At 33.2% G+C, this 57,671-nt stretch carries 52 protein-coding genes and 1 tRNA gene (2 of these 53 only partly in view); 35 read left to right on the top strand and 18 right to left on the bottom strand.

Annotated features, from left to right (window positions below; genetic code table 11):
* From AC23L6_RS09070 to AC23L6_RS09060, 3 genes are all read left to right on the top strand, one after another.
* Positions 1-1,641 carry the 3' portion of a DEAD/DEAH box helicase gene (locus tag AC23L6_RS09070; RefSeq protein ID WP_487561847.1) on the top strand. The gene continues 930 nt to the left of window position 1, outside the view, so 1,641 of the gene's 2,571 nt are visible here — the last part of the coding sequence; its start codon lies off the left edge, out of view; its stop codon occupies positions 1,639-1,641.
* Positions 1,642-1,741: 100 nt separating this feature from the next.
* Entirely contained in the window at positions 1,742-2,668 is a 927-nt protein-coding gene (locus AC23L6_RS09065) for a PfkB family carbohydrate kinase (protein ID WP_487561846.1), read from the top strand.
* Positions 2,669-2,735: 67 nt separating this feature from the next.
* The gene (locus tag AC23L6_RS09060) at positions 2,736-4,634 is read left to right on the top strand and encodes an amidophosphoribosyltransferase (RefSeq protein WP_487561845.1); all 1,899 of its coding nucleotides are present in this window, start codon (positions 2,736-2,738) and stop codon (positions 4,632-4,634) included.
* Between the two features lie 606 nt (positions 4,635-5,240).
* Here the strand turns inward: AC23L6_RS09060 and AC23L6_RS09055 are convergent.
* Entirely contained in the window at positions 5,241-5,849 is a 609-nt protein-coding gene (locus AC23L6_RS09055) for a superoxide dismutase (protein ID WP_487561844.1), read from the bottom strand.
* 142 nt (positions 5,850-5,991) lie between these two features.
* Here AC23L6_RS09055 and AC23L6_RS09050 point away from each other — a divergent pair, with 142 nt between their 5' ends.
* The 4 genes from AC23L6_RS09050 (at position 5,992) to AC23L6_RS09035 (ending at position 14,753) form a co-directional block, all read left to right on the top strand.
* Positions 5,992-9,138 carry a UvrD-helicase domain-containing protein gene (locus AC23L6_RS09050; RefSeq protein WP_487561843.1) on the top strand — a complete coding sequence of 1,049 codons (3,147 nt, stop codon included), beginning with the start codon at positions 5,992-5,994 and terminating at the stop codon, positions 9,136-9,138.
* 38 nt (positions 9,139-9,176) lie between these two features.
* Entirely contained in the window at positions 9,177-10,370 is a 1,194-nt protein-coding gene (gene kbl, locus AC23L6_RS09045; RefSeq protein ID WP_487561842.1) for a glycine C-acetyltransferase, read from the top strand.
* A gap of 147 nt (positions 10,371-10,517) precedes the next feature.
* Positions 10,518-11,927 (top strand): OmpA family protein, encoded by a 1,410-nt coding sequence (locus AC23L6_RS09040; RefSeq protein WP_487561841.1) that lies wholly within the window; start codon positions 10,518-10,520, stop codon positions 11,925-11,927.
* Between the two features lie 63 nt (positions 11,928-11,990).
* Positions 11,991-14,753, top strand: coding sequence for a PD-(D/E)XK nuclease family protein (locus AC23L6_RS09035; RefSeq protein WP_487561840.1), 2,763 nt, complete (start codon positions 11,991-11,993; stop codon positions 14,751-14,753).
* Here the strand turns inward: AC23L6_RS09035 and AC23L6_RS09030 are convergent.
* Positions 14,750-15,532, bottom strand: a complete 783-nt coding sequence (locus AC23L6_RS09030) for an alpha/beta fold hydrolase (RefSeq protein ID WP_487561839.1) — start codon at positions 15,530-15,532, stop codon at positions 14,750-14,752. The two genes, AC23L6_RS09035 and AC23L6_RS09030, sit on opposite strands and share 4 nt — an antisense overlap.
* 214 nt (positions 15,533-15,746) lie before the next feature.
* On the opposite strand from AC23L6_RS09030, the gene dcm reads away from it, so the two are divergent.
* Positions 15,747-16,985, top strand: coding sequence for a DNA (cytosine-5-)-methyltransferase (dcm, locus tag AC23L6_RS09025; protein WP_487561838.1), 1,239 nt, complete (start codon positions 15,747-15,749; stop codon positions 16,983-16,985).
* On the opposite strand, the gene AC23L6_RS09020 is transcribed toward dcm, so the two are convergent.
* The 3 genes from AC23L6_RS09020 to AC23L6_RS09010 are packed head-to-tail and all read right to left on the bottom strand — an operon-like array spanning position 16,961 to position 20,449.
* Positions 16,961-17,725 carry an Eco47II family restriction endonuclease gene (locus AC23L6_RS09020; protein ID WP_487561837.1) on the bottom strand — a complete coding sequence of 255 codons (765 nt, stop codon included), beginning with the start codon at positions 17,723-17,725 and terminating at the stop codon, positions 16,961-16,963. The two genes, dcm and AC23L6_RS09020, sit on opposite strands and share 25 nt — an antisense overlap.
* 43 nt (positions 17,726-17,768) lie before the next feature.
* On the bottom strand, positions 17,769-19,061 hold the full coding sequence (locus tag AC23L6_RS09015; RefSeq protein ID WP_487561836.1) for an aminopeptidase P family protein: 1,293 nt from the start codon (positions 19,059-19,061) through the stop codon (positions 17,769-17,771).
* 26 nt (positions 19,062-19,087) lie between these two features.
* A complete protein-coding gene (locus AC23L6_RS09010; protein WP_487561835.1) occupies positions 19,088-20,449 on the bottom strand; it encodes a hydroxymethylglutaryl-CoA synthase family protein in 1,362 nt (453 codons plus the stop codon).
* 369 nt (positions 20,450-20,818) lie between these two features.
* On the opposite strand from AC23L6_RS09010, the gene AC23L6_RS09005 reads away from it, so the two are divergent.
* The 6 genes from AC23L6_RS09005 to AC23L6_RS08980 all read left to right on the top strand — a co-directional run bounded on the left by AC23L6_RS09005 (position 20,819) and on the right by AC23L6_RS08980 (position 27,007).
* Positions 20,819-21,484, top strand: coding sequence for a succinate dehydrogenase cytochrome b subunit (locus AC23L6_RS09005; protein WP_487561834.1), 666 nt, complete (start codon positions 20,819-20,821; stop codon positions 21,482-21,484).
* 104 nt (positions 21,485-21,588) lie between these two features.
* A complete protein-coding gene (locus tag AC23L6_RS09000) occupies positions 21,589-23,598 on the top strand; it encodes a fumarate reductase/succinate dehydrogenase flavoprotein subunit (RefSeq protein WP_487561833.1) in 2,010 nt (669 codons plus the stop codon).
* 81 nt (positions 23,599-23,679) lie between these two features.
* A complete protein-coding gene (locus AC23L6_RS08995; RefSeq protein WP_487561832.1) occupies positions 23,680-24,444 on the top strand; it encodes a succinate dehydrogenase/fumarate reductase iron-sulfur subunit in 765 nt (254 codons plus the stop codon).
* A gap of 71 nt (positions 24,445-24,515) precedes the next feature.
* Positions 24,516-25,358, top strand: coding sequence for an endonuclease/exonuclease/phosphatase family protein (locus AC23L6_RS08990; RefSeq protein WP_487561831.1), 843 nt, complete (start codon positions 24,516-24,518; stop codon positions 25,356-25,358).
* Between the two features lie 203 nt (positions 25,359-25,561).
* Positions 25,562-26,176: a GDSL-type esterase/lipase family protein gene (locus AC23L6_RS08985; RefSeq protein WP_487561830.1), complete on the top strand. Its 615-nt coding sequence runs from the start codon at positions 25,562-25,564 to the stop codon at positions 26,174-26,176.
* A 63-nt stretch (positions 26,177-26,239) separates the two neighbouring features.
* Complete coding sequence (locus AC23L6_RS08980) at positions 26,240-27,007, top strand: amidohydrolase (protein WP_487561829.1); 768 nt, start codon at positions 26,240-26,242, stop codon at positions 27,005-27,007.
* On the opposite strand, the gene AC23L6_RS08975 is transcribed toward AC23L6_RS08980, so the two are convergent.
* Together AC23L6_RS08975 and AC23L6_RS08970 are read right to left on the bottom strand one after the other, a co-directional pair.
* Positions 26,991-28,589 carry an Ig-like domain-containing domain gene (locus AC23L6_RS08975; RefSeq protein ID WP_487561828.1) on the bottom strand — a complete coding sequence of 533 codons (1,599 nt, stop codon included), beginning with the start codon at positions 28,587-28,589 and terminating at the stop codon, positions 26,991-26,993. The two genes, AC23L6_RS08980 and AC23L6_RS08975, sit on opposite strands and share 17 nt — an antisense overlap.
* Before the next feature lie 192 nt (positions 28,590-28,781).
* Positions 28,782-29,465: a ComF family protein gene (locus tag AC23L6_RS08970; protein WP_487570230.1), complete on the bottom strand. Its 684-nt coding sequence runs from the start codon at positions 29,463-29,465 to the stop codon at positions 28,782-28,784.
* Positions 29,466-29,551: 86 nt separating this feature from the next.
* On the opposite strand from AC23L6_RS08970, the gene AC23L6_RS08965 reads away from it, so the two are divergent.
* The gene (locus AC23L6_RS08965; protein WP_487561826.1) at positions 29,552-31,099 is read left to right on the top strand and encodes a glycine--tRNA ligase; all 1,548 of its coding nucleotides are present in this window, start codon (positions 29,552-29,554) and stop codon (positions 31,097-31,099) included.
* Positions 31,100-31,131: 32 nt separating this feature from the next.
* On the opposite strand, the gene AC23L6_RS08960 is transcribed toward AC23L6_RS08965, so the two are convergent.
* The gene (locus tag AC23L6_RS08960; protein WP_487561825.1) at positions 31,132-32,067 is read right to left on the bottom strand and encodes a P63C domain-containing protein; all 936 of its coding nucleotides are present in this window, start codon (positions 32,065-32,067) and stop codon (positions 31,132-31,134) included.
* 4 nt (positions 32,068-32,071) lie between these two features.
* Positions 32,072-32,563 carry a transposase gene (locus AC23L6_RS08955; protein WP_487561824.1) on the bottom strand — a complete coding sequence of 164 codons (492 nt, stop codon included), beginning with the start codon at positions 32,561-32,563 and terminating at the stop codon, positions 32,072-32,074.
* Between the two features lie 333 nt (positions 32,564-32,896).
* Between AC23L6_RS08955 and AC23L6_RS08950 the strand changes: the two genes are divergently transcribed.
* From AC23L6_RS08950 to AC23L6_RS08935, 4 genes are all read left to right on the top strand, one after another.
* A complete protein-coding gene (locus tag AC23L6_RS08950; protein WP_487561823.1) occupies positions 32,897-33,841 on the top strand; it encodes a LytR/AlgR family response regulator transcription factor in 945 nt (314 codons plus the stop codon).
* A gap of 171 nt (positions 33,842-34,012) precedes the next feature.
* On the top strand, positions 34,013-34,285 hold the full coding sequence (locus AC23L6_RS08945; RefSeq protein ID WP_487561822.1) for a hypothetical protein: 273 nt from the start codon (positions 34,013-34,015) through the stop codon (positions 34,283-34,285).
* 99 nt (positions 34,286-34,384) lie between these two features.
* Entirely contained in the window at positions 34,385-36,433 is a 2,049-nt protein-coding gene (locus AC23L6_RS08940) for a tetratricopeptide repeat-containing sensor histidine kinase (RefSeq protein WP_487561821.1), read from the top strand.
* 4 nt (positions 36,434-36,437) lie between these two features.
* Complete coding sequence (locus tag AC23L6_RS08935) at positions 36,438-37,112, top strand: response regulator (protein WP_487561820.1); 675 nt, start codon at positions 36,438-36,440, stop codon at positions 37,110-37,112.
* A gap of 238 nt (positions 37,113-37,350) precedes the next feature.
* Here the strand turns inward: AC23L6_RS08935 and thiL are convergent, their stop codons facing one another.
* Positions 37,351-38,397, bottom strand: coding sequence for a thiamine-phosphate kinase (thiL, locus tag AC23L6_RS08930; protein ID WP_487561819.1), 1,047 nt, complete (start codon positions 38,395-38,397; stop codon positions 37,351-37,353).
* Between the two features lie 100 nt (positions 38,398-38,497).
* Between thiL and AC23L6_RS08925 the strand changes: the two genes are divergently transcribed.
* Positions 38,498-39,430 (top strand): 1-phosphofructokinase family hexose kinase, encoded by a 933-nt coding sequence (locus AC23L6_RS08925; protein ID WP_487561818.1) that lies wholly within the window; start codon positions 38,498-38,500, stop codon positions 39,428-39,430.
* A gap of 174 nt (positions 39,431-39,604) precedes the next feature.
* On the opposite strand, the gene lepA is transcribed toward AC23L6_RS08925, so the two are convergent.
* Positions 39,605-41,401: a translation elongation factor 4 gene (gene lepA / locus AC23L6_RS08920; protein WP_487561817.1), complete on the bottom strand. Its 1,797-nt coding sequence runs from the start codon at positions 41,399-41,401 to the stop codon at positions 39,605-39,607.
* A 193-nt stretch (positions 41,402-41,594) separates the two neighbouring features.
* Between lepA and dusB the strand changes: the two genes are divergently transcribed.
* Positions 41,595-42,587, top strand: coding sequence for a tRNA dihydrouridine synthase DusB (dusB, locus tag AC23L6_RS08915; RefSeq protein ID WP_487561816.1), 993 nt, complete (start codon positions 41,595-41,597; stop codon positions 42,585-42,587).
* 24 nt (positions 42,588-42,611) lie between these two features.
* On the opposite strand, the gene AC23L6_RS08910 is transcribed toward dusB, so the two are convergent.
* Complete coding sequence (locus AC23L6_RS08910; protein ID WP_487561815.1) at positions 42,612-43,811, bottom strand: ABC transporter permease; 1,200 nt, start codon at positions 43,809-43,811, stop codon at positions 42,612-42,614.
* A gap of 1 nt (position 43,812) precedes the next feature.
* Complete coding sequence (gene rbfA / locus AC23L6_RS08905) at positions 43,813-44,205, bottom strand: 30S ribosome-binding factor RbfA (RefSeq protein ID WP_487561814.1); 393 nt, start codon at positions 44,203-44,205, stop codon at positions 43,813-43,815.
* 204 nt (positions 44,206-44,409) lie between these two features.
* On the opposite strand from rbfA, the gene mce reads away from it, so the two are divergent.
* On the top strand, positions 44,410-44,811 hold the full coding sequence (gene mce / locus AC23L6_RS08900; RefSeq protein ID WP_487561813.1) for a methylmalonyl-CoA epimerase: 402 nt from the start codon (positions 44,410-44,412) through the stop codon (positions 44,809-44,811).
* Between the two features lie 51 nt (positions 44,812-44,862).
* A tRNA-Ile gene (locus tag AC23L6_RS08895) sits at positions 44,863-44,936 on the top strand.
* A 187-nt stretch (positions 44,937-45,123) separates the two neighbouring features.
* On the opposite strand, the gene AC23L6_RS08890 is transcribed toward AC23L6_RS08895, so the two are convergent.
* The 3 genes from AC23L6_RS08890 to AC23L6_RS08880 all read right to left on the bottom strand — a co-directional run bounded on the left by AC23L6_RS08890 (position 45,124) and on the right by AC23L6_RS08880 (position 47,189).
* The gene (locus AC23L6_RS08890) at positions 45,124-45,471 is read right to left on the bottom strand and encodes a hypothetical protein (protein ID WP_487561812.1); all 348 of its coding nucleotides are present in this window, start codon (positions 45,469-45,471) and stop codon (positions 45,124-45,126) included.
* A gap of 11 nt (positions 45,472-45,482) precedes the next feature.
* Entirely contained in the window at positions 45,483-45,968 is a 486-nt protein-coding gene (locus AC23L6_RS08885) for a hypothetical protein (protein ID WP_487561811.1), read from the bottom strand.
* 630 nt (positions 45,969-46,598) lie between these two features.
* Positions 46,599-47,189 (bottom strand): riboflavin synthase, encoded by a 591-nt coding sequence (locus AC23L6_RS08880; protein ID WP_487561810.1) that lies wholly within the window; start codon positions 47,187-47,189, stop codon positions 46,599-46,601.
* A gap of 57 nt (positions 47,190-47,246) precedes the next feature.
* Between AC23L6_RS08880 and pdxA the strand changes: the two genes are divergently transcribed.
* From pdxA to mtgA, 8 genes are all read left to right on the top strand, one after another.
* On the top strand, positions 47,247-48,311 hold the full coding sequence (gene pdxA / locus AC23L6_RS08875; protein ID WP_487561809.1) for a 4-hydroxythreonine-4-phosphate dehydrogenase PdxA: 1,065 nt from the start codon (positions 47,247-47,249) through the stop codon (positions 48,309-48,311).
* 80 nt (positions 48,312-48,391) lie between these two features.
* Complete coding sequence (locus AC23L6_RS08870) at positions 48,392-48,934, top strand: YceD family protein (RefSeq protein ID WP_487561808.1); 543 nt, start codon at positions 48,392-48,394, stop codon at positions 48,932-48,934.
* Positions 48,935-48,943: 9 nt separating this feature from the next.
* Positions 48,944-49,141, top strand: coding sequence for a 50S ribosomal protein L32 (gene rpmF / locus AC23L6_RS08865; protein ID WP_487561807.1), 198 nt, complete (start codon positions 48,944-48,946; stop codon positions 49,139-49,141).
* 163 nt (positions 49,142-49,304) lie between these two features.
* On the top strand, positions 49,305-50,303 hold the full coding sequence (locus tag AC23L6_RS08860) for a beta-ketoacyl-ACP synthase III (RefSeq protein WP_487561806.1): 999 nt from the start codon (positions 49,305-49,307) through the stop codon (positions 50,301-50,303).
* An 18-nt stretch (positions 50,304-50,321) separates the two neighbouring features.
* Positions 50,322-50,804 carry an acetyl-CoA carboxylase biotin carboxyl carrier protein gene (gene accB / locus AC23L6_RS08855; RefSeq protein ID WP_487561805.1) on the top strand — a complete coding sequence of 161 codons (483 nt, stop codon included), beginning with the start codon at positions 50,322-50,324 and terminating at the stop codon, positions 50,802-50,804.
* Positions 50,805-50,921: 117 nt separating this feature from the next.
* A complete protein-coding gene (accC, locus tag AC23L6_RS08850; RefSeq protein ID WP_487561804.1) occupies positions 50,922-52,268 on the top strand; it encodes an acetyl-CoA carboxylase biotin carboxylase subunit in 1,347 nt (448 codons plus the stop codon).
* Between the two features lie 151 nt (positions 52,269-52,419).
* Positions 52,420-53,532 (top strand): NAD(P)/FAD-dependent oxidoreductase, encoded by a 1,113-nt coding sequence (locus AC23L6_RS08845; RefSeq protein ID WP_487561803.1) that lies wholly within the window; start codon positions 52,420-52,422, stop codon positions 53,530-53,532.
* Between the two features lie 5 nt (positions 53,533-53,537).
* A complete protein-coding gene (gene mtgA / locus AC23L6_RS08840; protein WP_487561802.1) occupies positions 53,538-54,218 on the top strand; it encodes a monofunctional biosynthetic peptidoglycan transglycosylase in 681 nt (226 codons plus the stop codon).
* 109 nt (positions 54,219-54,327) lie between these two features.
* Here mtgA and rbp read toward each other — a convergent pair whose 3' ends face one another.
* Positions 54,328-54,666 carry an RNA-binding regulator gene (gene rbp / locus AC23L6_RS08835; RefSeq protein ID WP_487561801.1) on the bottom strand — a complete coding sequence of 113 codons (339 nt, stop codon included), beginning with the start codon at positions 54,664-54,666 and terminating at the stop codon, positions 54,328-54,330.
* A gap of 147 nt (positions 54,667-54,813) precedes the next feature.
* Complete coding sequence (locus AC23L6_RS08830) at positions 54,814-55,308, bottom strand: DUF6252 domain-containing protein (protein WP_487561800.1); 495 nt, start codon at positions 55,306-55,308, stop codon at positions 54,814-54,816.
* Between the two features lie 179 nt (positions 55,309-55,487).
* On the opposite strand from AC23L6_RS08830, the gene AC23L6_RS08825 reads away from it, so the two are divergent.
* From AC23L6_RS08825 to AC23L6_RS08810, 4 genes are all read left to right on the top strand, one after another.
* On the top strand, positions 55,488-56,066 hold the full coding sequence (locus tag AC23L6_RS08825; RefSeq protein ID WP_487561799.1) for a 30S ribosomal protein S16: 579 nt from the start codon (positions 55,488-55,490) through the stop codon (positions 56,064-56,066).
* A 13-nt stretch (positions 56,067-56,079) separates the two neighbouring features.
* Positions 56,080-56,604, top strand: a complete 525-nt coding sequence (gene rimM, locus AC23L6_RS08820; protein ID WP_487561798.1) for a ribosome maturation factor RimM — start codon at positions 56,080-56,082, stop codon at positions 56,602-56,604.
* Positions 56,605-56,689: 85 nt separating this feature from the next.
* Entirely contained in the window at positions 56,690-57,403 is a 714-nt protein-coding gene (locus AC23L6_RS08815) for a tRNA1(Val) (adenine(37)-N6)-methyltransferase (RefSeq protein WP_487561797.1), read from the top strand.
* A gap of 115 nt (positions 57,404-57,518) precedes the next feature.
* On the top strand, positions 57,519-57,671 hold the 5' end (the start) of the coding sequence (locus AC23L6_RS08810; protein ID WP_487561796.1) for an acyl-CoA dehydrogenase family protein. It continues 1,026 nt past the right edge of the window; the window shows 153 of its 1,179 coding nt (coding positions 1-153); the start codon lies at positions 57,519-57,521; its stop codon lies off the right edge, out of view.

Below are 57,671 nucleotides of genomic sequence, written 5' to 3'. Positions count from 1 at the left end.
AAATTAAACAAAGCAAAATATTCAAATCTAAAACCTTTGACAATTTTAATAACTAAAGACATTAAAATTGCAAAACAATTAAAAACAAGATTAGTAGAATTTTTACACGAAAAAGGCGAAGGTTCAGAAGAATTTTTGAGTAATGAAAAAGTTTTACTTGTTACTTCTGATAACGACCATAAAGCAAATGTTTTAAAATTACCTTATGTGGATAATCAAGAAGAACCTGTTGAGTGGATTATTTCTGTTGCAATGCTTACCGAAGGTTGGGACGTGAAAAACGTTTTTCAAATCGTACCAATGGAAGAAAAAGCATTTAACTCAAAACTTTTGATTGCTCAAGTTTTGGGTAGAGGTTTGCGTATTCCAAACGGCTATCCTAATGCAGAAGTAACAGTTTTTAACCACGATAAATGGAGCGAGAGAATTAAGGATTTGGTGGACGAAATTTTGGAAATGGAAACCAAAATAAAGAACAGCCCAATTCTTGATGGCGACAGAGCTAATTTCCATTTTACACTTCATAATTTGGATTATACAAAAGAGAAAAAAGAAGTTGAGATTGAAAAAGAAACCGAAGTTTTCAATTACAAAGATTATATAACTTTTGTTGCTGAAACTTTTGAACATAAGACAGATACAAAGTTTGTAAAAATTGGAGAAAAGGAATATAAAATGACTTATGAAATTGAGAAGGAAAAATTTTCAGTTTCAGAAATAGTCAATAAAATTTATGATGAATTTCAAATTAGAAAATTAGAAGGTATCATTTTAAAACTAAACGAAACAGAATATACAAGTGAGAATTTACCTAGTAAAGATGTAATTGAACAAGTCATTAAAAACTCTATGGAAAAAGTTGGTATGACAGGAGATTTTTTAGGTAAAAAAAACAGACAAGCTGTTTTTTCTGCCTTTAATACTTTGCTTCGTAAAAAACCAAAAAGTATTATTTTAACAAGAATTCCAAACTCAATAACAGAAATTAAAACACAAAATCGAGAACACGAAAGTGTTTCAGTTTTGGGTTTAAGAAGTGATTCAACTGTTTTTTATTCTGATGATTATGAAAATGAAATTGTAATTTCTGATACTTTAATAGCTTTTAATGAAATTAAAGAAGATATGTCATTGCCTCGTTCTGCATTCCAAGATAGTATAAATAAGTTTCTTTTTAAAAGCCCTATCGATTTAGTTTTTACTTCTCGTGAACCTGAAAGAAAATTTGTAAGCGAATTAGTTAAAAAGGAAAATGCTCAAAAAATAACAAGTTGGTTAAAGTCTAAAAATCAAAGTTTTTATTCTTTAGAGTATTCATTCACAAAAGGGTCACACACAAGTAGTCATTGGTTTAATCCAGATTTTTTTATTTTAATAGAAAAAGACGATTTTCAATATATTTCTGTTGTGGAAATTAAATCTGACAATGACAATAGTGATGAAAATAAAGCAAAAAATAAATATGCTATTGAACACTTTAACGAGCTAAACAAACAACTTAAAGAAAAAGGAATTAAACAAAATTATATTTTCAATTTTTTAAGCCCAACAAATTACAGCGATTACTTTACTTATTTGCGTGATGAAAGACTTTTGGGCGGAAAATATAAAAGCGAGTTAGATTTGTTGTTGGAGATGTAAAAAACTTTAAACCTCAAACCATTTTAAACTTTTAAACTAAAAATGTATCTTTGCGCCTTTAATTTGAGATTGCTTCAAAAAATCTCGCAATGACAAAATAATGAACAAACTTTTAATAGTAGGAACCGTTGCTTTCGACGCTATAGAAACTCCTTTTGGAAAAACAGATAAAATTTTAGGAGGCGCAGGAACCTTTATAGGTCTTTCAGCTTCTCATTTTAATTTGCAGTCGGCAATTGTTTCCGTTGTTGGAGATGATTTTCCACAAGAATATCTAGATTTATTAACTTCACGAAATATTGATATCTCAGGATTAGAAGTGGTTAAAGGCGGAAAAACATTCTTTTGGAGCGGTCGTTACCACAACGATATGAATTCGAGAGATACATTGGCTACAGAGCTTAATGTATTGGCCGATTTCAATCCTATTGTCCCAGAAAACTTTAAAGATGCTGATGTTGTAATGCTTGGAAATTTACACCCAATTGTACAAACAGGTGTTTTGAACCAAATGACTTCAACACCAAAATTAGTGGTTTTAGACACCATGAACTTTTGGATGGATTGCGCATTACCAGAACTATTAGACGTAATTAAACGCGTTGATGTAATTACCATAAATGACGAAGAAGCCCGTCAGTTATCTGGAGAATATTCTCTAGTGAAAGCTGCAGCCAAAATACATACTATGGGACCAAAATATGTTGTGATTAAAAAAGGAGAACATGGAGCATTAATTTTCCATGGAGAGCATATTTTCTTTGCACCAGCATTGCCTTTGGCTGATGTTTTTGATCCAACAGGTGCAGGTGATACTTTTGCAGGTGGATTCGCAGGATTCATCACTCAGCAGGGAGATACTTCATTTGACACTATGAAAACGGCGATTATTCAAGGTTCAAATTTAGCTTCCTTTTGTGTTGAAAAATTTGGAACAGAAAGAATGTTAGAATTGAATAAAGAAGAAGTGAATCAACGCTTGAAACAATTCAAAGCCTTAACACAATTTGAAATAGAATTATCATAAATTTATGCCTCGAGTTTTCGGGGCATTTTTATTTTACACAACTACTAACAACAACACAACTACTACAATGAGCGACGCAATCAAACACGAATGTGGAATTGCACTTTTGAGATTAAAGAAACCGTTAGAATTCTACAAAGAGAAATACGGTTCTGCTTTTTATGGAATACAAAAAATGTATCTCCTCATGGAAAAGCAGCATAATCGAGGACAGGATGGAGCAGGTCTAGCTTCCATAAAATTAGATGTCAATCCCGGTGAAAGATACATTAGTCGAGTCCGTTCTAATGATGCACAAGCGATTCAGGATGTTTTTACACAAATTAATGAAAGAGTCAACGAAGAAATGGCGCTTCATCCTGAATATGCAGACAATGTAACGCTTCAAAAAGCGAATATTCCATACATAGGGGAATTATTTTTAGGCCACGTTCGTTATGGAACTTTTGGTAAAAACAGTATTGAAAGTGTACATCCATTTTTAAGGCAAAACAATTGGATGCACAGAAATCTGATTTTAGCGGGTAATTTCAATATGACTAACGTAAAAGAACTTTTCGATAGTTTAATTGAAATTGGTCAACATCCAAAGGAAATGACGGATACCGTAACTGTTATGGAAAAAATAGGCCATTTTCTGGATGATGAAGTTACGGATTTGTATCAAGAATGTAAAAATAACGGGTATACTAAAAGAGAAGCTTCTCCAATAATCGCTGAGAAATTAGACATCGCCAAAATTCTTAAAAAAGCATCTAAAAATCTAGACGGTGGCTATGCAATGGCAGGACTACTAGGACATGGTGATGCTTTTGTGTTTAGAGATCCAGCAGGAATTCGTCCCGCTTATTTTTATCAGGACGACGAAATTGTTGTGGTTGCTTCAGAAAGACCTGTCATTCAAACGGTTTTTAATGTTGGGTTTGAAAAAGTGCAAGAGTTACAACCAGGGAATGCTTTAATTATTAAGAAAAATGGTACTGTAACTGAAGAGAATATTTTAACACCGACACTAAAAAAAGCATGCTCTTTTGAAAGAATTTATTTTTCAAGAGGCAGTGATTCCGAAATTTATCAAGAAAGAAAAAATTTAGGAAAACTAATTCTCCCTGAAGTTTTAAATGCAATAGATAATGATACTGACAACACGGTGTTTTCGTATATTCCAAACACAGCTGAGACTTCTTTTTACGGAATGGTCGAAGCGGCTCAGGATTTTTTAAACCAAAGGAAAAACAAGTTTATTCTTGATAATAGAAAAACGTTGACCAAGGAAAAGCTAGAAGAAATCCTTGCCGTAAAAATCAGAACTGAAAAAGTAGCGATTAAAGATGCTAAACTTCGAACATTTATAACTGAAGATAGCAGTCGTGACGATTTGGTTGCCCATGTTTATGATGTAACTTATGGAGTAATAAAGCCTGAAGATAATTTGGTAATTATTGATGATAGCATTGTTCGAGGAACAACCCTCAAAATGAGTATCATAAAAATGATGGATCGATTAAAACCTAAAAGTATTGTAATTGTTTCGTCAGCACCACAAATTCGTTATCCAGATTGTTACGGTATCGATATGGCAAAATTGGAAGGTCTAGTGGCTTTTAGAGCAGCATTAGAATTATTAAAAGAGAGAGGACTGTATCATATAGTTGATGAAGTATATATAAAATGCAAAAGCCAAGAGCATACTAAGGATAGTGAAGTAATCAATTTTGTAAGTGAGATTTATGCCCCTTTTCATCATCAGGAAATTTCAAATAAAATTGCAGAGATGTTGTGTACTCCTGAGATAAATGCAGAGGTAAAAATTATTTTTCAAACTATTGAAAACTTACATATTGCTTGTCCAAAAAATTTAGGAGATTGGTATTTTACTGGAGATTATCCAACGCCTGGAGGAAATCGTGTCGTGAATCGTGCTTTTATGAATTTTTATGAAGGTAAAGACGCCAGAGCATATTAAAACACAAGTAATTGAGCAGTTTATCGAGTTTTATAGTTATTCATCTAATTTATTTGTCAGATAAACAACACTAGTATACATTTGAAGAACCATAGCATTAGTAGGTTAAGTTTATGGTAGATTTGGGGCAAAAAGGGTGAAAGAAATTTCACCTTTTTTATTTTGTAAAAAACTGATAGTCATCACTTTATTGATTTTTATAGTTATTCATCTGATTTATTTGTTAATTAAATCATACCAATATACATTTGTTCAACCATAGCATTAGTAGGTTAAGTTTATGGTAGATTTGGGGCAAAAAAGGTGAAAGAGATTTCACCTTTTTTATTTTATATGTTTGTGATAAATTCTTTCTTTTTAGCCCATTTTGCTATTATTTGACTAGTTTCCCAATTTATTTTCAATAAAAACGCACTTAATAAGTTAAATCTTATTAACTTTGTACTACCATATGTTTAGCTAGGTATAAGTTTATGGTAGATTTGGGGCAAAAAGGGTGAAAGAAATTTCGCCCTTTTTATTTTTTTATTCAATTCGTTTGATACCAAAAATAAAAAAGACGTCAAGGTACTCTCGACGTCTTTTTTATGAAATTAAAAAGGAAGATTATTTTTCTAAAGCAAATCTTCTTGAGACTTCTGTCCAATTGATAACATTGAAAAAGGCTTCGATATAGTCAGGTCTTCTGTTTTGATAATTTAGATAATAAGCGTGTTCCCAAACATCCATTCCAAGAATAGGAGTTCCTCCACAACCAACCTCTGGCATAAGCGGGTTATCTTGATTTGGAGTTCCACAAATGTCAAGTTTTCCACCTTTGTGAACACAAAGCCAAGCCCATCCCGAACCAAATTGTGTAACACCAGCTTTACTGAATCTAGCTTTAAATTCATCAAATGAACCAAAGTGCTTTTCTATAGCATCTGCTAATTCTCCAGAAGGTAGTCCGCCACCATTAGGAGACATCACCGTCCAAAATAAGTTATGATTATAAAAACCACCACCATTGTTTCGTACAGCTGCATTTTTTAAATCAAGGTTAATCAAAATATTCTCAATGGTTTTTCCTTCCATATCAGTTCCAGCAATTGCCGCATTGAGATTTGTAGTGTAAGCGTTGTGATGTTTTGTGTGATGAATTTCCATCGTACGGGCATCAATATGTGGTTCTAATGCATCGTATGCATAGGGTAATTTTGGTAATTCAAAAGCCATTTTATTTTTAGTTTTAAAGATTAATAAATATTTAATTCAAAATTAAACAATTAACTTTGGAATTAAAATAATCAATTGTTATAATTTAAATAAAAGCGTAAATTATAGAACAGATTGTTTATAAATTTCGAAAAGAAACTAAATGAATAGACCCTCATTTTCAATTTATGACGCCTCAGCAGGTTCAGGAAAAACCTATGCTTTAGTCAAAGAGTATTTAAAAATTATTCTGACCTCAAAAAAGGATGATGCTTACCGCAATATTCTAGCAATAACATTTACAAATAAAGCTGTTCATGAAATGAAATCCAGAATTGTAGGCAGTTTGTCTGAATTTGCCAAAGAAGAACCTAGGTCAAAAGCCGAAGTTTTAATTATGGATTTGGTTTCAGAAACCAAGCTTCCTAGGGAAAAGATAAAAACAAAATCTAAGCAAATTATCAAGCATATAATTCATAATTATGCAGCATTCGATATTTCAACAATAGATAAGTTTACCCACAAAGTGATACGGGCTTTTGCACACGATTTGAATTTACCAATGACATTTGAGGTTGTATTGGATTCTGAAAATCTATTAACTGAAGCCGTTGATGCAATCATTGATCAAGCTGGTGAAGAGGATGTTTTGACGAATTTGTTGGTCGATTTTACCATGGAAAAAACGGACGACGATAAGAGTTGGGATATTTCAAGAGAAATTTTTGAAACAGGAAGGTTAATTTTAAACGAAAACAATAGAAACGAAATCACTTCTTTCGAAAACAAATCAATAAGTGACTTTCTTACAAGTAAAAAAAAGTTAGAGTTGGCATGTAAAACATTGGAAGGAGAAAATAGTCAACTTGCACTAGAGATGCTTGCAACAATTGAGAAAAACGCTATTGATCCAAAATCATTTTCGGGAGCATATTTTCCCAATCATTTAAAAAGTATAGTTGCAGGTGCTTACAATCCAAAAAATAAAAAGTATTATAACTCTGAAGATATAAAAATCAATAAATCAGCAAAAGACAAAGCAAGAATTGAGCAAATTATTCCAAGCTTATTGCAAAAGCTGCTAACTATTTACAACAATTTTGAGAAGAGAGATTTTTACAAAGCTTTTTTAAAGAATATTACCCCACTTTCGTTACTAAATAGAGTAAGTAGTGAGTTGACTAGAATTCAAGACGAGCAAAATATTCTTTCCATTTCAGAGTTCAATTCAATTATACATCAGCAAATTCAAAATCAGCCGGCTCCTTTTATTTATGAACGATTGGGGGAACGATACCGTCATTTCTTTATTGATGAATTTCAAGATACCTCAGAAATGCAATGGCAAAATTTAATTCCGTTGATAGATAATGCAACTTCCAGTGAAATTGATGGAGAAAAAGGAACCTTGATGATTGTAGGCGATCCCAAACAATCTATTTATCGATGGCGTGGAGGCAAAGCAGAACAATTTATCGATTTGAGTAAAGATAAAAACCCGTTTAATAATCCTGATAAAACATTAGAACATTTAAATAGAAATTACAGAAGCTATTCTCAAATTGTAGAATTCAACAACAGTTTTTTTAAATTACTATCAAATGAGTTTAAGAATACAGATTATAAAGAACTTTATGAAAACCACACTTATCAAGAGTCAAATAACAAAATAGGAGGATACGTAAATATCTCTTTTTTGCCCAAATCAGTAGATACCGACGAGGATTCTAAGGATAGAATAGCACATTATCTAGAAGCAATTGTAAATACAATAAAAAAAATAGAACAACAAGGCTTTAAATATGAAGATATTGTAATCTTGACCCGAAAAAGAGAACAAGGGATTTCTGTTGCCAATTATTTAACAGAACAAGGAATTCCAATAGTATCTTCAGAAACGTTGATGATACAAAACGCTACAGAAGTTCATTTCATTATAAACACTTTAAAATACCTAAATAACAATACAGATAAAGAAGCCAAAGCCAATTTTTTATTTTACATAGCAAAATATGTTCAGAATGAAATGCCAATCCATGATTTTATTGTTAAAGGAATGGAGGAAGCAGATGAAAAGGCTTTTGAGAATTGGTTGGCTAAAGTTGTAGACTTGATTTCTTTTCAAGACATCAGAAAGAAGTCGTTGTACGAAGCGGTTGAAATTATTATTTCAAAATGTATACCTCCCAAGAACAAAAGCGCCTACATACAGTATTTTTTAGATATTGTGATAGAAAGGGACATACGAAATCAATCTGGAATTTCTGATTTCTTGAATTATTGGGATAAGAATTCTCAAAAATTTAGTATTCCATCTCCAGAAGGTAAAAATGCAGTTCGCATTATGACTGTACACAAATCGAAAGGACTAGAGTTTCCTGTGGTAATCCTTCCATTTGCCGATGAGGATTACAATAAAAAGCCGAAAGACAAATTGTGGTTAAATGCTGAAGAGGAGACCTTTGGATTGCCCAAGGTTTTGATAGATAATAATAGTGCAGTAGAGAGTTACGGGGAGGATGCAAAATTAGTTTACGAACAGAAGAAACAAGAAGATTTATTAGACAATATCAATGTTTTGTATGTTGCCCTAACCAGAGCAGAAGAACAATTATATGTAATTTCTAGAATGGTTGAAACCAATAAAGAAGGAGCGTATCCATATAATACAGCAGCATTTTTTATTAAATATTTAATTGATAAAAATGATTTTGATGTAGATAAATTGGAATATCAATTTGGAACTCCCACTAGAGTGTCTTTGAAAAACGATTCAAAAAATGAAATAAAAACAATTTCTTCAGTCAACACTATTCTTAATCCCAGAGACATTAAGATTGCTCAAAAAGAAGCACTAATGTGGGGAACACACCAGCAAAAAGCAATAGAATACGGAAACGTTATTCATGAGATTATGGCGTTAATAAAGACTAAAGATGATATAGATTTAGCCATAACAAAATCTATTGAAAATGGATTGATTGTTCTGGATCAAAAAGAAGCTGTACACAAAACGATATACGAAATAGTAACACATCCTGAACTTTCAGAATGTTTTGTAGAAGCAAATTTGGTCTTAAATGAACAAGCAATTATTCAAAAAGATCAAACTATAATTAAGCCAGACAGAATGGTTGTAACAAAAAACAATGGAATAGTACTTCTCGATTATAAAACAGGGATTCATAACTCTAAACACCAAACGCAATTGGAAAATTATACAACAGCAATTGAAAAAATGGGTTATAAAGTCACAAAAAAAGCTCTGGTATATATAGGAGAAGATATCAATGTTGTAAATTATAATTGAATTTCAAAAACCGAGTTCTCATTTAAAAAAGCATTAAAATGTACGGAAAAATAAAAGACCATCTTCAAAACGAATTAGAAACGATTAAGGAGAACGGAATCTTTAAGAAAGAAAGAATAATTACTTCTCCTCAAGGTGCAGAAATCACCATTTCAACAGGTGAAAAAGTGTTGAATTTCTGTTCCAATAATTATTTGGGATTATCCTCGCATCCCGAAGTGATTCAAGCAGCCAAAGACACTTTGGATTCACATGGTTTTGGAATGTCCTCTGTTCGCTTTATTTGTGGAACGCAAGATATTCACAAAACATTAGAAAAAAAGATTGCAGATTTTTATGGAACAGAAGACACGATACTTTATGCTGCAGCTTTTGATGCTAATGGAGGAGTTTTCGAACCTTTACTTAGCGAGAAAGACGCAATAATTTCAGACAGTCTCAATCATGCTTCGATAATAGATGGAGTTCGCCTGTGTAAAGCCATGCGTTACAAATATGAAAACGGAAATATGCAGGATTTAGAACAACAATTGATTAATGCAAATGAAGCAAAAGCCCGATACAAGATTATAGTAACAGATGGTGTTTTTTCTATGGATGGTGTCGTCGCTCCTTTGGATAAAATTTGTGATTTAGCAGATAAATATGATGCTATGGTTATGGTTGACGAATGTCATGCCGCAGGATTTATAGGAGCTACAGGACGAGGAACTCTTGAGGCAAAAGGTGTAAAAGGAAGGGTAGATATTGTTACAGGCACTCTTGGAAAAGCATTAGGAGGTGCTATGGGAGGTTATACTACTGCCAAAAAAGAAATTGTCGAATTATTACGACAACGTTCAAGACCGTATTTGTTTTCTAATTCTCTCGCACCAGCAATTGTAGGTGCATCCATTAAAGTTTTTGAAATAATAGAGAAAAGTACGGATTTAAGGGACCAATTAGAATGGAATACAAAGTATTTTAAAACGAAAATCAAGGAAGCCGGATTTGATATCATCGACGGAGAATCGGCTATCGTCCCTATTATGCTCTATGATGCAAAATTAGCTCAACAAATGGCAAATGAGTTGTTAGATAAAGGAATATATGTTATTGGATTCTTTTTTCCAGTTGTTCCAAAAGACAAGGCAAGAATTAGAGTGCAACTTTCAGCATCACATACTAAAGACCATTTAGATAAGGCTATTGAGGCTTTTATTGAAGTTGGAACAAAATTAAAGGTAATATGAGTATTATATTTGACACTTATGCAACATTTTCGCTGTTATTTTTAACATTTCGTTTTGTAGTTAAAAAATTACGTATTACTTTTGTCTCATTAATACCTTGTAATCAAAACAAAAATTAAAGTATTGTAATTTAAACAAAAGTAAAGTATGAAACATCTTAACAAATTATTTGCTGTTGCATTATTGTTTGTCGGAATAAATTCGCAAGCACAAGACAGTAACAACCCTTGGGCAATAAGTTTTGGGGCAAATGCAGTAGACACTAGAGTAAGTGCAGCGTCAAGCGTTGAGGATCAATTTTCTCAATATTTTAATGTTAAAGAAAATTGGAATATTATTCCATCGGTATCTTACCTAAACGTTTCTAAAAATGTTGGAGGTAATTTCTCTTTTGGAATTACGGGATCTATAAACAAAATTTCAAGATTTGTTCTTCCTAGAACTACTGTTCCTGGAGATTACACAGTTGTTAATCCAGGTGACTTAAGTTACTATGCTGCTGATGGAGTTATTAAATACAGTTTCAAAGACATTCTAGGGTCTAAATGGTTTGATCCTTCTGCTCATGTAGGTGGAGGTTACACTTGGTTAGGAGATGCTAGTTACGGAACAGTTAATGGAGGTCTAGGATTAACATTATGGTTTTCAGAAATGGTTGGTTTATCATTTCAATCAACTTACAAATACTCTCTAGAAGATTCAGCTAATAGAGGTATGGCAGATAATATCCCAACTCACATGCAGCATTTTGCTGGTCTTACTTTCAAGTTTGGAGGTAAAGATACTGATGGAGATGGTATATATGATAAAGATGATGCTTGTCCAGAAGTTGCTGGTTTAAAACAATTCAAAGGATGTCCTGATACAGACGGTGATGGAATTATAGACGGAAGCGATTCTTGTCCAGAAGTTGCTGGTTTAGCTGAATTTCAAGGATGCCCTGATACTGATGCAGACGGAATCGCTGATAAAGATGATGCTTGTCCAGAAGTTGCTGGTCCAAAAGCATTAAACGGTTGTCCAGATGCTGACGGTGATGGAGTTGCTGATAAAAATGATAAATGTCCACAAGTTGCTGGTCCTTCAGCAAACGGAGGTTGTCCTTGGCCAGATACTGACGGAGACGGAGTATTAGATAAAGATGACAAATGTGTAGATGTTAAAGGAACTGTTGCAAACAATGGTTGTCCTGAAATAACTGAAGAGCAAGTAAAACAATTGAACGCTTATGCTAAAACTATTTTATTCAATAGTGGTAAAGCAACTTTCAAACAAGAAACTTTTGCAGTATTACAATCAATCACTGCTATATTGAAACAATATCCTTCTTCTAAATTTAGCATTGAAGGTCATACTGATAGCGATGGTAAAGATGCTGCAAACCAAAAATTATCTGAAGATAGAGCAGGTGCAGTTAAAAACTATTTAGTTGAAAATGGAATTGATGCTAGCAGATTGTCTTCAGCAGGTTATGGAGAAAGCAAACCAATTGACAGTAACAAAACTGCAAAAGGTAAAGCTAACAACAGAAGAGTTGAAGTGAAGTTAGTAAAATAATTTCATCTAAAATATTTACAGAAAACGCCCCGATATATCGGGGCGTTTTTTTATTTTTATACTATGTCAAACATTTCTTTTTTAGATAAAATTGCACAGGTTTTAATAGAAAATTATTCGGATAAATTATTCGACACCATTATTGTTTTACCCAATAAAAGAGCTAAGATTTTTTTATTAGATTCACTGAAAAAACAAGTTAAGGGAACCATTTTTTCTCCAAGAATAGTTAGTATTGAAGATTTTATACAAGACATTGCAGGAATACGTTCGGTTGATTCTATAGAATTATTATTTGAATTCTATAAGGTGTATTTGTCAATAACGGATAAATCCAATCAACAATCATTTGAACTTTTTGCCAATTGGGCTAAAACACTATTGCAGGATTTTAATGAAATAGACAGGTATTTGTTGGAACCGTTACATATTTTATCCTATTTAAAAGATATTGAAGACATCAAACGCTGGGGAATTGAGGTGGAAAACAAAACCCAATTATTAGAAAATTATATTGATTTTTGGAAACTATTGCCTCTTTATTATCAATCATTGTATGACCATTTACTCCAAAAACAAATGGGTTATCAAGGATTAATTTATCGGGAAGCAGTAAAAAATTTAGATTATTTCTCGCATTCAATTCAAAAGAAGCAATACATATTTGCAGGTTTTAATGCCTTGAATGCTGCTGAGGAAAAAATAATTCAACACCTTATTGCGTCTGACCAAACTAAAATTTATTGGGATGTTGACCAAACATTTCTTAACGATCCTTATCACGATGCCGGATTGTTTGTTAGGCGATTTAAAGAAAATTGGAAACACTATAAATCCAATCCTTTTCAATGGATTTTTGATGATTTTTCTCAAACAAAAAACATTCAAATTATTGGCACTCCAAAAACAATTGGTCAAGCCAAAATAACGGGCAGTATAATCGAAAATATCATCAATTCTAATCCAAATTTAACATTAGATAAGGTGGCTATTGTGCTGGGTGATGAAAACATGCTTGTTCCTTTGTTGTATGCATTGCCCGAAAATGTTGGCTCTTTAAACATTACTATGGGCTATTTGACAAAGAACAATCCTGTGCAAATTTTGATAGCCAAATTGTTTAAAATGCATACTAATGCGTTATCCAGAGGCAATAATAGTTATGTTTTTTATTATAAAGATGTGCTTGACATATTGACACATCCTTTGGTAGAACCCTATGCCAATACAAATACTCTAGTTTCTGTAATCAATCAAAACAACTATACATTTATTTCACATCATAAATTGATGGAACTAAACACTGTTTCGAGCCCCTTATTTCAATTGTTATTTCAAAAATGGGAAAATGGCTCAGTTGCAGTTTTAGAATCGCTTTCGAGCTTGTTACAAACCATTAAAGGCAATTTAAATAACGATAATGAAGAAGAAAAAATTACAAAAGCCTTTGTTTTTGCTATTTTCAAAATCATTAATAAGTTGATTACTTATTATTCACAACACCAACACATCGATAAAATAGAAACCTTATTTGCCATTTATAAACAAGTAATTGATTTAGCTGAGGTTTCTTTTGAAGGAGAACCTTTGAATGGCTTACAGATTATGGGCGTTTTAGAAAGTCGCGTATTGGATTTTGATGCTGTAATTGTTACTTCTATGAATGAAGGGAAATTTCCAGCAGGAAAATCTCAAAATTCATTCATTCCGTATGATGTAAAACGAGAATTAGGATTACCTACTTTTAAAGAAAAAGACGCCATTTACACCTATCATTTTTACCATTTACTACAACGTGCCAAAACTATTTATTTGTTGTATAATACCGAAAGTGAAGGCTTAGATGCAGGTGAAAAAAGCCGTTTTATTACCCAACTGGAAGTCGAAAAGCAAACGAATCATACTCTGACACACGAGATTTATAATGCAGTTGTGCCAGAGATTGCCTATCAACCTATGGTGATTCCAAAATCAGAGAATGTGCTATTGCGGTTGCAAGAAATTGCTGAAAACGGATTTTCACCTTCTGCATTGACCAGTTATATTCGCAATCCTATCGATTTCTATTTTCAGAAAATTTTGCGCATTAGAGAGGTAGAAGAAGTAGAAGAAAATATTGCACTCAATACTTTAGGAACGATTATTCACGAAACCTTAAAAGTTTTGTATACTCCTTTTGTGGGGAAATTTATTGCTGAGAATGATATTTCAAATTGCTTTACACTCATTGACGAGGAAGTATTGAAACAGTTTAAATTAATTTACAAAGAAGGCGAAATCAAAAAAGGAAGAAATCTTTTGGCTTTTGAAGTGGCAAAACGTAATGTTTCTAATTTCTTGAAAGTAGAGTTAGAAAGCATCCAAAATGGAGATGCGATTAAAATTATTGCTTTAGAAGAACGATTTGAGCGTGTTTTAGAACATCCGAGTTTGCCTTTTCCAGTAAAAATTGGAGGTTCTGTCGATAGAATTGAAGAACGCAACGGAATTATTCGAATTATTGATTATAAAACCGGAAAAGTTGAAAAAACCAACGTCACCTTAAAATCATGGGAAGGATTGACAGAGGATATTAAAAACGATAAAATTATCCAGATTTTAGCCTATGTCTTTATGTTTGAAAAGGAAAAGCATGACAAAGGTATTGAGGCTGGGATTATTTCTTTTAAAAATTTAAAATCAGGATTTTTACCGTTTACTTTTAAAGAAGGAAAAGAAGAAACTTCCTTTATAAATGAGGAAATAGTATCGAATTATTTGGAGCAAATTGTTCTACTATTGAATGAGATTTTAGATGTGACCATTCCGTTTAAAGAAAAAATTTAAATTTTCTTCAAGAAATCTATTAAAACTGTCTTTAACTCTTCTCTGTTTTCAATGTGGCTCATGTGTCCGTCAGGAAAGGAAACTAATTTAACATCGGTGTTTTCGATTTGTTCTAAACTGTCTTCGTAATTCAATACAGGGTCTTTTTTTCCGAGAATGAGCATTTTTGGATATGGACCAAAATGCAACAGCACTTCACGGTCTTTGCGAATTTTCATTCCTTCTAATGAAGCGACTATGCCTTGAAGCGGGGTTTGTAAAGCTTCTAATTTTACTTTTTCTATTTCCTCATTCAATCGCTCCCGATTGTCTTCACTAAACAAATTGGCAATAGAAAGCCGAACAAATGTGGTGTAATCTTGCTTTACGGCTTTTATCGCTCGGTCTCGATTTTGTTTTCGCTCTTCGCTATCTGCTCTGGAAGTAGAATTGAGTAAAACCAACCCTTTTAGGGTGTCAGGATACAATTCGGCGAAAGCCAAGGCGACATAACCACCCATGGAATGACCTACAAAAACTGCTTTTCGGATTTTCAATTCATGCAACACTTCGTGAACCATATCGGCATTGTCTTCCATGTTGTGGATATATCCCAAACATTCTGTTTTGCCATGACCGAGTAAATCAATAGTAATAACGCGGTATTTTTTGCTCAATTCTGGAACGAAATCCTGCCACATAGATTGATTTTCTAAAAAACCATGAAGCAAAACCACAGCCGTGCCTTTTCCAGTATCGGAATAAGAGATTTTAGAGTTTTTGTAGAGGATTTGATTCAAAACGGTAATTTATTTTCACAAAAATAGAATTAAAACTTTTAAACCATATAAGAAATTTAAGTTCATTTAAGAAAATAGTATTTACTCATAGTAAACATTAAAAATAGATGTTTATTACTTTAAGCTAATATTAATATTGTTTTTTCTTTTCATTTGTATTTTACATATTTTCTATTAAATTTGTAACCATTGTATAAGGTTAAACAATTTGGTTATGAATGAATATATGACACTTTCTGAAACTGCTGAATATTTAGGTAAAAGTAAAGAAACCCTTAGAAGATGGGATAATGAGGGAAAGTTGATTGCTGTTCGCGAACCAATGAGTAATTATAGAGTTTATAGAAAATCTGAAGTTGATACTTTGTTTGCAGATTTTATTGATGAAAATATCCATGAAACAATTTCAAATTATGTTGAACCACACAATGAGTATACTGTTTTAGAACTTTTTGCTGGAGCTGGAGGTTTGGCAGTTGGAATGGAGAAAGCAGGACTAAAATGCGTAGCTTTGAATGAAATTGATAAATGGGCTTGTAATACTTTAAAAAAAAATCGTCCAAATTGGAATGTTTTAGAAGGCGATATTAAATCTTTTAGTTTTACAGAGTATGAAAATAAAGTTGATATTGTAACTGGCGGATTTCCTTGTCAAGCATTTAGTTATGCTGGAAAAAAATTAGGTTTAGCAGATGCAAGAGGAACTTTATTTTATGAATTTGCAAGAGTTGTAAAAGAAGTAAATCCTCCAATTTGTATTGGTGAAAATGTTCGTGGTTTATTAAGTCACGAAAATGGTAAAACGCTTCAAGGAATGGTTTCAATTTTAGATGAAATAGGTTATAATGTTGTTCCTGTTCAAGTTTTGAAAGCAATTAATTTTAATGTTCCACAAAAAAGGGAACGATTAATTTTAGTTGGAATTAGAAAAGATATTGATGTTAAATACGAATATCCAAAGCCTTATAAAAAAGTTTATAATTTGAAAGATGCTCTAAAAAAAGGAGAATTGTTTGATTGTGATGTCCCGAAATCGGAAGGTTCAAAATATCCAAAAAGTAAAATAGATGTTTTAAAATTAGTTCCGCAAAAAGGGTATTGGAGAGATTTACCAATAGATATTCAAAAAGAATTTATGGGTGGAAGTTTTCATCTTGGAGGTGGAAAAACTGGAATTGCAAGAAGGATAGGTTGGGATGAACCTTGTTTGACTCTAACGTGTAGTCCAGCACAAAAACAAACTGAAAGATGTCATCCAGAAGAAACAAGGCCGTTTACAGTTCGGGAATATGCAAGAATTCAGACTTTTCCAGATGATTGGGAATTTGAAGGGTCAGTTGCACAACAATATAAACAGATTGGTAACGCTGTCCCTGTCAATTTAGGAAAAGAAGTTGGTTATTCAATTGTTAAGTTTTTGAATAGCTATTACAATTTATCAAAGCCTAGATAATAGCTGTAATTTTCAAAAGTTATTTGATCTAAAATGGTTCTTTTTGAAGTTTTTGTTTCAGATTTGATTTCATCTAATGCGGAATTTTCTTTTTTAGATTGACTTTTTTCAACAGAATTAAGATAATCTTTTACTACAATTGGAAGATTTTTATATAGTTGGAAGAGTGCGTTTTCCTTTCCTGTAAGTAATGCGTAAAATTGGTCACCCGAAATTTTGTAAACTCTACTATGGCTATATTCTTTACCATTAATTTCTCCCTTCCAAAGTTCACAGAAACTGTTTTTTGCTAAAATTTGAACCCAATAACATTTAGATTTTTTATAAGTGTCAGCATATCTTGATAGTTTTTGGAAAAGTGCTTCAGCTGAACTACTGTTCATTGTGTTATGTTTGTTTTTAATATCAGCAAACAAAGTGTCATCTTTTGCTTTTATATCAAAACCACTCAAATTTCCAACTTCAAAACCATCTATTCCACCCAATATTTGCTCGTGAAACGTTCCGATAGAATTGTTTATAGATTTATCTATTTGTCTCAATATTTCTGCTTGAATTAAACTTTCTTCATCAATATCATTGAATTTAGCATCAAAAGTTAGTTTTATAGTGTCAACTTTATTGTTGTAAAAATTCTTTTTTGTGATGTTGTTTTTAGCTTTCAAGTAGGCGGAGTGAAGATTTGCTACACAATCTAAAAAGTGTTCATCGGAAATAAAATCTACATACTTATTTTTCATAATTTGTAACAAAGTAATCGTCTATTATCTTTTATCTAAAAATCTAACTATTCATCAAACTCTCAATTTCCTCTACTTCAATCGGGATGTTTCGCATTAAATTAAAAGGTTCTCCGCTTTTTTGTACCACAACATTATCTTCGAGTCGAATGCCAAAACCTTCGGCAGGAATATAAATTCCGGGTTCTACTGTAAAAACCATATTGGCTTGCATCGGTTCGTGTAATAAACCGTAATCGTGCGTATCCAATCCCATGTGGTGCGAAGTACCGTGCATGAAATATTTTTTATAGGCAGGCCATTCTGGATTTTCGTTTTGAACATCGGCTTTGTCTATCAACCCTAAACCGAGTAGTTCAGAAGTCATGAGTTTTCCTACTTCTAAATGGTATTGTTTCCAAAGTGTTCCTGGTGTAAGCATTTTTGTTGCTTCGTTTTTCACTCTCAACACTGCATTGTAAACCTCTTTATGTCGGGAAGAATAACGACCTGAAACAGGGATTGTTCGTGTCAAGTCGCTAGAATAATTAGCATATTCAGCAGCGACGTCAAGCAAAATCAAATCGCCAGCCTTGCATTGCTGATTGTTTTCGATGTAATGCAACACATTAGCGTTGTTTCCAGAAGCGATAATGGGTGTATAGGCAAAACCTTTGGAGCGATTGCGAATGAATTCGTGAATGAGTTCGGCTTCAATTTCGTATTCGGTAACATTTGGTTTTACAAAAGAAAGCAGTCTTCGAAATCCTTTTTCGGTAATATCGCAAGCCTGTTGAATCAAATCGATTTCCTCGCTTTCTTTCACGGAGCGCAGACGTTGTAAAATAGTATTGCTTTTTGCTACTTGATGCGCAGGATACTTGTCTTTCCACCATTTTACAAAACGAGTTTCACGCGTTTCAGTATCAACAGCAGCACGATAATGTTCGTTGGTGTTGATGTACATAATTTCGGAATAGCTCATCATTTCGTTGAGAATTTTCTCAAAATCCTGCAACCAATAGACTGTTTTTATTCCTGAAACTTCAAATGCACGTTCCTTAGTTAGTTTTTCACCTTCCCAAATGGCAATGTGTTCGTTCGTTTCTTTGAGAAACAACATTTCACGTTGGTTTTCATAAGGTGCATCGGGAAAAAGCAATAAAATACTTTCTTCTTGGTCTATACCCGATAAATAAAAAATATCCCGATGTTGAGCAAACGGCAAAGTGCTGTCGGCAGACACGGGATAAATATCGTTAGAATTAAAAACCGCAACACTTTTCGGTTTCATTTGAGCCGTAAATTTGGCGCGATTTTTTATAAATAAATGGCGGTCAATTTGATGGTATTTCATACGAATGAATAAATTAGAATACAAATCTAATCAATCCATTTGTAATATCGTGCACCAATTAGATTTGGAATTTGATTTTCTATTCGTTCTAAAATCCATTCGTTTTTAGGTTCTTTAATGCTTTGTTTTTGTTCTTTTTTATGAAGTTTTTCGTAGGTTTCGAAATCAATTTCAACGCTCTTTTTCAAAGTTTCAAAAAGATGCACCGTAGCAATGGCATCTTTCCAATCGGGTTGAATCGTTCCTTCGAAAACCTTCGATTTAGAGCCGCTTCCGTAGGCTAGAAAACCGAATTTCTTACCTGAAATCTCTTTTCTAGAATCATGAAAATGAGAAAGTGTCGAAAGCAATCCCATAAAAATAGAACCAGTATATAAATTTCCAATAATGGAAGAAGCCAACTCGGCAGGTAGCAATTTTTCAGATACAAAGTTTTTGTATTCGTCTGATTTGCTGATTTCTTTTAGTTTATTTTGATATTCTGTAGCCTCTTCATTTCCTGTAATTACTGAATTTGAAGCATCCAATGCATAAATTTCAGATAACATTCTGCGACCTTGAAACGCATAAGGCAAATGCATGACAATGCTTTCCCAAGTAGTGTAAATAGTTTCTGAGGTGTTTTTTAATTTTTTGAATGAAAAATAAGCATTTTTCGTTCTATCCATATAGCATTGATTCGAATATTGACCGTCAAAAACGGGTTGGTCTTTATGAATTTCGATTTCGCTTTCTAAATTGTCAAACCAAGGTTCGTTTGAAGTATTTCCTGTAATTTCTTGTTTAGAAATGGTTCTTAAAGGTTTAAAGAAATCAAAAACTCCTTTAGTACTGGTTGCCCATAGATTTTCGAAAGCAATAATTCTTGGATTTGAAGTAATTAACATTGCTAAGGCACCAGCTCCTTGGGTATATTCTCCTGTTGAATTTAAATCGTATTTAGCAAAATCGGTGGTTACTACAATGGCTTTTTTGGTTGGATTTAAAGTAATAAAATCGATACAATTCTGTAAGGCATCTACCCCTCCAATGCAGGCAAAAGTAAAATCTACCACATCACATTCTGAAAGTGAATTTTCGCCAAATTTTTGTTCCATTAAAGAAACTAAAAACGAACTTATGGGTTTTGAATTGTCAATAGCACTTTCTGTTCCAACATAAATCCTTGCTATTTCAGTAAGGTCGATAGCGTTATCGGTAATAAGTTTTGTCAAAGCATTTGCTCCAAAAACGACTGCATCTTGATGGGTATCAGGAAGTGTCATTTTGATTAAACCAAGTCCTTTTTCTAATTTTTCAGGTTCAATATTTCTAGCTTTTGCTAAGGATTGTATAGGTAAGTGTATTTTAGCTACATCAAATGAGATGGCATCAATTCCTGGATTCATTTCGCTTAAATTTTGAGGTGTTAAAGGTAAAGTACACCGCTTAAATTGCAATAATTTTGACAGAAAAAATACATTATAAATCGAAATTTTTGTGAAATTTTAATCGATTTAGCGCTATTACTGATTAATTATCAAATTTATTACTGATTTTGAAGAAAAACAATTAAGAATTGAAAATCGCATTTTATATTTTTTTTAATTTTTGTTTAAGTTAAAAGGTTCTTTTTTGGCTGAAATCCCTTTATTTACTGGGTTTTTAGTTTTTTATTTAGAACACTTTAAAATTAATATAAATAACATCATAAAGGTTGTGGTTCATCTGTATTTGATTTATTTTTGTATCACTTTTAAACAAAATTTTAAAATATTATGGCACAATCTGCATTATTGAAGTCGTCGATAGCGAAAAAAGTCGCAATGGCGCTTTCAGGACTATTTTTGATTACGTTTCTCGCTTTGCATTTTTTTATTAATATGACTTCTGTATTCAGTTCGGAAACGTTCAATACAATGTCACATTTTATGGGTTATAATCCACTTATTCAATTTGTTATGCAGCCTATATTGGTTGCTGGTGTAATTTTTCATTTTGTGATGGGCTTTGTTTTAGAATTGAAAAACAGAAGCGCTAGACCAATAGCTTATGTGAAATATGATGGAGCGGCAAATGCTTCTTGGGCTTCTAGAAACATGATAGTTTCAGGCTTGGTAGTTTTAGCTTTTTTAGGGTTGCATTTTTACGATTTTTGGGTACACGAAATGGTTTACAAATATGTAGAGGTTAATGCAATTGACGAAACGAGATATTTCCCTGAATTGGTTCATAAATTTGAAAGCCCTGTGCGTACGGGTTTGTATTGTATAGCCTTTGTACTACTATCACTACATTTATGGCATGGCTTTAACTCATCATTCCAGTCGGTTGGATTTGACAATAAATATGCAAAATCATTACATAAATTGGGATATGCATTTGCAATTGTAATTCCTTTTGGATTCATTTTCATTGCATTATTTCATCATTTTAATCATTAATATCAATCTATAAATGAAATCGCCAAAAATCACTAGTTTGCGATAGCAAATACCAATTCAAAAGGCGATAACATATATGACCTAAGACAAAAAATTTCACATATATGAAACTAGATTCTAAAATACCAGAAGGTCACATTTCACAAAAATGGACTGATTATAAAGACCACCTAAAGTTAGTTGCGCCAAACAACCGTCCTAAAATAGATATTATTGTTGTGGGAACAGGACTAGCAGGAGCATCTGCAGCTGCCTCTTTTGCAGAAATGGGTTATAATGTAAAAGCATTTTGTTATCAGGATTCTCCTCGTCGAGCGCATTCTATTGCGGCACAAGGTGGAATTAATGCAGCAAAAAATTATCAAAATGACGGGGACAGTGTTTTTAGATTATTTTATGATACCATTAAAGGTGGCGATTATAGAGCTCGTGAAGCAAATGTGCATCGTTTAGCAGAAGTTTCAGGAAATATTATTGATCAATGTGTTGCTCAAGGAGTTCCATTTGCAAGAGATTATGGAGGATTATTAGATAATCGTTCGTTTGGAGGTACACAAGTACAACGTACATTTTACGCAGCAGGACAAACAGGGCAACAACTATTGTTAGGAGCTTATTCTGCTTTATCAAGACAAATCGGATTGGGACGTGTGCAAATGTTCAACCGTCATGAAATGCTTGAGCTAGTAAAAGTAGACGGAAAAGCTCGTGGAATTATAGCACGTAACCTAGTTACTGGTGAAATAGAAAGACATTCTGCTCATGCTGTTATTATCGCTTCGGGAGGTTACGGAAACGTATATTTCCTTTCTACAAACGCCATGGGAAGCAACGTAACTGCTGGTTGGAAAATTCACAAACAAGGAGCTTTATTTGCTAATCCTTGCTTTGTTCAAATTCACCCAACTTGTATCCCAGTTCACGGAACCAATCAATCCAAATTAACCCTAATGTCCGAGTCGTTAAGAAACTCTGGTCGTATTTGGGTTCCAAAGAAAAAAGAAGATGCAGAAGCTATTCGTGCTGGAAAATTAAAACCAACACAATTAGCTGAAGAAGATAGAGATTATTTCTTAGAAAGAAGATATCCCGCTTTTGGGAATTTGGTGCCACGAGATGTGGCATCAAGAGCAGCAAAAGAGCGATGTGATGCAGGTCATGGAATAGAAGCAAATGACACTAATGAGGGAGTTTATTTGGATTTCTCTACAGAGATTCAATCAAAAGGAAAACAAGCCGCATACGCTAAAGGAAATCATAATCCTTCGCAAGAAGAAATCATTTCATTAGGGAAAAAATGGTTGGAGGAAAAATACGGTAACTTATTTACCATGTACCAAAAAATCACTGACGAAAATCCGTATGAAACCCCAATGAAAATTTATCCAGCAGTACACTACACCATGGGTGGTGTTTGGGTAGATTATAACTTACAATCTACAATTCCTGGTTGTTTCGTAGCTGGTGAGGCTAATTTCTCTGATCACGGAGCAAATAGGTTAGGAGCTTCAGCTTTGATGCAAGGTTTAGCCGACGGTTATTTTGTTCTACCTTATACGGTTTCTAATTATTTAGCGGATGAGATTAGAACAGGTAAAATTTCTACTGAAAGTCAAGAATTTGTTGATGCAGAAAATAGAGTAAAAGAAACCATCAATAAATTTTTAAACAACAAAGGCTCTAAATCGGTTGACCATTTCCACAAGCGTTTAGGTTTGATAATGTGGAACAAGGTAGGTATGGCCAGAAATGAAGCAGGTTTGAAAGAAGCTATTTCAGAAATTGCTGCTCTAAAACAAGAGTTTTACAAAGAAGTAAATGTTCCTGGAAGCGCAGATGAATTGAATCCTGAGTTAGAAAAAGCACTTAGAGTGGCTGATTTTATTGATTTAGGTCAATTGATGGCAATGGATGCTTTACAACGAAATGAATCTTGTGGAGGACATTTCCGTGAAGAATATCAAGATAGCGAGGGAGAAACACTTCGTGATGATAAAAACTTCTCTTTTGTTGGTGCTTGGGAATATAAAGGAGATGATATAACCAAAGAAGAGCTTCACAAAGAAGAATTGAAATACGAGTTCATTAAAATAGCCGCAAGAAATTATAAATAGTAATTAGTAACTAGTGAATTGTAATTGGTCAGATCAGCTAATCACTAATTACTTTTTACCAATCACTTAAAAATAAAAGTTATGTCTTCAGCAAAAAACATCAATATCACCTTAAAAATTTGGCGTCAGAAAAACTCCAAAGCCAAAGGGAAATTAGAAACATATAAATTGAATGATGTTTCTACCGCAAGTTCATTTTTGGAAATGTTAGACCAGTTGAACGAACAATTAATTAATCAAAAGATTGAACCTATCGCCTTTGACCATGATTGTCGTGAAGGAATTTGCGGTATGTGTTCTTTGTATATAAATGGACGTGCACACGGACCAGATACCGGAATAACTACTTGTCAGTTACACATGAGAATGTTTAAAGATGGTGATACGATCTACGTAGAACCATGGAGAAGTAAAGCTTTTCCAGTAATAAAAGACTTAGTTGTAGATAGAAGTGCATTCGATAGAATTCAACAAGCAGGAGGGTTTGTATCTGTAAATACTTCAGGAAATACTATTGATGCTAATGCAACTCCAATTAACAAACAAGATGCTGATAAAGCTTTTGAAGCAGCAGCTTGTATTGGTTGTGGTGCTTGTGTGGCCACGTGTAAAAATGGTTCTGCTATGTTATTTGTTGGAGCAAAGGTATCTCAGTATGCATTGCTACCACAAGGTAAGGTAGAAGCCGCACAACGCGTTTTAAACATGGTACGCCAAATGGATGAAGAAGGTTTCGGAAATTGTACAAATACAGGTGCATGCGAAATAGAATGTCCAAAAGGAATTTCTTTAGAAAACATAGCTCGTATGAACAGAGAATACTTATCGGCTAGTTCAAAAGGATAAACATTATTATGAAATGAATTATACTAACGCATTCAAAATTGAATGCGTTAGTTGTTTAAAAAAGTTACCTTATGTTAAAATCATTTTATATCATAGTTTTAATTTTTATTCTAAATGGGTTTTCTGCACAAGCACAAATCCTCAAAGTAATGACTCATAATATTCGTCTTGATGTCTCATCAGATGGAGAAAATGATTGGACGCACCGAAAAGATTTTTTTACATCTCAAATACAGTTCTATGAACCTGATATTTTTGGTATTCAAGAGGCTAAACCAAACCAAGTAACAGATATTGCAACATCACTACCTGAATATGGTTATTTAGGCGTCGGTAGAGATGGTGAAGAGAAAGGAGAGTCTTCCAATATATTTTATAAAAAAGAAAGATTTTATGTTAAGGAAACCAACACATTTTGGCTATCAGAAACACCAGATGTAGAGTCAAAAGGTTGGGATGCCGCTTTTAATAGGGTTTGTACCTACGCACTTTTCAAAGATTTAAAGTCCAAAAAAACATTTTGGGTTTTCAATACACATTTAGACCACATGGGTGAAGAGGCCAAAACAAAAGGAATACAGTTGATTTTATCAAAAATAGAAACATTAAATCTCAAAAAATATCCTGTGATTTTTATGGGAGATTTTAATTCAGAACCTAGTGAAAAAAGAATAATAGAACTTCGAAAAATAATGGATGATTCCAGAGAAGTTTCTCAACAAAAACCCTTCGGGCCATCGGGGTCATTTAATAATTTCAAACACGATGAAGCAGTAACCAAGTTGATAGATTATATTTTCATTTCTAAAAATTGCTTTTTCAAAATAAAAAAATATGCCGTTTTAAGCGATGCTAAAGATTTAAAATACCCTTCTGATCATTTGCCAGTTTATGTTGAATTAAATTATAGATAAGAGTTTTAGTTAAATTTAGATTAATGAAATACGCTGAAATATCCCATCTAAAACAAAGAACATTTCTTAAATAAGACCTCTATTTGCGTTCAATTTTTATCTTTGGAATAATTATTCTAGATTTAGACAGTAAAGAAATGGAAAATGAATCTTAAACACAACTTTTTAAAAACAATTTACTTTATTACGATATTGTTTTTTTATTGAATAGTCAAGCACAGAATCCTCCTTTTTGGAAGGACATCCAGACTTTTAAAAATCAAGATAGCATAGCAAAACCACTTCAATACAAGACTCTTTTTATAGGCAGTTCTTCTTTTACTTACTGGGAAAATTTAAATCAGGATTTACCTGAATATGCTCCGCTGAATCGTGCATTTGGAGGGTCAACATTGGAAGATGTAATCCGATATAAGGATGTTGTTATTGATAGCTACCATCCAGAAAGAATTATTATTTATTGTGGAGAGAACGACATTGCCTCATCGGATACTATAACGGCACAAATGGTTTTTGAGAGATTTAAATTGCTTCATCAACACATAAGAACAAAATTTCCAAAAGTAAAAATTTACTATATTTCTATAAAACCAAGCCCATCAAGATGGAGAATGAAAGATAGAATTATAGCCGCTAATGCCTTAATAAAGAAATTTTGTAAGCATCAAAAAAATACAGATTTTATTACTGTTTGGAATCAAATGCTATTGAATTCAAGACCAAACGGGACTATTTTCAAAGCCGATAGTTTGCATATGAATTCAGAAGGATATAAAATTTGGATACAGGAAATAAGAAAAAACATACCTGTTAAATAATGAACTTTAATTAAAAGCACATCTGTTTGTGTTCATTTTTTATCTTTGATAAAATTATTGTAGATGAAAGTAGCTTTAATTCAATCTCCACTAGCTTGGGAAAATCCATTGTTAAATAGGAATTATTTTGAAGAAAAAATGAATTCCATTACCGAAAGTGTTGATTTGATAGTGTTGCCTGAAATGTTTTCAACAGGTTTTACCATGAATCCTATAGAGGTTTTCGAAACCATGGAAGGCAAAACTGTTTTATGGTTACAATCTTTAGCAAAAGCCAAAAACAGTGCAATAACAGGTAGTTTAATTATCAAAGAAGACGATAATTTCTATAACAGATTAATCTTTGTTTTTCCATCAGGCGACATTCAATTTTATGACAAGAGACATTTGTTTACATTAGCAGGCGAAGACAAAACATACACTTCAGGAAGAAAAAAACTAATTGTTGAATACAAAGGATTTAAGATTTGTTTGCTGATATGTTATGACCTTCGTTTTCCTGTTTTTTCTAGAAACGCTGAAGATTACGATGTGCTAATTTATGTTGCAAATTGGCCAAAGCAACGCATAAACGCTTGGGATTCATTGTTAAAAGCTCGTGCTATCGAAAATATGTCATATACCATAGGTGTTAACAGAGTTGGCACGGATAATAATTTTTTGGAGTACAACGGACATTCACAAATAATAGATTTTTCAGGGAATTATCTTCTTGAACCTCAAATAGATGAAGAGATATATTGTACAACATTACACAAAAGTAATTTGCTCGAATTTAGAGAAAAATTCGGCTTTTTGAATGATAGAGATATGTTTACGGTTTTAGATTAAACGATTGTTCTACATCCCAATTGGCTCTAACATCAATTTCTTTAGGAAAGTAAATTACCTTTTCGGCTTGTTTTTTTTCTAAAAAATTACCGCTATCCCATTCTCTATTTTTGTTGTCATCGTAGATTACTCGAAGTGTAAACAGATTAGGTTCGAGTAGGAAAAAATCGATTTTAGTATTGCTTTCGGAATATTGTGAGGCTATAATATCTCCCTTAGCATTAGTAAGCTCCACAATAACAGGAAATTTTTCTACATTTTGTAGGTTTACTGTAAGATTTCCATATTCTGAGATATTTTTTGTTTCTAAAACAAAGGTTAGAGAATCGTTTTCATGCTCTAAATAATCTTTCAAGGCTCCAGGTAAAATTTTGAGTGTATATTTCTCTAATGGTTCCTTTTTAAAATTAAATTTCAACTCTTGATTCCATTCGTCATATTCTGTTTTGAAAGCCACTGCAACGGAATCTTTATTGATTAATTTCATTTTTGTAACATCAAAACTCTTAATTGGAATGCTGCTTTTTAAGCTAAAAATTTCTGACAAACCAATAATTTTATTTTGTTTTGTACTAAAACTTAAGGTGTCATTTTTCTGATTTTTTAACGATGAAATGTACTCTTGAGCATAGTTATCATTTGATATGGAGACACTTAAAGAATCAATTTTTAATGGTTTATACCATATTTGAACCGAATCTTTTTCGGGTAATTTTGTTACAATGGTTGGAATTGACTCTTGTTTGTTTTTTAAAGTAACTTTTAAATTTTTCGTTTTTCCTTCATAGCCCATGGTAAATCTGTTTCCTGATGCTTGACTGGGTTTAAAAGCCTTAAAAGGAGCAATTTCTTTAAATAATGATAATTGAAAAACAGAATCGTTTGGAATCGTTATGAATTCTTTATGAAAACCAATTTTTTCTTTTTTGGGATTGAATTTGTTGTCGCTGTTTTCATCTTTAACAGCTAAAAGAAGGTATTTTCCAGCTTTCAGATTTTCTAGTTTAAAAACAATAGAACTGTCTAAAGTGTTGGTTATATAGCGCGGATTTTCTGTGTAAATTATGGAATCATTAAATTTAGAATTTACCTCATATAACATCACAGAAACAAAAGAAGCTACTTTTTTGTCGTAGGCATCTTTGATAGAACCACCAAGAGTAAGAGAATCAATATAGGAACCCGTAGAAAAGATATATTTAAACTGACGATACGGATTACCTTCATTATTATCTTCTATGCTTTCGCCAAAATTCATACTGTAAGTCGTGTTGGCCTGTAATGAATCATTAAAATGCACCGTAATGTATTTGCTTGCCGTTTGAGGAAGAATAGTAGGTGATTTACTCAAAGGAGGTGAAATAATCAATTGTTTATTGATATTTTTCAACTTTACATATTCATCAAAAGTTAATTTAATTGAATTACCTTTAAAATTTGTAATGTAATTAGCTGGGAAACTCAATTTTAAGACAGGCGCAATTGTATCTTTTACGCCTCCATCAATTGTTCCTCTTTTAGCACAGCTAATAAGCAATAGGGTTAGAAAAAATAAAGTGTTTTTGAAACGGTTTTTTAACATCTCAATTAGATAATTTGATGCCACAAAATAACAATTATATTTATTGTAAATGAAATCTTTTATGGATTTATTAAACGATTAGACAAAAAGTGTTTTTAGTTTTTTATAAAACAAAGAATCATAAAATAAAGAACTAAATTTGTAATTGATTTTCAATAGTTTAAATAAAAATATATATTAAATTACACTAATTTAAGAATGTGACATTGCCATACAAACGACACTAATTTTGGTGCCGGGAATTTTCAATAATTCTCTGCCGCAGGCTTCTAGTGTTGAACCTGTCGTTAAAACATCATCTATTAAAAGAAAGTGTTTATTATGATCTTTTTCAGAAAAGGTTGCTTCAAAAACATGCTCTAAAACCTCAGTTCGATTCAAGAGATTTTTTCTCACTTGAGTTTTTGAATATACATTTCGGTTTAAAATACTTGGATTGTATGTAATTTTTAATTTTTCGGACAAAGCTAATCCGAACGAACTTACTTGGTTGTAGCCTCTTTCTTTTAATCTTTTTTTGTGAAGAGGTACAGGTATTATTTCATCGAATGTATTCGCAATAGGCAAAGTTTTTAAGTACTCTGCTTGCCATTCGCCTAAAACAGTTCCAATTTCTTCATGTCCGCGATATTTCAAATTATGAATCATCTCTTGAACAATTCCTTTTTTATGAAAATAGACAAGAGTAGTGGCAAATTCAACAGGGATTTTTCCATAAAATTTTTTAATTGCCTCATTTTCTGGGTTCAAGTGATGGTTTGTCAATGGAATTTCATGACGACAAAAGGTACAAATCACATTTTCATTAGACAATAAATGACTATTGCATCCAAGGCAAACTTTGGGAAAAAGGACGTTTATCAAGTTTTCAAACATCTAGATTAACTTTTTAACCATAAAAATAAGAAAATCCTATAATTAGGATGTTAATTTATGGACACTTTTTATATTTTTGCACCACTATGGCAAAACAAGAAGATTTATTTAAGAATGTAGTTTCGCACGCAAAAGAGTATGGATTTATTTTTCCATCAAGCGAAATATACGACGGATTGAGCGCAGTATATGATTATGCTCAAAATGGTGTAGAATTAAAGAAAAATATCAGAGAATATTGGTGGAAATCAATGGTTCAAATGCATGAAAATATTGTAGGTCTCGATGCCGCAATTTTAATGCATCCCACCACATGGAAAGCATCTGGACATGTTGATGCTTTTAATGACCCATTGATTGACAATAAGGATTCTAAAAAAAGATATAGAGCAGACGTTTTAATTGAGGATTATGCCGAAAAATTAAACCTAAAAGCGAAGAAAGAAATTGAAAAAGCGCGTGAGCGTTTTGGCGATTCTTTTGATGAAGAACAATACAAAACAACAAACCCTCGTGTGGTTGAATATCTCGCTAAAGAAAGAGAAATTCTTGAAAGAATGGGTCGTTCATTAGGTTCGGGAGACTTAGCCGATGTAAAAGCTTTAATAGAAGAACTAGAAATTGCCGATCCTGAAACAGGTTCCAGAAACTGGACCGATGTAAAGCAATTCAACTTGATGTTTGGTACTAAGTTAGGTGCTTCAGCAGAAAATGCTATGGATTTATACTTGCGACCAGAGACTGCTCAAGGGATTTTTGTTAATTTTTTAAATGTTCAAAAATCTGGTAGAATGAAAATTCCTTTTGGAATTGCTCAAACAGGTAAAGCTTTTAGAAATGAGATAGTTGCGAGACAATTCATTTTCAGAATGCGTGAGTTTGAACAAATGGAAATGCAATTTTTTGTGAAACCAGGTGAGGAAATGAAATGGTATGAATATTGGAAAAATACGCGTTTAAACTGGCATTTGTCATTAGGTTTAGGAAAACAAAATTATCGTTTTCATGACCATGAAAAATTAGCACATTATGCCAATGCGGCTGCCGATATTGAGTTCAATTTCCCTTTTGGATTTAAAGAATTAGAGGGAATTCACTCCAGAACCGATTTCGATTTGAAAGCCCACGAACAGTATTCTGGGAAAAAGATGCAGTATTTTGATACAGAAGCTAATGCTAACTACACACCTTATGTTGTTGAAACCTCTGTTGGTTTAGACAGAATGTTTTTGGCTGTTTTTTCTAATTCATTAAAAGAGGAAGTGCTTGAGGATGGTACAACTAGAATAGTTTTACAATTGCCTTCAGTTTTAGCACCAACTAAAGCTGCGGTTTTACCATTGGTTAAAAAAGACGGCTTACCAGAGGTAGCAAGAAACATTATTGATGAATTAAAATGGGATTTTAACGTAGCCTATGATGAAAAAGATGCTGTAGGAAGAAGATACAGACGTCAAGATGCACTTGGAACACCTTTTTGTATTACTGTAGACCATCAAACTTTAGAAGACAAGACAGTAACTATTCGTCATAGAGATACTATGAAGCAGGATAGAGTAAAAATTGTTGAGTTAAAATCAATAATCGAAAATGAAGTTTCGATGAAAAATTGGTTGCTAAAGACAAAAAATTAGAATTAGTAAAGCTTCTCAAATGGGAAGCTTTTTTATTTGAATATCACTGTCTTAAGTTTTTCATTGAAATCCGAATAGGGAGTTATACCTTCTTTGTTTTCTATATAAATAATTTTAGTTGCATTTTTTTGTTTAGGATAGGCTTTATTGAGTAGCTGAATAAAAATGTTCCAATTATTTCCAGAGGCTTTTAGTAGAGAGATTAAGATTAGGATAAACTCTTTTAAATTCGGGTGTTCTATTTCCTGTTTTTTATTATTCTTTCGTGTATAAGTTCTTTTTGGTTTTGATTTTCGAATAGCTTCTAAAACATCATTTTCAATTCGCGAAAAGATGATTTCATTTAATAATTCCAAGACCAAAGCAGGTTGTTTTTGAATATCTTCCCAAAAAAAAGAATGCATTGTTAGGATATTCTCTATAAAAGCTAAGGGGAATGTCTTTACCCAATCAAAAATTGTATCGTTGTGTTGTTTTTTTATGAGTGTACTAAAATGTTCAAGAGTTACTATTTTGTATCGAGTAAATCCTGTGACTTTATCAATTAAATCTTCAATAGTAGACAGCTCAACAGCTTTTAGAGCCAAAAGAGCTAGTTTGGCATGTTTTAATTGAGTAATGTTTAAAAATCCATCTTCTTTTGCCTTTACAATTATTTTGCATAGCTCTATGAAATAATGAGATTCTACGGTATTTTCAAAGGTTGTCGTTTTACTTTTCGGATCGGTTATTTTAACTATAATTGCATTTTTAAATGCGGATGATAGTTCTGGATTAATGAAGAAAAAACCGTTTAATTTGTCTATAAATTCAGTTACCCAATTTTCTGATTTCCCATCATATCCTAGAGCTTTCTGAATGGAGCTAATGGTTAAAACACGTTTGTTGTCTTTTAACACATAGCAATTCAAACTTATAGACCCTAAAATTAAAGGATTTTCTTTTTGACCAAACCGGACTGTTAGCATCGTTCTATTTTTTTAATTGTTTGAGCCATTCCACTAATTGTAACCTATCTTTTTCAATTACGACCTCTATTTCGTCAACGTCCTTCTTTTTTTGTTTGAGTAGCTTTTTTCTTTCTACACTTTTTGTAACTCCAAAATGATGTTGAATATCTTTTATCATTAACCAGGCAGACTTTTGTGTGATTTCAAGAGTTTCACTCAATGCTACAGAAGAAATAAGTTCATTTTTAGAGGTAATAATCCAAATAGCAATAAACCATTTTTGTAATTCAATTTTTGAATTGTAAAAAAGAGTATTGGTTTTAACATTGAAATATTTTTTAGTATTTCTACAACGATAGCGATTTTGTTTGCAATGATACACTTTTGAATTTGGATCAAATGGACTAATTACTAATCCATTCCATCGAATCTTTTCTAAATGATTAATACAACTTTGTTCGTCTGGAAAAGCTTTTTTTAATTCCAGAATAGATTTAAAATCTTCACCTAACATTATTGAAATGGATTAAAAAATTTAATTACACAAAAATAAAAATATTGATGTAAATAAATATATAAAAAATAAATTAATTCCATATTTAGGTAATTTGAATCAGCCCAAAATGCAATTCAACGAATATTATTGCGGTTTGTATTTTATTATTAACAATATCTAGAATTGTATTAACATTCATTAACAGGAATTTATAAAAAATGTAAATTAGCCTCAATTTTGTAGTTGACGCACGCGTCTAAATGCGCATGCTTGTACTCAAAATCCCCAAACCTATTACATAGAACTTTCTGCTTAATGCTTTACTAAACTAAAATTTAGGAAAAGCAATTAATGAGGCATTCTTTTATAATTATTGATGATAACTCTCAAAGTCTTTTGAAAACCAAGGCGATTGCTGCCAGTTTTCAAAATCTTCAGTTTATTGCATCAGCTACTAATTATGACGACGGGTTAAACCTTATCCTAGAGTTTAATCCTAAAATTGTTTTTTTAGAAATTAATCCTGAAGATAAATCAAGCAACTTATCATTGCAATTAATCAATGAATTGCATCGCTATTTAAAAGAGATTCCAAAATTCATAATTACAACCCAAGATGAGGAAAAAGTCCTGGAAGCTATTAAATACGACGTTTTAGACTATTTTGTAAAGCCATTGGATCGACATGATTTGAGAAAAGCAATATTAAAGTTCGAAAAAACAATTGTAAATACACCTCAGTTTTTCAATCAAAATTTATCAGAATCCAGTAAATTGATTCCTCTCGAAGAAAAGAATACTAATCCTGATGTTTTTGATATCGAGAACAGTAAAGATGAAATAGAAGCTCAGGAAGAGAACACGAGTGATGAGTTGAATGAAACAAATGAACTCCAAAAGAAGGAGGACAAAGTCTCATCATATACAGAGACTAGAAAGGAAGAAAAGCCGCTCATTATTTGCGTGAAATCATATGGCGATTACCGATTTATAGAAGCCAAAGACATTTGTTATCTTCAAGCTGATAATAATTCTACGGATATTCATTTGTACAATGGCGAAATGATTACCGCATTCAAAACATTAAAACACTTTGAGGGAGTACTTAGCTCTCCTTTTGTTCGTATTCACAATAGTTACATAGTTAACATAGATTATGTTTCAAGAATACATACAGGAAATGCTGTTTGCTATATTAAGAATACAACAACCAAACTTCCGTTTTCAAAATCATATAAAGAAAACGTTGATTCTATTATAAATAGCATCACAAATGGCAATTATCTAGAAATATAGAAAAACCATCTACTCGAATTTGATATTCATTCACTATCAAACGACATCATTCTACCAAAAACGCCCGAAAACAGGGCGATTACAGAGACATACTATGTAGTTTTACATCGTGAATCAGGAAGATTTACTGAAAAAGCGAAAAACAATTACAAACTTATAAAGTCTCAAATTATGAAAAAGTCAATCTTAACTATCGGATTATTTTCTTTAATGATGGTATTAACATCATTTACTTCTCCTGAAATTGGAGGTAGCAACACAGCACCAAGACCAATGTATGAAATTGGAGGTAGCAACACAGCACCAAGACCTGTATATGAAATTGGAGGTAGCAACACTGCACCAAGACCAATGTATGAAATTGGTGGAAGTAACACAGCTCCAAGACCTGTGTATGCTATTGGTGGAAGTAATACTGCACCAAGACCACAAAGAACATTCTAAGAAAAGTAAACTCAAATATATTAAAGGTTTCCAGAAATGGAGACCTTTTTTTATTAAAATTAATTTTATTACATTAGCAAAATAATCAATTTTGAATAGTTGAAAAATAAAGCATTTATATTCTCACTCTTTATATTTATTACGATAAGTTGTAATAAAGATTATGAAACAAAAAAGATGGATAACTATAACACAGATAGTTTGACTACTTATTTATCTTTTGCACAAAATAAAAAATTACCCACAAACAAAAGAATTCAGTTTAATAAGAAAGCGTTGTCATTATTAGAAAATAGACAGAATACTCTTCAGTATCGTAGTGATTTATTTTCAATAGCCCAGCAGTTTTTTGTACTTAAAGATGAAAAATCTTTAAATAAGTCTCTCAAATTGATACTTGATAAGTCGATTGAAAAAAAAGATTCATTACATATTGCCAAAACGTATAGTATACTTGGGAATCAATGTATTAATAGTGGACAAAATGATAGTGCTTACTACTACCTTTTAAAGTCTGAAAAATTATTTTTAAAACTTAAGGATACTTTAAATCTTAGCAAAAACTATCTGGATAAATCATACGTTCAATTGTATGAAAATGATTATACAGGATCTGAGCTTTCTTCCATTCAAGCTTTAAGTTATTATAAAAATCTTAATGATAGATTATCAGAATATCAAGCATTGAATTTAATAGGAATATGTTCAAATGAACTCAAAAATTATGAAAATGCATTAATTTATCATAAAAAGGCCTTGGATTATGTAAATAAATATGAAGAGATATCAAATTTAAAACTTCATTTTCGATCAAGTACTTTCAATAACCTAGGATATGTTTATCAAAATTTAAACAATCATAAGGAAGCTGTTAACAATTTTAGATTAGGACTTAACGAGAAAAACCTGTTAGAAGACGATCCTAATATTTACTCTACGATTGTTGATAATTTAGCCTATTCAAAGTTTAAACTGGGAGATTATAATGGACTTCCTGAATTATTTTTTGAATCATTGAGAATTAGAGAAAAAAATGGACTTTATTCAGGTGCAATTGCAAATAATATACATTTATCAGAATTTTTTGCAATAAAGAAAGACACAGTAAATTCTCAAAAATATGCAAATGAGGCTTTAAAGTTGGCTAAAACCACAAAGATTTCAGGAGATTTATTAAGTTCTCTAAAACAATTATCACTTGTTGAACATAAAAATTCTTCTCAATATTCTAAGGAGTATATAAAAATAAGCGATAGTATTCAACAAGAAGAGCGAAAAGCAAAGGATAAGTTTGCCAGAATTGCCTATGAAACAGATGAAATTATAGGAGAAAAAGACAAATTAGAAGAGCAGAATAGAACCTTACTCTACTTTTTCATCGGAACCTTTGCGGTAGGAGTTTTGTTGTTTGTAATTCGTACACAAAGAGCTAGGAATAGAGAATTGTTACTAAAACAACAACAACAAAAAGTAAATGAGGAAATTTATAGTTTGATGATTTCTCAACAGCAGACAATCGAAGAGAATAGGGTCAAAGAGAAAAAGAGAATTGCTCAAGAACTCCATGATGGTATTTTAGGTAGAATGTTTGGAGCAAGATTAAACTTAGATAGTTTAAATAAATTTAGTGATGAAGAGTCTATTGCCAGTAGATATAATTATTTGAACGAATTAAAAAATATTGAACAGGATATTAGAGAAATATCTCATGATTTGAATCGAGAGAAGCATGTACTTATTAATAATTTTGTAGCCATCGTTCACAACCTTCTTGAAGAACAGAAATCTTCTTTTGACTCTGAAATTACATTTAGTATCGATGAAGATATAAAATGGGATTTAGTAGACAATACCACAAAAATAAATTTGTACCGAATCTTGCAAGAATCACTTCAAAATATCAATAAATATGCGAAAGCGAAAAATATAAGAGTAGATTTCAAAAAAGATATTGACAACATCATCTTAAAAATTGTTGATGACGGAATTGGATTTGAGGTAAACACAAGAAAAAAAGGTATAGGTTTGCAAAATATGTTATCAAGAACCAACGAATGCGATGGTGTATTTGATATTGATTCTAAAAAAGGAAAAGGAACAGCAATCACGATAACAGTACCCATTCAAAAAAATACAGTAACAGCTTAATTATATGGCAACTAAAATTAATATACTTATAGTAGACGATCATCCTTTTATTATTGAGGCTTATAAAAATGCTATAAAAGGATATAATTCTAAAGGTGCTTATGAGTTTGTAATCACCCAAGCTAAAGACTGCAAAACAGGGTATGAAGCAATTATCGATGCGCAAGACGATCCTTTTGGGATTGCTTTTTTCGATTTGAGCATGCCAACCTATGAAGAAAAAGGAATTTTTTCAGGTGAAGATTTGGCTCTCTTGATAAAAGAAAAAATGTCAGATTGTAAAATAATTCTACTGACTATGCATACAGAATTATTGAAAATCAATACTATCATTAAAAACATTAATCCAAACGGATTGGTGATTAAAAACGATTTAACCTTTGATGAATTGTTGTTAGCCTTTGATAAAATTCTAAAAGAAGAGAATTATTATAGTCAAACGGTTGTGAAATTGGTGAGCCAAATTCAATATGACAACATCGAAATAGATGCTTTTGACAAACAAATTTTATATCATTTATCTAAAGGGACAAAAACAAAAGATATCCCACAATACGTTCCGTTATCCTTGAGCGCCATCGAAAAAAGAAAATTAAATCTCAAAGAAACCCTTGAAATAAAAGGAGGAAGCGATATCGATTTGATTAGAGAGGCTAAAAATAAAGGGCTATTGCTTTAATTTGCTAGTAAACCGTAACTAAATTTGAGGGAAACCGTAACGTTTTTTACGGGAAACCGTAACAAATAAAAAAGAGTTTTAGAGTACTTTAGCACTATAGTATTGAGTTGGTTATTATAATAAAATGTAATAATACAATACAATGATAAAGCTCTTTTTGACCCAATCGAAAGAAACGAATCCTATTTATTTAAGGAGAAAAAAGCGACAACCATAGGGGGAGAATTGTCGCTTTTTTTTATTCAGTAATTGCATCCCAGCCTCTAGCTTTCAGAGCAATTTTTGTGTCTGCACGAGTAATTAGATGAAGACCTTCACTTTCTTGAGTCATATGACCAATGATGGTAAAATTGGGATTTCCTTTTATTTTTTCAAATTCTTCGATGGGAATTGTAAAAAGCAATTCATAATCTTCACCACCATTAATAGCTACCGTAGTACTATCAATATTGAATTCTTCACATACAGTAATTAATTGAGGGTCAAGAGGTAATTTGTTTTCATACAGGTTACATCCAACTCCAGATTGTTTGCAAATATGCATGATTTCTGAAGATAACCCATCCGAGATATCAATCATTGATGTCGGTTTTATTTCCAAAGCATACAACAAAGTGCGTACATCTTTTCTTGCTTCTGGTTTTAATTGTCGCTCAATTAAATAAGAATAAGCATCCAAATCTGGTTGTGAATTCGGGTTTACTTGAAATACTTGTTTTTCTCGTTCTAGAACTTGCAAACCCATATAGGCAGCGCCAATATCACCTGTAATGACTAATAAATCGGTTGGTTTGGCTCCATTTCTATACACAATTTCATCGGCATCAGCTTCTCCAATAGCTGTAATACTAATGATTAAACCTTTTTGCGATGAGGTTGTGTCTCCACCTATAACATCTACTTTATACACAGAAGCGGCCAGAGTTATTCCAGCGAATAATTCTTCCAAAGCTTCTAAAGGAAATCGATTCGAAACTGCTACTGAAACGGTTATTTGAGTTGCCTTAGCATTCATGGCGCAAATATCAGAAATATTTACCACTACAGCTTTATACCCCAAATGTTTCAGAGGCATGTACGCCAAATCAAAATGGACTCCTTCAATTAATAAATCGGTAGAAACAACAGTTTTTTTGGTTCCAAAATCTAAAACTGCAGCATCATCACCAATTCCTTTTAGAGTAGAAGGCTGATGGATTTCAAAGTCTTTTGTCAAATGGTCTATCAATCCAAATTCTCCTAATTGAGCTATACTCGTACGTTGTGGGGTTTTATCTTCAATCATGATGTATCATTTCAGGTCGCAAATATACGAAGAAATTGTCGCCTTAAATGAAATGGAATTCTCAGAATTTTTCGCATCTTTAGACTGTAAAATTTGAAAAATGAAATCACAACCTATTGTTACCATTACAGTAAATCCAGCCTTGGACAAAAGCACCCATTTTAGAGGTTTGGTAGCCGAACAAAAAATTAGATGTGAAGAACCACGATATGATGCTGGCGGAGGAGGAATCAATGTCTCGAAAGCAATTTCTCGTTTGGGAGGCACCTCTTTAGCGGTATTTACCTCTGGTGGGCCAACAGGAAAAATGCTTGAAAAATTGGTAAAAAAAGAAGCAATAGAATATAAAGCAATTGAAATAGAAACCTGGACTAGAGAAAGCTTTGTAGCTGTGGATGACAACACCAATTCACAATATCGATTCGGGTTTACGGGTGGTACTATTTCAGCAGTTGAAGAGTGCAATTTATTAGAAGCACTGTCCAATCTTCAACCAGAATTTTTTGTAGCCAGCGGAAGTTTAAATGAAGGTTTGTCAACAGATTTTTATCAGAAAATTGCAGAAATTGCTAAAAAAAACAATTCGAAATTGATTGTAGATACCTCAGGAGAAGCTTTGAAAAAAGTCTTAGAAACGGGAGCTTATCTTATAAAACCTAATGTTGGCGAATTAGCTAAACTCATTGGTGTTGAACGCCTCGAAATGGAAGAAGTACATGAAGCGGCTCAACAAATTATTGCAAAGGGAGGAGCTGAAATTGTAGTGGTTTCTTTAGGACCTCAGGGTGCAGTTTTAGTTACCAAAGACAATTACGAATTTGTTCCAGCACCTAACGTAGTCAAAAAGAGTACTGTTGGCGCTGGAGATAGTATGGTAGGAGGAATGGTGTGGGCGCTTTCACAGTATAAATCTTTAGAAGAAGTAATTCGTTGGGGTGTGGCTTGTGGCTCAGCAGCAACCATGAATGAAGGCACTCAATTGTTTAAAAGAGAAGATACGCAACGATTGTTTGATTGGTTGGAGAAGCAATAATATAAAATAGTTTGATTTTTCTGAACCATCAAGAAATTAAGTAACATTAAGTCTTAATACACCCTAAATTTCTTAATGGTTTAAACTAATCGATAGTAGTCAAGTAGAATAAAACAGAAACCCAACAACTTTCGTTATCGGGTTTTACATTATACAGTATACATTTTACAATTCTCAATCATTCAATTTCAACACCGCCATGAATGCTTCTTGAGGAATTTCAACATTTCCTACTTGACGCATTCGTTTTTTACCCTTTTTCTGTTTTTCTAGTAATTTACGTTTTCTGGAAATATCACCACCATAACACTTGGCAGTAACGTCTTTTCGTAATGCTTTGATGGTTTCACGAGCAATAATTTTGGCGCCAATAGCTGCCTGAATAGGGATATCAAACTGTTGTCTCGGAATCAATTCACGCAATTTTTCGCACATCTTTTTACCAATAGTGTACGCATTGTCTTCATGTATCAATGCCGAAAGAGCATCCACAGATTGTGCGTTGAGCAAAACATCAAGTTTTACTAATTTTGATGTGCGCATTCCAATTGGAGAATAATCAAACGAGGCATATCCTTTAGAAACAGTTTTCAATCGATCATAAAAATCGAATACAATTTCCGCTAATGGCATGTCAAAAGTTAACTCTACACGTTCTGTAGTCAAATAGGTCTGATTGGTAATCAATCCGCGTTTTTCTATGCACAAACTCATTACATTCCCAACAAAATCCGCCTTGGTAATAATGGTGGCTTTGATATAGGGTTCTTCAACGCGGTCTAGTCGAGAAGGCTCAGGAAGGTCAGAAGGGTTATTCACTACGAAACCTGTTTCTGGATCTTTTTTGGTGTAAGCCAAATAAGAAACGTTTGGAACAGTAGTAATTACAGTCATGTTGAATTCACGTTCCAATCGCTCTTGAATAATTTCCATGTGCAGCATTCCTAAAAATCCACAGCGGAAACCAAATCCTAAAGCCGCAGAACTTTCAGCAGTAAAAACTAAAGAAGCATCATTCAACTGCAATTTTTCCATGGAATTTCGCAATTCTTCATAATCCTCAGTGTCAACAGGATAAATTCCGGCAAAAACCATTGGCTTTACATCTTCAAAACCATGAATCATATTGGTCGTAGGTGTTTTAGCATCGGTTAAGGTATCACCCACTTTTACTTCCTTAGCTTCTTTAATTCCAGAAATTAAATATCCAACATCACCAGCAGAAATGACTTGTTTCGGAACTTGGTTTAGTTTTAAGGTGCCAATTTCGTCCGCAAAATATTCATTCCCTGTCGCCATGAATTTTATTTTTTGTCCTTTGCGAATTTCACCGTTTTTCACTCGGAAAATAACTTCGATACCACGAAATGGATTGTAAACCGAGTCAAATATCAATGCTTGCAACGGTTCGTTTGGGTCACCCTTTGGGGCAGGAATTCTTTCAATAATAGCGGCCAAAATATTTTCGACACCAAAACCCGTTTTCCCTGAAGCATGAATAATTTCGTCGAGCTTACATCCCAACAAATCAACGATGTCATCACTTACTTCTTCTGGATTAGCACTTGGCAAATCGACTTTATTCAAAACGGGAATAATTTCCAAGTCGTTTTCTAGAGCCAAATATAAATTGGATATCGTTTGTGCTTGGATACTTTGTGCTGCATCTACAATCAAAAGTGCACCCTCGCAAGCCGCTATGGAACGAGAAACTTCATAGGAAAAATCGACGTGTCCTGGAGTGTCAATCAAATTTAAAATATAATCTTCTCCTTTGTATTTGTATTCCATCTGGATGGCGTGACTTTTTATGGTAATCCCACGCTCGCGCTCCAAATCCATGTTGTCTAGCAATTGTGCTTTTTCTTCACGAGCACTAACGGTTTGTGTAGCACCTAGAAGTCGGTCGGCAAGTGTACTTTTACCGTGGTCAATATGTGCAATAATGCAAAAATTTCTAATATGCTTCATCTTCTGTATCTGTCAATTTTTTTGGCAAAATGCTTTCGCATTTAATCGGCAAATATAAGGTAAAAGTTTTGAAAGTAATTTTTTTAAACTATTAAGAGATTAAGAAAATTAAGACTTAATATACTTTAATACCTTAATGGTTTAAAGCTCTAAAATCTAATTTTTCTATCTTTGCACCAAAATTTATATTAAAATGCCCAAAATTGGCAACATAGAATTACCTGATTTTCCCTTACTTCTTGCGCCTATGGAGGATGTAAGCGATCCGCCGTTTCGTCGTTTGTGTAAAATGCATGGTGCCGATTTGATGTATTCCGAATTTATTTCTTCGGAAGGGTTGATTCGTGACGCCATTAAAAGTCGTATGAAATTAGATATTTTTGATTACGAACGTCCAGTTGGAATCCAAATTTTTGGTGGTGATGAGGAGGCTATGGCGCTTTCTGCTAAAATTGTAGAAACAGTACAGCCTGATTTGGTAGATATTAATTTTGGTTGTCCTGTAAAGAAAGTGGTGTGTAAAGGAGCAGGAGCTGGCGTTTTGAAAGACGTGGACTTAATGGTGCGCTTGACCAAGGCAGTAATCCGAAGCACTCATTTGCCAGTTACTGTAAAGACGCGTTTAGGCTGGGATGAAAATTCTATCAATATTGATGAGGTTGCTGAGCGTTTGCAAGATATTGGTGTACAAGCATTGACCGTTCACGCACGTACTAGAGCCCAAATGTATAAAGGACATTCCGACTGGTCGCATATTGCACGAGTGAAAAATAATCCACGAATTACCATGCCTATTTTTGGTAATGGCGATATTGATAGTCCTGAAAAAGCATTGGAATACAAGAATAAATTTGGACTTGACGGCATGATGATAGGTCGAGCTGCTATTGGTTATCCTTGGATTTTTGACGAAATCAAACATTATTTTAATACGGGCGAACATTTGGCAAAACCAAGTGTGGGCAATAGGGTAGAAGCCGTTCGTAATCATTTAACTTGGGCAATGGAATGGAAAGGAGAACGATTAGGCATAGTAGAAACGCGTCCACATTATACTAATTATTTCAAAGGCATTCATTCTTTTAAAACCTACAAGCAAAAATTGGTAACCTTAGATCATCCAGAAGAATTATTTGCAGTTTTGAATGAAATAGAAGAAGTGTATACTGGATATGAGTTTGTATAAATTTCTTTTGGGAAGAGTTTTAGTTTAGTCCAATAACGTTTTATTTACTCTACTACTCGCAATCCAAGAAGCGATTAATCCTAGAGAGAAAATAGTGCCCAAAACAAGTACAACGTTTTGAATGCTAAAAACTACTGGATAAGCCAGCGTTGGCGTAATCATTATCACATGATAATGCTGTTGAATAGCAACAATTAGTGTTCCTAAAACCAATCCAATACATCCGCCAAAAACGGTTACTAAAGTGCCTTGAAGCAAGAAAATTTTTCGCAAATCAATAACTTCTGTCCCAAGATTGTATAAGGTTTTAAGATTCCCTCTTTTGTCTAGAATCATCATGATAATTGCTCCCGCTAGTGTAAATAGTGTTAGGATAATAACTAGCGTAAAAATCAAGTATACCGCAGTGTTTTCCGTATTTAGCATTTTGTACAAGCTATCATTGAGTTGAGCTCTATTTTTTACGGTTACCTTGTTGTTAAAAATACTTGCTAGCTCTTTTTTTATATTTTCCTCATCGGCATTGGGCTTCAATTTGAGTTCTATTCCCGAAACTTGATTGGGTTGATATTCTAATAGTTCTTGCGCCAATCCCAAATCGGCAAAAACATACTTTGAATCCAAATCCTCGCTAATAGCATAAATTCCAACTGGAATAACAGATGTCTTGTTAAAGGCTTCTTCAGGATTCTCAATAGCTCCTTTCCCTGGTTTTGGAACATAAATTTCTAATTGGTTGCTAAAGTCAAATAATCCCAAAGAAAGTTTTTCTGAGATGCCATAACCAATAACCACTTGATAGGTATCAGGTCTAAGCCATTGTCCGTTAAACAATGTTTTTTTTACATTATTCACTTTGCTGTAAATACTGTCAACACCTTTTAAAGTGGCAACTTCCTCTTTGCCGTCAAACAGAAATAGAACGCGCTCTTCAATAATTTTGCTTTGAGCAGTTACGCCTTCCATTTTTTGAAGTCGTTGTTGCTGTTGTTTCGAAATCAAAAATGATTTCCCTTTTGCGGCTGTTACTTTTATATCGGGATCAAAATCATTGCTAAACGATAGGCTAAATTCTTTCAAACCACTAAAAACAGACAAAACTACAAACAACGCCATGGCACTAACAATAATCCCAGCAGTAGCAATTCTTGAAATAATGTTTATAGCATTGTTGTTGCTCTTACTGAAAATGTAGCGCTTAGCGATGTATAACGAAAAATTCAACTTAGATTTTTTTTCGTTTTTCTAGAAGGTCTCGATTCTCGATAGGGTTTTCTTTGTTTGATAATGCTTTGTCAATTTTTTCAATGTAGTCTAAAGAATCATCAATAAAAAAAGTCAAATTAGGCACTTTTCGAAGTTGCAAACGCACTCTTTGTGACAAATCATGCTTTATCAAAACCGAATTCGATTTAATCGCCGCCAAGGTTTCACTTGCTTTTTCTTGAGGGAATATGCTCAAATATACCGTCGCAACAGATAAGTCTGTTGTAACACTCACTTTGGATACGGAAATTATCAAATTCGGAATCCCGTTTTTTCTCACTTCACCTTGTAAGATATCCACCAAATCTTTCTGAATTACCCCACCTATTTTTTTCTGTCTATTTGTTTCCATGCTGCAAAAATACGATTTTTAAGTTTCAAAGTTTTTATCTTTATAGAATTATTAGGAGCAAAAAGTTTGGGCTTTATCGATTAATCTTATTCCTGCTTTCCGCTCTATCTGCGCAAAAAAATGCGCAGGATGCCGCTGCACTCAGGGCTAAAAGACAAATTTTTTGCGTACTTTTACAGTAATCGATTTGAATACATCCAGATAATGAGAAAAATTGAACATATAGGAATTGCCGTCAAAGATTTAGAAATTTCCAATTTGCTATTCGAAAAACTCTTTGGAGCACCCGCCTACAAACAAGAAGAAGTAGCCAGCGAAGGCGTAAAAACCTCTTTTTTCAAGAACGGCCCCAACAAAATAGAACTATTAGAAGCGACAAATCCCGATAGCCCAATAGCCAAATTCATAGAAAAGAAAGGAGAAGGCATACATCACATTGCTTTTGATGTTGAAGATATCGTTGCCGAAATCGAACGCCTAAAAAACGAAGGCTTTCTGATTTTGAACGAAATACCTAAAAAAGGAGCCGACAACAAGCTAGTAGCTTTTTTGCACCCAAAAGGGACAAATGGCGTCTTGATTGAACTTTGTCAAGAAATCCCATAAAAATAGTTGCAACGAAAAAAAAATAGTAGTAATATTGCAACCTCATTAACCGGTCCTATAGCTCAGTTGGTTAGAGCACCTGACTCATAATCAGGTGGTCCTTGGTTCGAGCCCAAGTGGGACCACAATAATAAAGCCTTTACAGAGATGTAGAGGCTTTTTTGTTTTTTTACGTCCCGCCGGCTTTGCGATAGTGGGAGCCAGCTAGCTGATTATTTTCTTTTAAAGATAAAGTTTTTTCGTGAAGAAAAAACGTCAAAGTAACTAAGCAACCCAAACATATATTGCAAACTGCTGCTATAGGCTGGCAAATTATTCAAAGTATTTTTCTACAAGCTTGAATTCCTCATTCCAATTTTTTTCATCCCTCCCAGTAAGTGTCTTTTTTATTTCTTCTAAAATAGTAGAGTTTAATAGTGGATCAATATGGGTAGTAGTAAAAATGACATTTTTTGTAGTATTATAATCTATAATTCCGAGTGCAGAACAGGCTACAATAAATCCATGAAAATAAGGTTCAGGAAGTAAAGTTAAGTTTTCGCAAAAATCATCTTTATCAAACCCCATTCGATTGTCATATGATAATTTCATAGCATATACTGATAATAATCCCGAGAAAGAAACCATTGAGTAAAAATGCTGTAATTGTTGCTGATTCATGACGTTTTTATTTATTGTTCTACAATTCGTTTTGTTTTGTTAATGGTGTATAATATTCTTATTATAAAAAACAATGCAAGAAAATAACACAAAATACTCAAAAGTAAAATTATGATTGAAAAACTGTGATTATAAAGATTTAAATAATTGCTACGAATTAAATAACTTAAAAGTAGAAAGCCGAAACATAATGCTAAAAAAATTGCAATATTCCAAAATTGAATTATTGGGTTTAGAAGATTTATTTCCCGTTTGGTATTTTTGTCATTTTCTGTTAATTTGGTATATGTTTCAGCTATTGTTTCTTTTGCACGATGAGGATTGGCTTGTAATTCTAGAGCAGTTTGTTTGCTTAAATATTCTTCTGTTGCACTAGCAAGTTCTCTTCTTCTTTTTTCACCAGACTTGAATGTTGCTAAAAGATTAATTATTATTGGAACAACAAAAGTTATTGTTGCTATTAATAATCTTGAATAAATATCAATACATTTTTCCATAGGTCAAAAATATAAAATTTAGTTCTATTCCAGCAAGGTTCCAATTTGCTTGCCTCTAGCTTCTATACATGCACTACAAAGTAGCGCATATCACCCCAAATATGAATAGATAAGCACTACTACATACCGCAGTATTTTCAAATATACACTTTTTCATAAATCTGTACAAAGATATTTTATTTACAAGATTTCGGGTTTTAAGCAATGCAGCTGTTTTGTATTCTTCTGAAATGAGAGGATTCTTTTTTAAGTTTCGAGACACTAAAATTCTCAACTCTAAGTTAATAAGTCTATACGGCTTTTTGTTATTTAGATATAAATTGTAAATTCGCACTTGTTCAACTCTAAAATTAAAATAGTTAGAAAAAATTTTGACAAAAAGATTTTTTATTTACTTTTACAAACATGAGATTACCCCCAAATAAGATTTTTTACATCTTGGTTTTTATAAGTGCATCGGCTATGGCCGCGCCAAAAGGACCACCACCGCCAGGAGTTCCGCCACCGCCAGGACTTCCTATTGATGGCGGCATAGTCGCATGTTTGCTACTTTCTTTAGTATACGGACTCTACAAAATACACAAAATACAAACAAAAAAGACTTCTAATTAACTAGAAGTCTTTTTTGTTTTATCGATAGGAAGCATAAAGCCTACTCACATATTTGCCAATGACGTCAAATTCTAAATTGACCTTGGTGTTAACTTTAAAGTTTTTGAAATTCGTGTGTTCATGCGTGTAAGGAATAATCGCAACGCTAAATTCGTTTTTCTTAGAATTGACCACTGTTAGACTCACTCCATTTACATTAATAGAACCTTTTTCAATAGTAATATTATTGTATTTTTCATCATACTGAAAGGTGTAAATCCAGCTTCCGTTAGCTTCCTCAATCGAGGTACATATTCCAATTTGGTCCACATGACCCTGAACAATATGACCGTCAAGTCGGGCTCCAAGTAACATCGCGCGTTCCAGATTTACCAAATCGCCTACTTTCCAATCGGAGAGATTCGTTTTTTCTAGTGTTTCATTGATAGCCGTAACGGTATATTGGTTTCCATTGATAGCGACTACCGTAAGACAAACGCCATTGTGAGCTACACTTTGATCTATTTTGAGTGCATCGGTTATTGAAGAATCTATTGAAATATGAAGATTGGTATTTTCTTTTTTAATTTCCTGAATCGTGCCAAGGGTTTCTATAATTCCTGTGAACATTGTTGTTTTATTTTACTAAATTTGCACCTCAAAATTAGCGATAAATAACTTGAAGTCATGACGAAAAAGGCAGAAAATATAATTGTTGGAATTTCAATAGGAGATTTAAACGGTATTGGAAGCGAAGTGGTATTGAAAACTTTCGAAGACACTCGAATGTTGGAATTGTGTACGCCAGTTATTTTTGCGAACGTAAAAATTTTGTCTTTCGTTAAGAAAACCTTTGAATCCACTTCGGTTCTTCATGGAATTGACCGTTTGGATCAATTGGTGTTAGGCAAAATAAATGTGTTGAATGTGTGGCGAGAAGGTGTCGATTTGAACTTTGGAACCAACGATGAAACGGTAGGAAAATATGCTATAAAATCATTTGTTGCCGCTACTAAAGCTTTAAAAGAAGGTCTGATTGATGTTTTGGTTACTGCTCCAATCAATAAATACAACATTCAATCAGAAGAATTTAAATTTCCAGGGCATACCGATTATTTAGACCAAGAACTAGAAGGAAATGCTTTAATGTTAATGGTTCAGGACAATCTTAGAGTAGGATTGCTCACAGATCATATTCCTGTAAACGAAGTAGCTAAACACCTAACGGAAGAGTTAATTGTCCAAAAAATTGAGACTATCAAGAAAACTTTGATTCAAGATTTTAGCATCAATAAACCAAAAATTGCTGTTTTAGGATTGAATCCTCATGCAGGTGACGGTGGAGTTATTGGTAAAGAAGACGAACAAATAATCAAACCAGCAATAAAAAAGATATTCGACAAAGGAACCTTAGTTTTTGGACCTTTCCCTGCCGATGGGTTCTTTGGTAGCAACCAATATGAGAAATACGACGCTGTTATTGCCGCCTACCACGACCAAGGATTGATACCATTCAAAACCTTATCTTTTGGAAAAGGTGTAAATTACACCGCAGGATTGAACAAAATTAGAACATCTCCAGATCATGGAACCGCTTATGAAATAGCTGGGAAAAATAAGGCGGATTTTAATTCGTTTAAAGAAGCAGTTTACTTGGCTTTGGATGTTTTTCACTCCAGAAATCAATACAAAGAAATTAGTGCTAACCCAATGAAAATAAGGGAAAAACAAGAAGAAAAAAATAATAGATAAAAAAAAACAAACAACAGTTTTGAATATCTAATAATTTTATATCTTTGCGCTCCCGAATCTATCGGAAAATTGTTGTTGAAATGAAGCAGTTAAATGAGTATTTGATTCCTTTTCTAGGGTTAAAGTTAGGAAAACATCAATTTGAATATCAGATAGATAATGCGTTCTTTGAGAACTTTGATTACGATGAATTTGAAAGTTCATCGATTAAAGTAAATGTAGTTTTAGAGAAAAAAAGCACCATGTTGGAGCTAAATTTTAAACACAAAGGTACTGTTAACGTATCTTGTGATTTAACCAACGAAATGTTTGATTTACCCATAAAAGGAAAAATTAAACTGATAGTTAATTTCGGTGAAGAGTTCAATAACGACAATGATGAGTTGTTAATTTTACCTCATGGAGAGCATCAAATAGATATTACACAGTGTATTTATGAAATGATAGTTCTTTCAGTGCCTCTAAAACGAGTTCATCCAGGAATCAAAGACGGGACTTTAAAAACTCCCGCACTAGACAAACTCAATGAGCTAACTGGCAAAGAGCCCAAAAAAGAAATAATACAAGAAGAAAACATAGACCCGCGTTGGGACGAATTAAAGAAACTATTAACGGATAAATAATATAGTAAAATGGCACATCCTAAGAGAAAAGTCTCCAAAACAAGAAGAGATAAAAGAAGAACTCATTATAAAGCAACTGTAGCTCAAATAGCAACATGTCCAGTAACAGGAGAAGCACATTTATACCACAGAGCATACTGGCACGAAGGTAAAATGTACTACAGAGGACAAGTAGTTGTTGATAAATCAACTGTTGCTCTTGCATAATATTTTTTGATAGATTACATCGAAACTCTCACCATTGTGGGAGTTTTTTTGTTGTTTCTAATTTTGATTAAATAAGCAGTTCTAAAACAATTTGGTTTAGAATTTTTTTGTAAATTCCGCCTCTAATCGCGATGCTGTTCCGATTAGAAAAATTTTAAAAAATATGAATACAATTACAGCCGCTATAACCGCTGTTGGAGGTTATGTTCCAGATTTCGTGCTTTCAAACAAAGTGCTTGAAACCATGGTTGATACCAATGATGAATGGATCACAACTCGCACAGGAATTCAAGAAAGAAGAATATTAAAAGGAGAGGGTCTAGGAACTTCATTTTTGGCAATTAATGCTGCTAAAGATTTAATTAAAAGAAGTGGTGTAAACCCAGCAGAAATAGATTTAGTAATAGTAGCCACAGCAACTCCAGATATGCTTGTTGCTTCGACTGCTGTTTTTGTAGCCACACAAATTGGTGCGGTTAATGCATTTGCTTATGATTTGCAAGCTGCTTGTTCTGGTTTTCTATACGGAATGTCTAATGCGGCAGCCTATGTTCAATCAGGAAGATATAAAAAAGTGTTGTTGATTGGTGCTGATAAAATGTCATCAATCATAGATTATACCGATAGAGCGACTTGTATTATTTTTGGAGATGGCGCTGGAGCCGCTTTATTTGAGCCTAATTATGAAGGGTTGGGATTGCAAGATGAGATTTTGAGAAGCGACGGAATAGGTAGAGAATATTTAAAAATTGACGCAGGAGGTTCTATACTTCCAACTTCAAAAGAAACAGTTGAAAACGGACAACATTATGTTTTTCAAGATGGGAAAACGGTTTTCAAATATGCTGTGACAGGAATGGCAGATGTTAGCGAAAAAATCATGCAAAGAAATAATCTTTCAAAAGAAGATGTAAATTGGTTGATAGCACATCAAGCAAACAAAAGAATTATCGATGCAACTGCAAGTAGAATGGAACTGGACGAAGATAAAGTTTTAGTAAACATTCACAAATACGGAAATACCACCGCAGCAACCTTACCGTTGCTATTGAGCGACTTTGAAAATAAATTTAAAAAAGGCGACAATCTTATTTTTGCAGCTTTTGGAGGAGGATTTACTTGGGGCTCAATCTATTTGAAATGGGCATATAACAAACAATAAAACTAAAAACTAATAATTATGGATTTAAAAGAAATTCAGAATCTGATTAAATTTGTAGCTAACTCTGGAGTTGCAGAAGTAAAGTTAGAAACCGGTGATGTGAAAATCACGATTAGAACTACGCTAGAAGGACACTCTTCTGATGTGGCCTATGTACAACAGATACCTACTCAGAATGTTTTACAACAAGCTGCTCCACAACAAATAGCTCCAGCACCAGTGGCAACACCAGCTGCTCCAGTTTCAGATGATAATTCAAAATACATAACTATAAAATCACCAATTATTGGAACTTTTTATAGAAAACCATCACCAGACAAACCTGTTTTTGCCGAAGTGGGAAGCACAGTTGCAAAAGGAGATGTTTTATGTGTAATTGAAGCTATGAAATTATTCAACGAAATTGAATCTGAAGTTGCAGGAAAAATCGTGAAGATTTTAGTAGACGATATGTCGCCAGTAGAATTTGATCAGCCATTATTTTTAGTAGATCCATCATAAATTTAAGATTTTAGATTACAGATTTTAGATTGCAGATTGAATTTTGTTACATTTAGATTCAAATCAATTGCATTCTTGATTTCTAACTTCTAACTTCTAACTTCTAATTTTTAAAAGATGTTTAAAAAAATATTAATTGCAAATAGAGGAGAAATTGCGTTACGTATTATTCGTACCTGTAGAGAAATGGGAATTAAAACAGTTGCCGTTTACTCTACCGCAGATGCAGAAAGCTTACATGTAAAATTTGCAGATGAAGCAGTTTGTATTGGGCCAGCGCCAAGTAATTTATCCTATTTGAAAATGCCAAATATTATTGCTGCAGCAGAAATTACTAATGCTGATGCGATTCATCCTGGATATGGTTTTCTTTCAGAAAACGCTAAATTTTCTAAGATTTGTCAAGAACATGGTATCAAGTTTATTGGAGCTACTCCAGAAATGATTGATAGAATGGGAGACAAAGCTTCGGCAAAAGCAACTATGAAAGCAGCAGGAGTTCCATGTGTTCCGGGTTCAGACGGACTTTTAGAATCGTTCGAGCAAGCAAAAAAACTTTCAAAAGAAATAGGTTATCCAGTCATGCTTAAAGCTACTGCTGGAGGTGGTGGAAAAGGAATGCGCGCCGTTTGGAAAGAAGAAGATTTACAAAAAGCATGGGATAGTGCTCGTCAGGAATCAGCGGCGGCTTTTGGGAATGATGGTATGTATCTTGAAAAATTAATTGAGGAGCCTCGCCATATTGAAATACAAGTTGTTGGAGATGCCTATGGGAAAGCCTGTCATTTATCAGAAAGAGATTGTTCGGTTCAACGTCGTCATCAAAAATTAACGGAGGAAACTCCTTCACCATTCATGACAGATGATTTGAGAGAAAAGATGGGATTAGCAGCTGTGAAAGCTGCAGAATTTATTAAATACGAAGGTGCAGGAACAGTCGAATTCTTAGTGGACAAACACAGAAATTTCTACTTCATGGAAATGAATACCCGAATTCAAGTGGAGCATCCTATTACTGAGCAAGTAATTGATTATGATTTGATTCGCGAGCAAATTCTTGTAGCTGCTGGTGTGCCAATTTCAGGAAAAAACTATTTGCCACAGTTACATGCGATAGAATGTCGTATCAATGCTGAAGACCCATATAATGATTTTAGACCTTCACCAGGAAAAATTACCACATTACACACTCCAGGAGGACATGGAGTTCGTTTGGATACCCATGTGTATTCGGGTTACTCAATTCCTCCGAATTATGACTCTATGATTGCTAAGTTAATCACAACAGCTCAAACTCGACAAGAGGCCATTAACAAAATGAAAAGAGCATTAGATGAGTTTGTTATTGAAGGTATAAAGACAACAATACCTTTCCATAGACAATTAATGGATGATTCAAGATATGTAGAAGGTAACTATACCACTGCATTTATGGAAGATTTCAAAATGATTGACCCAGAATAAAAGATTTATTTTAAATACGAAGAAACGTCTCAATATAAATGAGGCGTTTTTTTTTGCTCAAAATAAAAAATGGAATTTGTACAACGTAATAAACCTATTTTCTATTGATTCCATTTGGAGTAAAATACTTATTTTTATAAAAAATTTATTCATGAATTTGAGTTTTTGGGAATTAAAAAATTGGTTTACCAGTGTTGATTATACTATTGTTGGCAGTGGAATAGTAGGATTACATGCTGCTTTACAATTGCGTAGTCGATTTCCAGAAAGTAAAATTTTAATTATTGAAAAAGGTATGTTGCCACAGGGCGCTAGTACCAAGAATGCTGGTTTTGCTTGTTTCGGAAGTATTTCTGAAATTATAGATGATTTACATTCACATACCGAAGAAGAAGTGTTTCAATTAATTCAAAAACGTTGGAACGGACTTCAATTACTTCGTAAACGTTTAGGAGATTCTGTTATCGATTTTAAACCTTATGGAGGCTATGAATTATTTTTAGAAAACAGTGATACTAATTTCAATGAATGTGTTTCAAAGATTCCGTTTATCAATGAAATGTTGAAGCCTCTTTTTAAAGCAGAGGTTTTTACAAAGCAAGTTGACCGATTTGGTTTTGATAATATACAGGATTACCTCATTTTTAATCCTTTTGAAGCTCAAATTGATACAGGAAATATGATGCAGGCATTACTAAAACAAGCTGTTTCGGAGAATATATTAATTCTAAACCAACAAACGGTCAAAGGCTACAGTGAAAATAGCAATGGTGTGCAAGTAATGTTGGCTGACCACGAATTTTTTTCGAAAAAACTATTGTTTGCAACTAATGGTTTTGCTAGCGCAATAACAAATGGAGCGGTAAAACCAGCAAGAGCTCAAGTTTTGATAACAGAGCCTATCAAGAATCTAGATATAAAAGGAACTTTTCACCTAGAAAAAGGGTATTATTATTTTAGAAATGTGGGTGACAGAGTTTTATTGGGAGGAGGAAGAAATCTTGATTTTAATGGAGAAACAACCGATGAATTTGGCGAAACGGGATTAATTCAAAATCGATTAGAAGCATTGTTAAAAGAGGTTATTTTGCCCAATCAAGAGTTTAAAATTGCTCATAGATGGAGCGGTATCATGGGATTGGGGTCTAGTAAGAATCCTATAGTAACACAATTATCTGAACATGTGTATTGTGGAGTTCGATTAGGAGGAATGGGCGTTGCAATCGGGAGTTATATTGGTGCTGAATTAGCGGATTTAATTTAATAAATATGTTCAAAAAGGTATATCGTTTTTTATTGAAAACCATGCTTTGGTTTTTTGGAATTTCTATTCTTCTAGTAGTGTTATTTAAATTTGTTCCAATTCCTTTCACACCATTAATGGTTGTTCGAGCTATTGAGAATAAAATAGACGGAAATGAAATGGTATGCAGTCACGAGTGGAAGCCTATTGAGGAGATTTCGGTCAATTTGCAAAAAGCGGTAATTGCTAGTGAAGACGCAAGGTTTTTAACACATAGGGGTTTTGATTTTGATGCCATTGAAAAAGCAATGAAGAACAATGAAAAAGGAAAGAGATTAAAAGGAGGTAGCACCATATCGCAACAAACCGCTAAAAATGTTTTTCTCTGGCAAGGCAGAAGTTATTTTCGCAAAGGGCTTGAGGCCTATTTCACAATTTTAATTGAAATTATTTGGGGCAAAGAACGCATAATGGAAGCATATCTCAATAGCATTGAAATGGGAGATGGAGTCTATGGCGCACAAGCAGCAACACAATATTGGTACAGGAAAGATTGTTCAAGTTTAACAAAAACTGAAGCTGCCGGAATTGCAGCCATACTTCCAAACCCTAGAAAGTTTAAAGCCTCCAATTCGTCAGCCTTTATCAATGCTAGAAAAGCTAGAATTGTAAAACGAATGAGGCAAGTAGGGGAGTTAAAATACTAGAAATAGAAACATTCAAACAAGACACAAAATCTTTCTCAATTATAAAAAAAATGAGTCCGATGATGTATCGGACTCATTAGTGTGTTTATAACTTGAAAAAAAGTGGTGATTAATATCTTCCTCTATCTCCACCACCACGGTTTCCGCCATAACCACCGCGAGAATCTCCACCACGATTGTTATTAAAGCTTCTTCTTTCTCCTTCTGGTTTTGGTTCAGATTTATTAACCACTATTGCACGTCCTTGAACAGTAGCACCATTCAATTCATTAATTGCTTTTTGAGCCTCTTCGTCATTAGGCATTTCAATGAAACCAAACCCTTTACTTCTTCCAGTAAATTTATCAGTAATAATTTTTACAGAATCAACTGCACCATAAGCCTCAAAAGACTCTCTTAAATCTGCTTCCTCAATACTGAATGGAAGGCTTCCAACAAAAATATTCATAATTATTCTTTTTTATATTAAGCAAATATAGTTTATATTTTATTCTAACATACCATGTATGAGATTATTTATGAAAGTTTTAGATAAAAACAAAAAGCCATTTACAAAATAATAAATGGCTTTTGAGAGTTTTTCAAATCTTTGTATTTACGGTACAATAGGAACTTTGTAGAAAATCCCATATTGGAAGTTAACAGTCGGAGAATCCGTAGATGATTCTATATTTTCTGCGTTAAATCTGAATTTTCCTGAGACAGTTAATCCATCATAATCCGTGATAATTATTTGACCGTCACCTATGTTAGTGCCAGTTTCGTAGGCTAAGAGCGCTCCGTTTACAATAGCAGTATAAGCGGCTGTTTTAGTATCGCTTGTCCCTAGGTTGTGAGTGATATAAGTTGAACTGTCTTTCTGATTCACAAATGTAGTAGGTAAAGGGATTTCTAAGGTTACAGTTTCGTTTATAGTAACAGCTTGAATTAGTATAGAAGCATCATCGGTTACAGTTGCACTTGCATCAGCAGCTCTCCAGCTTTCATTGTTTTTAACACCTTGAAATGCGGCATTATTATTAAAAACAATATCTTCTCCACAAGAAGTTAGCCCAATTAAAAGCAATAGTATGTATATTCTTTTCTTCATTTTAAAAAATGTTTTATAAAACAAAAATAGGTTTTTATAGCAAAAAACAAGTATATAAAAGTATAAAATAATTTTAATTTATTGTTTTGGCGTTGCTGTTTGTGATTTTCAAAAAAAAAAACTATCTTTGCACCCTTAATTAACAGAGGTCGAGTACCTCAAATTTTAATCATACGATTATGTCAGTAAAAATTAGATTACAAAGACACGGTAAAAAAGGCAAACCTTTTTACTGGGTTGTAGCGGCTGATGCTCGCTCAAAAAGAGATGGTAGATATCTAGAGAAAATAGGTACTTACAATCCAAATACAAACCCTGCAACTATCGAATTGAACCTTGATAGCGCTGTAAAATGGTTGCACAATGGTGCTCAACCTACAGAAACTGCTAAAGCTATTCTTTCTTACAAAGGCGCTTTATTGAAGCATCATCTTGATGGTGGTATCCGTAAAGGTGCATTGACTCAAGAGCAAGCTGACGCAAAATTAGCTGCTTGGTTGGAGGCTAAAGCTGGAAAAGTTGACGCTAAAAAACAAGGTTTAACTAAGGCTGAAGCAGATGCTAAAGCAAAAGCATTAAAAGCTGAAAAAGAAGTAAACGCTAAACGTATAGCTGCTGCTGCACAAGCTGAAGCAGATGCAATTGCTGCTGCAACTCCTGCTGTTGAAGAAGAAGTTGCTGAGGTTGAAGCTGCAGTTGAGGCTGCTGCTGAAGAAGCTCCTGTTGCTGAAGAAAACACAGAAGAACAAGAAGCATAATTTTACCTGCGAGATGCGTAAAGAAGATTGTTTCTATTTAGGTAAAATCGCAAAAAAATTTAGTTTTAAAGGTGAAGTCTTAGCTTACTTAGATACAGACGAACCTGAATTATATGAAAATATGGAATCAGTATTTGTTGAATTCAACAATAATCTGGTTCCATTTTTTATTGAAAGTAGTTCACTACATAAAAATGACTTTCTTCGAATCCGATTCGAGGATATCCACAATGAAGAAGAAGCTGACCGATTAATTGGTTCAGCAATTTATTTACCCTTGAAAATGTTGCCAAAACTCACAGGTAACAAGTTCTACTTTCACGAAGTTATTGGTTTTGAAATAGAAGATAAACGTTTGGGTGTTTTTGGAAAAATTGTATCTGTTAATGACACATCCGCGCAACCTCTTTTTGAAGTTGTTAATGGTAATGTCGAGATTCTAGTTCCAATGATTGATCAGTTTTTAGTAAAAATTGATAGAGAAAACAAAAAAGTCATTATGGACTTGCCCGAAGGTTTGGTAGAAATGTATTTATAGTAAAAAACACTAATTTTATACCATTAAGAATTTAAGTTTCATTAGGTATTTTTTTAATACCTTAATGGTTTTATAATTTAAATAGATGTCTAAATTTTCGTTTAAACAATTTTCTGTTGAGCAAGATAGATGTGCTATGAAAGTAGGAACAGATGCTGTTGTACTAGGTGCATGGTGCCCAATTGATAATAATCCTTTTAGTATTTTAGACATTGGAACTGGTACAGGAATCATCGCATTAATGCTTGCGCAAAGAAGTTCTGCCGAGCAAATCGATGCTTTAGAGATAGATGAAGATGCATACGAACAAGCTGTGGATAATTTTGAAAATTCTCCTTGGAGCGATCGGTTATTTTGTTTTCACGCTGGCTTGGATGAATTTGTAGAAGAACCAGAAGATGAGTATGATATAATCATTTCCAATCCACCATTTTTCAGCGAAGATTATAAAACCGAAAATTCTCAGAGAGATTTAGCACGCTTTCAAGATGCAATGCCATTTGAAGATTTAATTGAAGCTGCTGATTTGCTATTATCTGAAAATGGAATTTTTTCTGTAATAATTCCTTATAAAGAAGAAGAACGATTTATTAATTTATGTTCTAATGTAGAGCTCTTTCCTGTAAAAATTACTCGTGTAAAAGGCTCACACACGACTCCAGTTGTAAGAAGTCTATTAGCTTTTAAACGGTATGAGTTACCAGTAATGACTACAGATGAATTAGTTATTGAAATAACTAGGCATGTTTACACTCAGGAATACATAGATTTAACTAAAGATTTTTATCTGAAAATGTAGTATCTAGACGGTAGTAAGCAAACCATTACAAATACTGCTTTTTAAAAATTATAACAATCGTTAATCGATTTGTTACATTTCTTTATGTAAATTTGTACTCTTTAAAACCAAAAAAATGAAACCAGACCTTTTCCAAGCACCTGATTACTACAATCTTGACGAATTATTATCTGAAGAGCATAAATTAGTGCGTGATGCAGCACGCGAATGGGTAAAAAGAGAAGTTTCTCCTATAATTGAAGATTATGCTCAACGTGCGGAATTCCCT

The sequence above is a fragment of the Flavobacterium sp. R1_16 genome (assembly GCF_057652095.1).
Note: the sequence above shows the minus strand (reverse complement) of the source record. Positions and strands in the feature narration are given on the sequence as shown.

What these genes read in the sequence shown, in the direction of transcription:
- AC23L6_RS08815 (WP_487561797.1), top strand. Translation starts at nt 56,690, where the DNA reads ATGTCTAAATTTTCGTTTAAACAATTTTCTGTTGAGCAAGATAGATGT.
- AC23L6_RS08925 (WP_487561818.1), top strand. Translation starts at nt 38,498, where the DNA reads ATGAAATCACAACCTATTGTTACCATTACAGTAAATCCAGCCTTGGAC.
- AC23L6_RS08885 (WP_487561811.1), bottom strand. Translation starts at nt 45,968, where the DNA reads ATGGAAAAATGTATTGATATTTATTCAAGATTATTAATAGCAACAATA.
- AC23L6_RS09055 (WP_487561844.1), bottom strand. Translation starts at nt 5,849, where the DNA reads ATGGCTTTTGAATTACCAAAATTACCCTATGCATACGATGCATTAGAA.
- AC23L6_RS08860 (WP_487561806.1), top strand. Translation starts at nt 49,305, where the DNA reads ATGAATACAATTACAGCCGCTATAACCGCTGTTGGAGGTTATGTTCCA.
- lepA (WP_487561817.1), bottom strand. Translation starts at nt 41,401, where the DNA reads ATGAAGCATATTAGAAATTTTTGCATTATTGCACATATTGACCACGGT.
- kbl (WP_487561842.1), top strand. Translation starts at nt 9,177, where the DNA reads ATGTACGGAAAAATAAAAGACCATCTTCAAAACGAATTAGAAACGATT.
- AC23L6_RS09050 (WP_487561843.1), top strand. Translation starts at nt 5,992, where the DNA reads ATGAATAGACCCTCATTTTCAATTTATGACGCCTCAGCAGGTTCAGGA.
- AC23L6_RS09015 (WP_487561836.1), bottom strand. Translation starts at nt 19,061, where the DNA reads ATGAAATACCATCAAATTGACCGCCATTTATTTATAAAAAATCGCGCC.
- AC23L6_RS08995 (WP_487561832.1), top strand. Translation starts at nt 23,680, where the DNA reads ATGTCTTCAGCAAAAAACATCAATATCACCTTAAAAATTTGGCGTCAG.
- rpmF (WP_487561807.1), top strand. Translation starts at nt 48,944, where the DNA reads ATGGCACATCCTAAGAGAAAAGTCTCCAAAACAAGAAGAGATAAAAGA.
- pdxA (WP_487561809.1), top strand. Translation starts at nt 47,247, where the DNA reads ATGACGAAAAAGGCAGAAAATATAATTGTTGGAATTTCAATAGGAGAT.
- AC23L6_RS09035 (WP_487561840.1), top strand. Translation starts at nt 11,991, where the DNA reads ATGTCAAACATTTCTTTTTTAGATAAAATTGCACAGGTTTTAATAGAA.
- AC23L6_RS08980 (WP_487561829.1), top strand. Translation starts at nt 26,240, where the DNA reads ATGAAAGTAGCTTTAATTCAATCTCCACTAGCTTGGGAAAATCCATTG.
- AC23L6_RS08880 (WP_487561810.1), bottom strand. Translation starts at nt 47,189, where the DNA reads ATGTTCACAGGAATTATAGAAACCCTTGGCACGATTCAGGAAATTAAA.
- AC23L6_RS08825 (WP_487561799.1), top strand. Translation starts at nt 55,488, where the DNA reads ATGTCAGTAAAAATTAGATTACAAAGACACGGTAAAAAAGGCAAACCT.
- AC23L6_RS09010 (WP_487561835.1), bottom strand. Translation starts at nt 20,449, where the DNA reads ATGAATCCAGGAATTGATGCCATCTCATTTGATGTAGCTAAAATACAC.
- rbfA (WP_487561814.1), bottom strand. Translation starts at nt 44,205, where the DNA reads ATGGAAACAAATAGACAGAAAAAAATAGGTGGGGTAATTCAGAAAGAT.
- AC23L6_RS08935 (WP_487561820.1), top strand. Translation starts at nt 36,438, where the DNA reads ATGGCAACTAAAATTAATATACTTATAGTAGACGATCATCCTTTTATT.
- AC23L6_RS08890 (WP_487561812.1), bottom strand. Translation starts at nt 45,471, where the DNA reads ATGAATCAGCAACAATTACAGCATTTTTACTCAATGGTTTCTTTCTCG.
- AC23L6_RS08960 (WP_487561825.1), bottom strand. Translation starts at nt 32,067, where the DNA reads ATGCTAACAGTCCGGTTTGGTCAAAAAGAAAATCCTTTAATTTTAGGG.
- mce (WP_487561813.1), top strand. Translation starts at nt 44,410, where the DNA reads ATGAGAAAAATTGAACATATAGGAATTGCCGTCAAAGATTTAGAAATT.
- thiL (WP_487561819.1), bottom strand. Translation starts at nt 38,397, where the DNA reads ATGATTGAAGATAAAACCCCACAACGTACGAGTATAGCTCAATTAGGA.
- AC23L6_RS09020 (WP_487561837.1), bottom strand. Translation starts at nt 17,725, where the DNA reads ATGAAAAATAAGTATGTAGATTTTATTTCCGATGAACACTTTTTAGAT.
- AC23L6_RS08845 (WP_487561803.1), top strand. Translation starts at nt 52,420, where the DNA reads ATGAATTTGAGTTTTTGGGAATTAAAAAATTGGTTTACCAGTGTTGAT.
- rimM (WP_487561798.1), top strand. Translation starts at nt 56,080, where the DNA reads ATGCGTAAAGAAGATTGTTTCTATTTAGGTAAAATCGCAAAAAAATTT.
- AC23L6_RS08965 (WP_487561826.1), top strand. Translation starts at nt 29,552, where the DNA reads ATGGCAAAACAAGAAGATTTATTTAAGAATGTAGTTTCGCACGCAAAA.
- AC23L6_RS08945 (WP_487561822.1), top strand. Translation starts at nt 34,013, where the DNA reads ATGAAAAAGTCAATCTTAACTATCGGATTATTTTCTTTAATGATGGTA.
- AC23L6_RS08950 (WP_487561823.1), top strand. Translation starts at nt 32,897, where the DNA reads ATGAGGCATTCTTTTATAATTATTGATGATAACTCTCAAAGTCTTTTG.
- AC23L6_RS08870 (WP_487561808.1), top strand. Translation starts at nt 48,392, where the DNA reads ATGAAGCAGTTAAATGAGTATTTGATTCCTTTTCTAGGGTTAAAGTTA.
- mtgA (WP_487561802.1), top strand. Translation starts at nt 53,538, where the DNA reads ATGTTCAAAAAGGTATATCGTTTTTTATTGAAAACCATGCTTTGGTTT.
- accC (WP_487561804.1), top strand. Translation starts at nt 50,922, where the DNA reads ATGTTTAAAAAAATATTAATTGCAAATAGAGGAGAAATTGCGTTACGT.
- AC23L6_RS09005 (WP_487561834.1), top strand. Translation starts at nt 20,819, where the DNA reads ATGGCACAATCTGCATTATTGAAGTCGTCGATAGCGAAAAAAGTCGCA.
- dcm (WP_487561838.1), top strand. Translation starts at nt 15,747, where the DNA reads ATGAATGAATATATGACACTTTCTGAAACTGCTGAATATTTAGGTAAA.
- AC23L6_RS09065 (WP_487561846.1), top strand. Translation starts at nt 1,742, where the DNA reads ATGAACAAACTTTTAATAGTAGGAACCGTTGCTTTCGACGCTATAGAA.
- AC23L6_RS08990 (WP_487561831.1), top strand. Translation starts at nt 24,516, where the DNA reads ATGTTAAAATCATTTTATATCATAGTTTTAATTTTTATTCTAAATGGG.
- AC23L6_RS08975 (WP_487561828.1), bottom strand. Translation starts at nt 28,589, where the DNA reads ATGTTAAAAAACCGTTTCAAAAACACTTTATTTTTTCTAACCCTATTG.
- rbp (WP_487561801.1), bottom strand. Translation starts at nt 54,666, where the DNA reads ATGAATATTTTTGTTGGAAGCCTTCCATTCAGTATTGAGGAAGCAGAT.
- AC23L6_RS08830 (WP_487561800.1), bottom strand. Translation starts at nt 55,308, where the DNA reads ATGAAGAAAAGAATATACATACTATTGCTTTTAATTGGGCTAACTTCT.
- AC23L6_RS09040 (WP_487561841.1), top strand. Translation starts at nt 10,518, where the DNA reads ATGAAACATCTTAACAAATTATTTGCTGTTGCATTATTGTTTGTCGGA.
- dusB (WP_487561816.1), top strand. Translation starts at nt 41,595, where the DNA reads ATGCCCAAAATTGGCAACATAGAATTACCTGATTTTCCCTTACTTCTT.
- AC23L6_RS08970 (WP_487570230.1), bottom strand. Translation starts at nt 29,465, where the DNA reads ATGTTTGAAAACTTGATAAACGTCCTTTTTCCCAAAGTTTGCCTTGGA.
- AC23L6_RS09060 (WP_487561845.1), top strand. Translation starts at nt 2,736, where the DNA reads ATGAGCGACGCAATCAAACACGAATGTGGAATTGCACTTTTGAGATTA.
- accB (WP_487561805.1), top strand. Translation starts at nt 50,322, where the DNA reads ATGGATTTAAAAGAAATTCAGAATCTGATTAAATTTGTAGCTAACTCT.
- AC23L6_RS08955 (WP_487561824.1), bottom strand. Translation starts at nt 32,563, where the DNA reads ATGTTAGGTGAAGATTTTAAATCTATTCTGGAATTAAAAAAAGCTTTT.
- AC23L6_RS09000 (WP_487561833.1), top strand. Translation starts at nt 21,589, where the DNA reads ATGAAACTAGATTCTAAAATACCAGAAGGTCACATTTCACAAAAATGG.